39 protein-coding genes and 1 tRNA gene (1 of these 40 running past the window's edge) are annotated in these 57,671 nt (G+C 40.3%); 18 read left to right on the forward strand and 22 right to left on the reverse strand.

Going from position 1 to position 57,671, the window contains the following annotated elements:
- The 7 genes from EHW67_RS06405 to EHW67_RS06435 all read right to left on the reverse strand — a co-directional run.
- Positions 1–495: the 5' portion of a DUF4340 domain-containing protein gene (locus tag EHW67_RS06405; RefSeq protein ID WP_126161524.1), read on the reverse strand. It extends 471 nt beyond the left edge of the window; 495 of the gene's 966 nt are visible here — the first part of the coding sequence; its start codon is at positions 493–495; its stop codon lies beyond the left edge, outside the window.
- A 21-nt stretch (positions 496–516) separates the two neighbouring features.
- The gene (locus tag EHW67_RS06410) at positions 517–2,022 is read right to left on the reverse strand and encodes a GldG family protein (RefSeq protein WP_126161525.1); all 1,506 of its coding nucleotides are present in this window, start codon (positions 2,020–2,022) and stop codon (positions 517–519) included.
- Positions 2,023–2,037: 15 nt separating this feature from the next.
- Positions 2,038–2,760 (reverse strand): ABC transporter permease subunit, encoded by a 723-nt coding sequence (locus EHW67_RS06415; RefSeq protein WP_126161526.1) that lies wholly within the window; start codon positions 2,758–2,760, stop codon positions 2,038–2,040.
- Positions 2,761–2,762: 2 nt separating this feature from the next.
- Positions 2,763–3,692 carry an ATP-binding cassette domain-containing protein gene (locus EHW67_RS06420; protein WP_126161527.1) on the reverse strand — a complete coding sequence of 310 codons (930 nt, stop codon included), beginning with the start codon at positions 3,690–3,692 and terminating at the stop codon, positions 2,763–2,765.
- Between the two features lie 93 nt (positions 3,693–3,785).
- Positions 3,786–4,214 (reverse strand): hypothetical protein, encoded by a 429-nt coding sequence (locus tag EHW67_RS06425; RefSeq protein ID WP_126161528.1) that lies wholly within the window; start codon positions 4,212–4,214, stop codon positions 3,786–3,788.
- A gap of 754 nt (positions 4,215–4,968) precedes the next feature.
- Positions 4,969–7,002 carry a polyphosphate kinase 1 gene (gene ppk1, locus EHW67_RS06430; RefSeq protein WP_126161529.1) on the reverse strand — a complete coding sequence of 678 codons (2,034 nt, stop codon included), beginning with the start codon at positions 7,000–7,002 and terminating at the stop codon, positions 4,969–4,971.
- Between the two features lie 256 nt (positions 7,003–7,258).
- Positions 7,259–8,152 (reverse strand): DUF6268 family outer membrane beta-barrel protein, encoded by an 894-nt coding sequence (locus EHW67_RS06435; protein ID WP_126161530.1) that lies wholly within the window; start codon positions 8,150–8,152, stop codon positions 7,259–7,261.
- A gap of 1,444 nt (positions 8,153–9,596) precedes the next feature.
- On the opposite strand from EHW67_RS06435, the gene EHW67_RS06440 reads away from it, so the two are divergent.
- Positions 9,597–11,768 carry a kelch repeat-containing protein gene (locus tag EHW67_RS06440; RefSeq protein WP_158285087.1) on the forward strand — a complete coding sequence of 724 codons (2,172 nt, stop codon included), beginning with the start codon at positions 9,597–9,599 and terminating at the stop codon, positions 11,766–11,768.
- A gap of 46 nt (positions 11,769–11,814) precedes the next feature.
- Here EHW67_RS06440 and EHW67_RS06445 read toward each other — a convergent pair whose 3' ends face one another.
- From EHW67_RS06445 to mce, 7 genes are all read right to left on the reverse strand, one after another.
- Positions 11,815–14,142: a GH92 family glycosyl hydrolase gene (locus EHW67_RS06445; protein ID WP_126161532.1), complete on the reverse strand. Its 2,328-nt coding sequence runs from the start codon at positions 14,140–14,142 to the stop codon at positions 11,815–11,817.
- A 226-nt stretch (positions 14,143–14,368) separates the two neighbouring features.
- Positions 14,369–16,261 carry a GxGYxYP domain-containing protein gene (locus EHW67_RS06450; protein ID WP_202911914.1) on the reverse strand — a complete coding sequence of 631 codons (1,893 nt, stop codon included), beginning with the start codon at positions 16,259–16,261 and terminating at the stop codon, positions 14,369–14,371.
- A gap of 31 nt (positions 16,262–16,292) precedes the next feature.
- On the reverse strand, positions 16,293–17,942 hold the full coding sequence (locus EHW67_RS06455; protein ID WP_126161534.1) for a RagB/SusD family nutrient uptake outer membrane protein: 1,650 nt from the start codon (positions 17,940–17,942) through the stop codon (positions 16,293–16,295).
- Positions 17,943–17,954: 12 nt separating this feature from the next.
- Positions 17,955–20,960, reverse strand: coding sequence for a SusC/RagA family TonB-linked outer membrane protein (locus EHW67_RS06460; protein WP_202911915.1), 3,006 nt, complete (start codon positions 20,958–20,960; stop codon positions 17,955–17,957).
- Between the two features lie 30 nt (positions 20,961–20,990).
- On the reverse strand, positions 20,991–21,926 hold the full coding sequence (locus EHW67_RS06465) for a LamG domain-containing protein (RefSeq protein ID WP_202911916.1): 936 nt from the start codon (positions 21,924–21,926) through the stop codon (positions 20,991–20,993).
- A gap of 936 nt (positions 21,927–22,862) precedes the next feature.
- Positions 22,863–22,936, reverse strand: a tRNA-Ile gene (locus EHW67_RS06470).
- A gap of 180 nt (positions 22,937–23,116) precedes the next feature.
- The gene (gene mce, locus EHW67_RS06475) at positions 23,117–23,518 is read right to left on the reverse strand and encodes a methylmalonyl-CoA epimerase (RefSeq protein ID WP_126161536.1); all 402 of its coding nucleotides are present in this window, start codon (positions 23,516–23,518) and stop codon (positions 23,117–23,119) included.
- A gap of 179 nt (positions 23,519–23,697) precedes the next feature.
- Here mce and rbfA point away from each other — a divergent pair, with 179 nt between their 5' ends.
- A complete protein-coding gene (rbfA, locus tag EHW67_RS06480) occupies positions 23,698–24,090 on the forward strand; it encodes a 30S ribosome-binding factor RbfA (RefSeq protein ID WP_126161537.1) in 393 nt (130 codons plus the stop codon).
- Between the two features lie 2 nt (positions 24,091–24,092).
- Complete coding sequence (locus EHW67_RS06485; RefSeq protein ID WP_126161538.1) at positions 24,093–25,301, forward strand: ABC transporter permease; 1,209 nt, start codon at positions 24,093–24,095, stop codon at positions 25,299–25,301.
- Here the strand turns inward: EHW67_RS06485 and dusB are convergent.
- On the reverse strand, positions 25,298–26,293 hold the full coding sequence (gene dusB, locus EHW67_RS06490) for a tRNA dihydrouridine synthase DusB (protein ID WP_126161539.1): 996 nt from the start codon (positions 26,291–26,293) through the stop codon (positions 25,298–25,300). The genes EHW67_RS06485 and dusB overlap by 4 nt on opposite strands.
- A gap of 375 nt (positions 26,294–26,668) precedes the next feature.
- A complete protein-coding gene (locus EHW67_RS06495; RefSeq protein ID WP_126161540.1) occupies positions 26,669–29,074 on the reverse strand; it encodes an outer membrane beta-barrel family protein in 2,406 nt (801 codons plus the stop codon).
- Positions 29,075–29,405: 331 nt separating this feature from the next.
- Between EHW67_RS06495 and lepA the strand changes: the two genes are divergently transcribed.
- A complete protein-coding gene (gene lepA, locus EHW67_RS06500) occupies positions 29,406–31,202 on the forward strand; it encodes a translation elongation factor 4 (RefSeq protein WP_126161541.1) in 1,797 nt (598 codons plus the stop codon).
- 225 nt (positions 31,203–31,427) lie between these two features.
- On the opposite strand, the gene EHW67_RS06505 is transcribed toward lepA, so the two are convergent.
- Positions 31,428–32,882 (reverse strand): sodium:solute symporter, encoded by a 1,455-nt coding sequence (locus EHW67_RS06505; RefSeq protein ID WP_126161542.1) that lies wholly within the window; start codon positions 32,880–32,882, stop codon positions 31,428–31,430.
- Positions 32,883–32,996: 114 nt separating this feature from the next.
- A complete protein-coding gene (locus tag EHW67_RS06510; RefSeq protein ID WP_126161543.1) occupies positions 32,997–34,847 on the reverse strand; it encodes a cation:proton antiporter in 1,851 nt (616 codons plus the stop codon).
- Positions 34,848–35,243: 396 nt separating this feature from the next.
- On the opposite strand from EHW67_RS06510, the gene EHW67_RS06515 reads away from it, so the two are divergent.
- The 5 genes from EHW67_RS06515 to EHW67_RS06535 all read left to right on the forward strand — a co-directional run bounded on the left by EHW67_RS06515 (position 35,244) and on the right by EHW67_RS06535 (position 42,604).
- Positions 35,244–37,025, forward strand: a complete 1,782-nt coding sequence (locus tag EHW67_RS06515; protein WP_126161544.1) for a cation:proton antiporter — start codon at positions 35,244–35,246, stop codon at positions 37,023–37,025.
- Positions 37,026–37,133: 108 nt separating this feature from the next.
- Positions 37,134–37,994 (forward strand): MBL fold metallo-hydrolase, encoded by an 861-nt coding sequence (locus EHW67_RS06520; RefSeq protein WP_126161545.1) that lies wholly within the window; start codon positions 37,134–37,136, stop codon positions 37,992–37,994.
- Position 37,995: 1 nt separating this feature from the next.
- On the forward strand, positions 37,996–38,880 hold the full coding sequence (locus EHW67_RS06525) for an SMP-30/gluconolactonase/LRE family protein (RefSeq protein WP_126161546.1): 885 nt from the start codon (positions 37,996–37,998) through the stop codon (positions 38,878–38,880).
- A gap of 27 nt (positions 38,881–38,907) precedes the next feature.
- Positions 38,908–40,539, forward strand: coding sequence for a S8 family peptidase (locus EHW67_RS06530; RefSeq protein ID WP_126161547.1), 1,632 nt, complete (start codon positions 38,908–38,910; stop codon positions 40,537–40,539).
- A gap of 196 nt (positions 40,540–40,735) precedes the next feature.
- Positions 40,736–42,604, forward strand: a complete 1,869-nt coding sequence (locus EHW67_RS06535; RefSeq protein ID WP_126161548.1) for a M1 family metallopeptidase — start codon at positions 40,736–40,738, stop codon at positions 42,602–42,604.
- A gap of 50 nt (positions 42,605–42,654) precedes the next feature.
- On the opposite strand, the gene EHW67_RS06540 is transcribed toward EHW67_RS06535, so the two are convergent.
- Together EHW67_RS06540 and EHW67_RS06545 are read right to left on the reverse strand one after the other, a co-directional pair.
- Complete coding sequence (locus EHW67_RS06540; RefSeq protein ID WP_126161549.1) at positions 42,655–43,857, reverse strand: succinylglutamate desuccinylase/aspartoacylase family protein; 1,203 nt, start codon at positions 43,855–43,857, stop codon at positions 42,655–42,657.
- The gene (locus tag EHW67_RS06545) at positions 43,848–45,704 is read right to left on the reverse strand and encodes a CBS domain-containing protein (protein WP_126161550.1); all 1,857 of its coding nucleotides are present in this window, start codon (positions 45,702–45,704) and stop codon (positions 43,848–43,850) included. The genes EHW67_RS06540 and EHW67_RS06545 overlap by 10 nt, the downstream gene beginning before the upstream one ends.
- A gap of 78 nt (positions 45,705–45,782) precedes the next feature.
- Here EHW67_RS06545 and rnpA point away from each other — a divergent pair, with 78 nt between their 5' ends.
- Positions 45,783–46,226 carry a ribonuclease P protein component gene (rnpA, locus tag EHW67_RS06550; RefSeq protein ID WP_317126852.1) on the forward strand — a complete coding sequence of 148 codons (444 nt, stop codon included), beginning with the start codon at positions 45,783–45,785 and terminating at the stop codon, positions 46,224–46,226.
- A 92-nt stretch (positions 46,227–46,318) separates the two neighbouring features.
- Positions 46,319–47,947, forward strand: coding sequence for a S41 family peptidase (locus tag EHW67_RS06555; RefSeq protein ID WP_126161551.1), 1,629 nt, complete (start codon positions 46,319–46,321; stop codon positions 47,945–47,947).
- Positions 47,948–47,973: 26 nt separating this feature from the next.
- Here EHW67_RS06555 and EHW67_RS06560 read toward each other — a convergent pair whose 3' ends face one another.
- The gene (locus EHW67_RS06560; protein ID WP_126161552.1) at positions 47,974–49,080 is read right to left on the reverse strand and encodes an acyltransferase family protein; all 1,107 of its coding nucleotides are present in this window, start codon (positions 49,078–49,080) and stop codon (positions 47,974–47,976) included.
- 303 nt (positions 49,081–49,383) lie between these two features.
- Between EHW67_RS06560 and EHW67_RS06565 the strand changes: the two genes are divergently transcribed.
- The 7 genes from EHW67_RS06565 (at position 49,384) to EHW67_RS06595 (ending at position 56,114) form a co-directional block, all read left to right on the forward strand.
- Positions 49,384–50,043 (forward strand): SGNH/GDSL hydrolase family protein, encoded by a 660-nt coding sequence (locus EHW67_RS06565; protein ID WP_126161553.1) that lies wholly within the window; start codon positions 49,384–49,386, stop codon positions 50,041–50,043.
- Between the two features lie 500 nt (positions 50,044–50,543).
- Positions 50,544–51,605 carry a Gfo/Idh/MocA family protein gene (locus EHW67_RS06570; RefSeq protein ID WP_126161554.1) on the forward strand — a complete coding sequence of 354 codons (1,062 nt, stop codon included), beginning with the start codon at positions 50,544–50,546 and terminating at the stop codon, positions 51,603–51,605.
- A gap of 120 nt (positions 51,606–51,725) precedes the next feature.
- A complete protein-coding gene (locus EHW67_RS06575; protein ID WP_126161555.1) occupies positions 51,726–51,932 on the forward strand; it encodes a hypothetical protein in 207 nt (68 codons plus the stop codon).
- 6 nt (positions 51,933–51,938) lie between these two features.
- Complete coding sequence (locus tag EHW67_RS06580) at positions 51,939–52,571, forward strand: bifunctional 4-hydroxy-2-oxoglutarate aldolase/2-dehydro-3-deoxy-phosphogluconate aldolase (protein WP_126161556.1); 633 nt, start codon at positions 51,939–51,941, stop codon at positions 52,569–52,571.
- Positions 52,568–53,728 carry a galactonate dehydratase gene (gene dgoD / locus EHW67_RS06585; RefSeq protein WP_126161557.1) on the forward strand — a complete coding sequence of 387 codons (1,161 nt, stop codon included), beginning with the start codon at positions 52,568–52,570 and terminating at the stop codon, positions 53,726–53,728. Before EHW67_RS06580 ends, dgoD begins: the two co-directional genes overlap by 4 nt.
- Before the next feature lie 36 nt (positions 53,729–53,764).
- Positions 53,765–55,087, forward strand: a complete 1,323-nt coding sequence (locus tag EHW67_RS06590; RefSeq protein ID WP_126161558.1) for a GntP family permease — start codon at positions 53,765–53,767, stop codon at positions 55,085–55,087.
- A gap of 1 nt (position 55,088) precedes the next feature.
- Entirely contained in the window at positions 55,089–56,114 is a 1,026-nt protein-coding gene (locus tag EHW67_RS06595; protein ID WP_126161559.1) for an SMP-30/gluconolactonase/LRE family protein, read from the forward strand.
- 8 nt (positions 56,115–56,122) lie between these two features.
- On the opposite strand, the gene EHW67_RS06600 is transcribed toward EHW67_RS06595, so the two are convergent.
- Positions 56,123–57,325 (reverse strand): C40 family peptidase, encoded by a 1,203-nt coding sequence (locus EHW67_RS06600; RefSeq protein WP_126161560.1) that lies wholly within the window; start codon positions 57,323–57,325, stop codon positions 56,123–56,125.
- Positions 57,326–57,671 lie beyond the last annotated feature (346 nt).

Raw genomic sequence — 57,671 nt, forward strand, 5'->3', positions numbered from 1 at the left:
CTCATCATTTAGCCGTAAATAGGTAGGCCCGGTTGCAGCTCCCCTACCATATGCTGGGCCTGCAACTTGGCCATAGGATGTTTTTCCAAAATACAACGCAGTTGTAGTTCTCCCGTCTTCCTCCTCAATGAGCACTTTTCTCGCCAAGGAATCCCCAAGTTCATAATTGGGCCACTTATCCTTGGTTTTGGCCACCAGACGCTGGGCCTCAACATCCAACAATTGTCCCAATGCCGTTCGCAATTTGGATGGGTCTGCCTTGGACACGATCTGGCCCTGGGCCACCTCCCAATGGCCAGAAGACCTACTTAGTACAATGGGTTCTTCCTTTTCTTTGGCAGGAGGGTAGATGGTGATTTTCCCTATCTTGGAGGAATCCAATTTCACAATTTGGGGATCAAAGCTGGTACTGCTGTTCTTTTTAAAGTAATTGGTAGACAGATATAGTACAACCAATAAGACCAGTACGGCCATCAAAATAGTATTCTTCTTCATGGTTTATTGTTTAGGGTGTTGCTATCCTTCGTAATTTTCTTCCATCCTACGGCTACGCTTATTCTTATTTAATTGCATGCGTACCATACCGTATACCAACACCAAAACAATGGGCAATAAAAAATTGGCATATTTCAATGTGGTTTTGGTACCCTCTTCCAAATTGGCAATGGGTCTATAGTGTATTCCCTTGGTTCTAAGGTCTATTAAACCTGTATCATCGCTCAACCAATCAATGGCGTTTACCATAAGGTTTACATTGTCTCCCTGTACGGGTTGTTGCCCTCCACCGATTGGAAAATCCCCATCGGCCACCACAAAAATTCGGGAACGGTTGCCATTGTCATGCGTTTGCTCCAAAACACCGGCAATAACCTGATGTGGAGATGTAAAATCACTTTCTGTCCATTCTTTCTGAATATCAAAAAATTGTGGTGCAGGTTTACTGGCCGATGCCTCTGAGGAAAAAGCCAAGGGGGTAAAGGTGGTAAGTGAATCCTTGGCCGTAAACTTTAGTGAACTGGCAAATTGCATCACAACGGCTTCCAGACCTTTAGTTGCCGGGTGGTCTGTAAACTTATTGATGATAGGTGCATAGGGAAAAGCCACATTGGACGTGAAATTAAAGAACCCTTGCCGCTGTTGTACGGCTATGGTGGCACATTGGGCATCGATAACAAAATCTTCACGGATTTCCAATCCCTTTTCGCCCAGCCATTTTTCTACGCCTGTACCCAGAACACTACCGTAAGAGCTGTTAAGGTCACCGGTTACCCGGTTTAGGGCCACAAATAAATTGCCGCCCTTTTCCAAAAAAGCATCCAATTGTTCAAGGGTAGCATCCTTAATGGTATCGGTAGGACGCACTAGTGCCAAGGTCTTTATGCCTTGAGGAACGGCTAGGCTATCGTTCATCTGTATAGCTCTAAAATTGTACAATACATCCAGGGCCGATTTCACCTGTGATAACTCCGCAATGGAGGGTTGCCCGTTACCTTGCATAAGACCTACCTCCGGTTTATGGGAAACCGCTATCTTTTTTATGGAGGAGGAAAGTAGGTATTCCAAGGGTGCGCCCGGCTGTACAATAGGGATAACCTCCTGGCGATCTTCGTGTTGCAGAACAGCCCCTAAAAAAGCCTTTTGCTGTTTCATCTGATCTTTCTCACGAACGTTGATCATCACAGGATTGATTCCTGCTTCCATGGCTTCCCGCTCCAGCTCCTCGCTTTCATTGGGGTTGGTAAAGGTATAGACCAGGTTGTCATTGGAATGCCTGGCATATTCTATTAAATATTCTTCAAAATCGTTTTTGGTCTTTGCTATATGGGGTGGAAGGTTTTCGGAGAAATAGGCTTTTACCGTAATGGGATCTTCCAGGGATGCCATAATATTTTCGGTAGCACTGCTTAAAGTATACTGCTTATCCTCGGTAAGGTCCAGCCTAAAGAAGTATTGCTTCGATACCAAATTGGCAAATACCAAAATTCCGATAATCAAGAGAATGGTAATGTTCGTTTTTTTCATTGTCTTTACAAGCGTTTAAGAAATATGTCTTTTGGATAGGGACCATTCCCCAAGGTATAGCCCCAATACCGTTATGGATAGGAAATAAACCAGGTCTTTGGAGTCAATGACCCCTCTGGAAATGGACTCAAAATGGGATTGTAGGTCCAAGGTGTCAAAGAAGTACCCCATATTGCCGGTCAAGTTTTGGGCCAGGACCCCAAAAATGATCTGGAAAAACAGCCCAATAAATAGGGCAGTCATAAATGCTACGATCTGGTTGGTAGTGATACTACTGGCAAAAATGCCTATGGCCGTATAGGCAATACTTAATAAAAAGAGCCCTAAATATCCACAAAGGGTTCCGCCGTTGTCCAGATTTCCTATACTGGCAACGGTAAGCACATAGGGCAGGGTAGCCAGGAGGGCTATGCAAACCAAAAGTACAGACCCTAAAAACTTGCCCAAAATAAGTTGGCGGTCCGATACCGATTTGGTCAGCAGCAGCTCCAATGTACCGGTCTTGCGTTCTTCGGCCAACATCTTCATGGTAATGGCGGGTATAAAGAAGAAAAGGCTCCAAGAAGCAATATTAAAAAACACCCTAAGATTGGCTTGTCCCACCATAAATATATCGTTGCCGTACAGCCATGTAAAAAAGCCACTGAACCCCAAAAAAAGGCCTAAAATAATGTAGGCGATAAGCGAATCGAAAAAAGTTGCCAGTTCCCGTTTTGCAATCGTAAGAATTGTATACATATCTAATTTAGCGTTAAGTTTCTAAAAATGTCCTCTAGTTTGGTCTCTAAGGGGGTAAGCTGTGTAAGCACCCATTTTTTCTCTACACAGAGGTCAAAGATTTTCCGCCTAGAGGAGGTATCGGCCATGCTCTGTACTTCAAAGAGGTTTTCTTCCTGGCCTATAATCGCTGCCGTAGCTACCGTATCCAGGGCATTCAAGGATTCCAAAATGTTCCCTGTATCCCCATCCTCTATTTGCAACTTTAGCACTTCATTGCCCTGGGCCTGTTTCCTAAGGGTTTCCGGGGTTCCGTCTGCTACAATATTGCCCCTATTGATGATAAGTATCCGGTCACAGGTTGCCTCTACCTCCGGAAGGATATGGGTACTTAGGATCACTGTCTTTTCCTTTCCCAGGTCCCGAATAAGCTTTCTAATTTCTATGATCTGATTGGGGTCCAGGCCTGTGGTAGGCTCGTCCAAAACTAATATTTCCGGATCGTGGATCATGGCTTGGGCCAATCCTACCCGCTGTCGGTATCCTTTGGACAGTTCGCCTATTTTTTTGTGCTTTTCCCTATCCAGCCCACAAACCCCGATCATTTCCCTGATCCTGCTGTTGATCTTGGCCTTCTCTACTCCCTGGAGGGAAGCACAAAACTCCAGATAGTCCATTATGGGCATATCCAAATACAGTGGGTTATTCTCGGGCAGGTAACCAATATGCTGCTTAAAGTCACCGTTGGTATCCGTTACACTTTTGCCACCAATCCTGATATCGCCTTTTTCTATACCTATAAAACCGGTAATCATTTTCATGGTAGTGGATTTCCCCGCCCCATTGGGCCCTAAAAATCCTAGTACCTCCCCGGTCTTCACATCAAAACTGATGTTGTTTACCGCCGTTTGAGGACCATAGGTCTTGGTCAGTTTTTCAATTTGTACATCCATATACGATACATCACTATTTAGGTTGATTAAACAATAAATTAAAGGGCAATGCTGCCATGGGACTCCTAAAGCAACAAGCCTTGACAAAGGTTGTTAAGACGGATATGATGTGGCTACCCCATGGTACTTTGCAGCAGATTCCGCGTACTTTAAAGTAGCCCCCGTTGTATAGCTCTCTACAAGGTGAATTTTTAGGGATCCATTTAAAAAACGAGCGGACTTTATATGCCGGTACTGTTTGTGCGGAAGCCTAATTTGAAAATCTATATCCTTTGTTGGGCCATCCAATACCTTGCTACCGTTGGCATAGCCAAACAGCGCTGGGGGTTGTTTAATTTTTAGGTTTAGCTGTCCGTCACGCACCCTTAGGGTGTGGTTGTTCTTTTTTAGAAAATTGGCGGATAGAAGTATATGAACCCCGGACTGGTCCAAATTCATTTGAAATTTTTTAAATCTAAGCGGGGGAAGGGATTGTAGTCTTTGTCGGTTGTTTTTTTTCTTGCTTGTCTTTAATGTTTCCATAACTATTTTTTTAAATTATACTTTGACTTTAAAAGTATTCGTCTAAAGAAACAGAACGAAAAATGATTGTTAATACACTAAAAGAACCTCCCGGATAGCACGTATTGGGCATACCCAGGGGCTAGCTATAAATTTAAGGGCCATTAAACCCTCATCTGTAAAACTTGAATTCGAAATCTGTATTTCCCAAAAAATTAGGGAGAAGGTATAGGTACCACCACCCTAGGGCGGTAGGTTTTAAAAAATGCCCACTTTTTTTCCTATTTGGCAAAAGTCTGCCTGAACTATTTTCAATTGACCAAACAGAAAACACGGGCCTAAAATTGTCTTCTAGCTTAATAAATTGCATGGTATTGCTATTTCAAATTTTGAATAAAAATAGCATTTCAAAGAGAATACCAAAAGTTAAAAAATGTAAAAATGACAGTGTAATACTGACATTTTTGCGAATTATAGCGTAATACAAACCCATTAAGTTGTTTATTCATAAAGAATTAAGGTGGTAGTTGGTAATATTGGTCTTATACATTAAAACTACCCTAAATACTAAGAACTGAAATCGACTAAATGAGATTTAGCGTATCCCGATGAGAATAGACATATGATCAGCCAAGGCAATTCACAACCAATAAAAAGGGGGTTTTGGTATTAAGAAAGCTGTAAACCCTCCCCATCTTTCCAATTGTCCTATACGGCTGCACAAGACAGGCTGTTCATAAAATTAAATAGAAGGGTTGCAAAGACCTTAGAAACCTCATAAGCGCTCCAAGTACCTATAAATTTCATATTGTGAGCGTACCTCATCTTCCCCCGTGGGACGGTTTACATAGTGGTTGGAAGTTTTGCTGCCGATAATTCTGGCCTTTACATTATCCTTAAACTGAATGGTGAGAATATCCTTTAATTGATTAAAAACCCCAACATCCAAGATTGGGGTAATGACCTCTATTCGCCTATCAAGGTTACGGGTCATCCAATCTGCACTTCCCATATACAATTCTTCCTTCCCATTATTGTGAAAAAGAAACACCCTGGCATGCTCCAAAAAACGGTCCACAATACTAATTACTTCTATGTTCTGGCTCTGCCCTGCTACCCCTGGCACCAAACAACAGAAGCCACGCACCAGGAGTTTAATCTTAACCCCGGCATTGCTTGCCCTATAAAGCCAATTAATTATTTCCCTATCCTCCAAACTGTTCATTTTGGCCGTGATCATCGCCGGTTTATTGGTCTGGGCATGTATTATTTCGCGCTGTATGAAGTTTATAAAGCTACTCCTGGTATTGAAGGGTGAAATGAGCAGACAGTTTAATTTGGGTCTCAACATTTCCCTCTTAAGGACCCTAAAGACCTGTACCAGGTCTGCGGTTATGCCTTTGTTTGCCGTAAACAGTCCGTGATCGCAATATATTTTGGCCGTTTTGGAATTAAAATTTCCGGTACCTATATAGGCATATCCTACCTTCTTGCCGTTTTCCAAACGTTCTATATGCAAGATCTTGGAGTGAACTTTTACATTGGGAAAACTGTAAAAGACCTCAGCGCCCTTCTCCTCAAACTTCCTGCCCCATCTTATGTTGTTGGCCTCATCGAACCTGGCCTTGGCTTCCACAAATATGGTCACCTGCTTGCCATTTTCCAGGGCCTTGAGCAAGGCCGATGTTAATCGTGATTTCTTCGCAATGCGATAAAGGGATATATGGATGGCGGTTACCTGTGGATCCATGGCAACTTGGAACAACCAATCTTCAATATACCGAAAATCCTGATACGGAAAATGCAACAATCTGTCCTTTTTGGCAATGAGGTCAAAAAAAATGTTGGCCTCCTCAAAGGGCTGGCTCTTTAATGGTGGAAAGGGCGCAAAGTTCAATTGGGCCTTACCTATCTCTTCTGGTAGCGAAAAAAAATCGCTGAAATTGTGACGCCTTCCACCTTCAAACATGTCTATCTTGCCCAATCCCATCCGCCTGCGCAATTTTGATCGAACCGCTTTTGGCATCCCTTGCTCGTATAACAACCTGGTGGGTTGCCCCAATTGCCGTTGGGAAAGCGAACTGTATATCTGTTCTATCCAATCCCCTTGGTATTCGTCATCCAAATACAGTTCAGCATCCTTGGAGACCTTAATATTGTGCAGGGAAGAAACCTGAAGCTGCTTAAAAATGGCCGTGGCGTTAAGCTTAATAAGGTCCTCCAAATAGGTATAAACCTTTGTTCCCTCTGTTGCCAGGACCTCAACAAATCTGCCCAATTGGGTGGTAGGCACATTTACTACGGCCATTTTATCGGCTATTTTATCATAGGCTACTATATACAGTTCACCCTCCTTGAGCGAATTTGCCGATAGGTCACTACCCTCTATAAGGGTTAATTTGGAAGCTACTTTTTGCTCAAAAAACTCTTGAAGATCCAATCTTTGTTTTTCGCTATAATCGGCATGGCTCAGAAGGTAAATCTTATGCTGTTTTAATTCCGGGAGTATTTCCGTTCTAAAGATTTCCCCAAACCGCTGTTGTTGTTGGTCTATCTGGAACAGCAAGGTTTTAAGAAGCTTATTGGGCTTCAGCCCCAAGGGCTTCCGAATATTCTTTTTTACTTTTTTTATTTGACGGAGTTTTGAAATCCGCACCTTAAAAAACTCGTCCAGATTGCTAGAAAATATCGCCAAAAAGCGCAACCGTTCCAACAATGGGTTTCTATGATCTGCTGCTTCCTGTAGCACCCTTTCGTTAAAACGTAGCCAGTCCAATTCCCTGTCCCGGTACGAAAAATCTTCTGCCATAACGCCTCTTACCATAGGGCCAAAATACCAATACTTCCGGAATTACATTGACCCATTTAATAGATGGAATGTAACTTTAAAAAGAAAAATTGCAAAAACTTAAAAATTGTGCACGTATTTGCAAACATAGATTAAAACATACTAGGAGATAAAAAGTTACTTGGTTCCTTTCCTATAGAAAAAAAGGGTTCAACTTAAGAAAGCTGAACCCGTTGAAATATTGTTTATACAAAAAAATGGTTACTGCTAATGGAGCTTAATACGGGCTTTTTAATTTCACCTTTTTTCCAAGTTTATAGCTCATTCCAACATTGAAATACCAACCGTTGGCCATGTTAAAATCATAAATCTCCTCGTTGTCATAGTCCTGCACTTCCATATTGTTGTAAAGGGTATACCCGCCCTTTGCATAAAGCTGAAAATTGCGCCAAAAATTGAAGTTATACTCCAGTCCGCTAACCACAGTGGTTTGTCGTAGGGTTCCCATATAATCTTCCTTATATATGTCTATTTCATCATTAATATTGCCACTAAAGCCGTCCAAGGCAGCAAAAGCCTCAAAATTACTGTTTTGGTTCCAGGTCCATTTTACACGGCTATCCGGTACACCTAGTTTATAAGCCCATGAATCATTGATTCGTTTGGTATATGAAACGGTAGGTATGGGAAAGTAAAATCCGTACTGGGCATCATTAATGACTCCGAAACTCCACATGGACATATTATCTTCATTTAATTTATCCAAAATTACTGCCCCGTTAAAGAACAAGTCTTTTTCACCATAGTCCATTTCATCAAAATTTGAGGAAATCTGGGATTGAGCCATAAGCGTTATTCCCCAGTTATTTGCAAGTAGACGGTTATACTCCAACTTTAGTGCAAAGGTATGAAAGCCCTCAATCTGATAGGTTTCAAACGGCACATCAATATCCACATAATTTAAGTTGGTGCTTTGGTAGGAGGCTCCAACACTAAAACTCTCTTTATCATTACTTTTAATAACGGGAATGTCTATACCTAATGTGGTCCTAGAAACATCGCTCACTTCTGTATTCGGAAGGAATTCACTATTAAAATATATTGTATTAGCTTCTTGGGCATAAATGGCACCGCCCCATGTTAACATAAAAACAAACGCAATTTTTTTCATATACAATTCTTCAATTATCAAATATTTGCACTACAGGTCTATCCCATACCGGCTAACAAATATGTTTACAAAAATGGCTGTTCCCAAACCAAATAGATTATCAATGAATTATGCTATATGAAAAAAGGATTTTAAGCTATGAACCCCCATTTGTTAACATCTTGAAAATTGAAAATAAAGGCATAAATGTATCAAGTGGCCGCATATGAAGGGTAGATAAACATTATTAAAACTTAAGGATTTGCCAATATCACATGAAAAAGGCGTGGCCTAGGATGTTATCAGCGAATAGTTGGGTCAATAAAATTTAGGTTTTCTATGGCATCTGGAAAAAGGACTGGATAGGGAATATCATTTCGTTTGCCTTTAAGGCTAGCGGAATGCTGCTTTGCCTCTTGGCTGTCTGGGCCGTAGGCATGATATACATCTTAGGTTGGTGCCCTTAGCCAATCCCCATCCTGTTTAAAAGGAAGGCCAAATACCTGGTATGCCCATCACAATACCTTGCCAGGACATTAAATACCATCCTTTAGAAGAGCTCTTCGGGATTTTTATAGGGTAATCTTAGTTCCCGCATGATTTGTAATGACTATAGGTAGCTAACTAAATGTACTAAATGTTTGTTCCAATAGTATGAAACCGCGTATAGAGATAGACCATTATTAACCTCTCAATTATTATGTTGTCCCCTTTGTTGTCCCCTCTGAAAACAAAAATTCCGTAACAACTTGTTTTTTTAAGTCGCTAGGGATTACATCAGTGGTCCTAGGGTGTGTTCCACAAAAAAAGTCCCAGCTATCGCCAGGACTATTTGTTATCACTTAGTGGTCCCACCTTGCTTACCGCCGATGGCGGCATAAACTTCTCGCCACAACTGCATATTAAAATTAAACAAGTAATTTAATTCTGAATACTCGCCAAAATGGAAAATTTCTTAAATTAACTTAATGGATTTTTACACCTTTTAGAATAAAGTAAGATGAAATAAAAAAGAAAACAGAGATCATAAGAAAATTGGTCGATATCTAAAAAACACTAACTTTAGCATTTAAATCGTCAAAAATTAATTGCTCTGCTTAGAGTCCTATTATTATTACTTCTAATTATATGCTTTCCTATAAAAGGGACTAGCCAAGGGCTATTATTCAATTCAAATGACAGTTTAATCGCCCAAAGAACTGAGTACAATGTATTCGCAAATATTCAACCTAGTTTCAACAAATCTTTTGAGATAAATTTTGACCTCTCCATATTGGACAGTGATAGTTTTGGATATATACTTGTTATAAGTGACAAAAATCATTCAACCTCTTATTCACTTACCTACCTAAACAATTCAGATGAATCATTTCAACTGAGTTTCAATTTAGATGGGGTAAAAAACCTTTTAAAAATACCATTGGCTGAGAGTTCCCTTGGAAATAAAAAATGGATACACATATCCATGAAGTTTGATCCATTTTCAAAAAAAATATCCTTAACTGCGGACCATAAAACCTTTGATACTTCTAGATATGAATTTAAAACTAATCTTACCCCGGAGTTGTTTTTTGGAAAACACGGTAGTATAATAGATGTACCTTCGATGGCCATTAAAAACCTTATCATTAAAGAAGGCTCAAATAAATTTCAGTTTAACTTTCATGAGAGTGAAGGGAATACCGTTTATGACGCCAATGGGAAAGGATATGGCACCGTACAACACCCTAATTGGCTCATAAATGATTCCTATCATTGGAAACATAGATTCAAGACAAGTTCCAAATTAATTACCTCCTTAGCCTTTGATGAACTCAATCAAAGATTTATTTATATTAATTCCGACACTATTGGTTATTATGAATTCGGAAAGGATCTAACCAAAAAACGCCCATTAAAAAACAGATTTCCTGTTCCTATGAATCTAGGCACAAGCTTTTTGAATTCGGAAACAAACGAATTGATTGTCTACGAAGTAAACGACCTTCCCAATGATAGTCCTACAATTGCCAGTGTTAGTTTGGAAAATCTAAAAACTGAAATACTAAGCCAGGACCAACTGGCACAACAGAGGCACCACCATAATCTAATTTGGGATAATAAAAACAACCGATTTATTATATTCGGCGGTTTTGGAAACCAAAGACTAAACAATACTTTTAATGCATTCGATCTTTCTTCTAAAACATGGGATACGTTAACTCTAACAGGCGATACAATTTCTCCTCGATTTTTCTCTGGAATGGTTCAGACCGATCCTGAGGAAGTTCTATTATTTGGTGGGGTAGGAAATGAGTCTGGAGACCAAAGTATAGGGAAAAAATATTATTATGATTGTTACCGTATAAATTTTGAGAAAGGATACATCAAAAAATTATGGGAAATAAATAGAAACCAGAACTTGGCATCAGTGAGAAATATGGTGCTATCAGCCGACTCTACATCTTTCTACACTTTAAATTATTCAGAATACATACCGGACACCTATCTACAAATGGCTCGTTATGACATTAAACATGGCAAGTTCGAAATTCTTGGAGACTCCGTGCCCATTCTTTCCGAGAGGATAAAGACCAATGCCAATCTCTATTTTAATCATTCGACCAACGAGTTTTTTTGTACTGTTCAAGAATTTGATATTGACGGTTCAAATACCATCAATATATTCTCATTAAACAATCCTCCGGTTTCCAAAAAAATGATTGCCAAATACACCTCAGAAAAGACCCCTGCTTCAAATGTATGGGCTTACATCTTGTTGGGTATTTTCCTTATTCTACTTATCTCTTGGTATCTAATAAAAAAATGGAACAACAATAAAAAGGAAAAAGAAAAACAAATAAAGTCAATCATTGCTGTAGATCAATCCTCCCATTATACCGGCATTGACAAAAATTCCATTTCACTATTTGGTCCGTTTACAGTATTTGATCCTAAAGGAAAAGACATTACTCATTTGTTTAGCAATAAAATACGTCAGCTATTTGTGCTGATCCTAATACACAGTTGGAAAAAAGTTCCATTGGGAATAATTTCTGAAGAAATCAACAACATTTTATGGCCAGACAAGGAGCCTAAGAAAGTTAAAAATACTAAAAATGTAGCCATAAACCAGTTGAGAAAGACACTTATGGACATGAAAGATTTGGAGGTGGTTTACAACCAAGGATTGTTTTCTATATCATACGGCAAGGAGTTTCAGTGCGACTATTTTGATTTTATTATAAACTTAAATTCCTTGAATCAAAATGTAGGTAATAGTGCAGCCATAGAAAGGCTTATTTACATATCCAAAAAGGGAACATTTCTAAAGTCCTTTAACCATCCTTACTTTGACCAAATAAAAACCGACTTTGAACATGAAATCATAAAGATTATCCCTGATCAAATAAAACATTTTCATAGGGAGAATGAATATTCCAAAGTGGTTCAATTAGCAGATATACTTAGTAATATAGAGCAATTGAATGAATTCTCGTTTTATTATAAAATTCATTCTTACATTAAATTGGGGCTTACCGATAGGGCAAAAAAATACTACAATAAATTTGTCATCGAGTACAAAAAGGTACTCGATGACGATTTCCCCTATACCTTTAACGAAGTTTCCGAGAACATCCCTAGTGATTTAAAATAAAGACATATACATTCAACATTCCCAATGGAATACTTAGTCAAAATTCCTATTTTCCATTTAAGTTGTCTTTGGATAGGGAATAGGGTTTTGAACTCTCTTCCCTTCCCCTTTTCAGATTAGGTTCCGATTTCATAATTAGATCAAATTTACTGCCATTCATAATATCTTCATAGGTGATATAAGTTTTGTTGTACATTTTTTTATTCCTCTGAATAGCATCAATATATATGTTTTCCTCAGAGTTCTCCTGGGCATTTATTTCAAAGATGGCCCCATTTCTCATATGCATTTTTACATTTTGAAACAATGGACTTCCAAAGGCGTATTGCCCGGTACCCGGAGTTACGGGATAAAACCCTGCCGCTGAGAACACATACCAGGCAGAAGTCTGCCCGTTGTCCTCATCCCCACAAAGACCATCAGGTGCTGAAGAATACAATTTATCCATAACATTGCGCACATGCTTTTGTGTTTTCCAAGGTTGTCCTAACCAATTATACAAATAAATGGCATGTTGTATAGGCTGATTTCCATGTGCGTATTGTCCCATATCTGCCACCAACATTTCTGTTATTTCGTGAATTTGTTGGCCGTAATACGACTCATTAAATGTTGGGGGAGTGGTAAATACGCTATCCAAGCGCGAACGCATTTTCTCTTCCCCTCCAAATTCATGGGCTAGGCCCAATGGATCGTGAAACACACACCAAGTCCAATGCCAAGCAGCACCTTCTGTAAAAGCATCGCCCCATTTATCCGGCGTATAGCTAGAAGCCCATGACCCATCTTTATTTCTGCCCCGCATAAATCCAATTTCCGGATCAAAAACATTCTTATAATTTAAAGAACGTTCCCTGAACAACGCTATCTCCTTCTTTGGTTTTTTTAAAGCTTCTCCTAATTTTGCAATGCTCCAATCGGCAAAAGCATATTCCAGTGTTCTGGCGGCATTTTCATTTACACCAACATCATATGGTACATAACCCAACTCATTATAAAATTCAGCACCAAACCTACCTACCGAACTTAATGGGCCTTTACTTCTAGAATTCTTTACAACCGCCTCATACAACGTTTCTATATCATAACCCCTAATCCCCCTTAGATAAGCGTCAGCTATATTTATGGCCGAATTGGATCCTATCATACAATCCCTATGTCCTGGACTGGCCCATTCCGGTAACCATCCGCTTTCATTGTATGCATTTACCAAACCGTTCATAACATTACTCAAATAATCCGGGTACATAATGGTGAAGAACGGAAATACTGCCCTAAAAGTGTCCCAAAAACCATTATCGGTAAACATATAACCAGGCAATACCTTTCCGTTATACGGGCTATAATGCACTATTTCTTTATCGGCATTATATTCATAAAATTTTCTTGGAAACAATAGCACTCGATATAGTGCCGTATAAAAAGTCCTATATTGCTCCAAGGTGCCCCCGGAGACCTCCATTCTACCAAGCTCCTTGTTCCAGGCAGCTGCGGCCTTAGCCTTTGTTTGGTCAAAAGAATCTTGCCCTATTTCGCGATCTAAATTTATTTGTGCCTGTTCTGGACTAATAAATGAAGATGCCACTTTGGCAATTAACGTCTCACCATCTTTGGTCTTAAACGTAATGGCTGCACCCACATGGTAACCCTCCGCTTTTTGCTCTTTGGACACTCTTGGTGAACTGTCTTTTCCTTCTTCTATTTCCCATGTAATCACCTCTTCGAAATCCTTATCAAAAACAATAACAAAATAATTATGAAAATTATCAGGGACTCCTCCACTATTGTTTCTACAGTAACCAATTATTTTTCGTTCACTTGGAATGACCTTTACCATAGACCCTTTAAAAAATCCATCAACCAAAATGTGGGACCTTTCGGATTCTGGGAAAGTAAACCTGAATTGTGCTCCCCGGGTGGTAGGCGTAATTTCGGTAGTAACGTCATAATCGGCTAAATAAGCTCGATAATAATGTGGTTGGCTAATTTCCGCCTTATGTGAATACCATGATGCCCTATCGTCCTCATTAATCTTCAAATCCCCAGTCTCTGGGAAAAGTGAAAATGCCGCATAATCATTGATCCAAGGACTAGGCTGATGGGTCTGTTTAAAGCCTCTTATTTTAAGTGCATCATAGGTATACCCCCAACCGTCTCCCATTTTTCCAGTCTGAGGAGTCCAAAAATTCATTCCCCATGGGGTAGCGATTGCAGGATAGGTATTACCATTGGATAGGGCGAACTCGGAATCCGAACCTACTAGAGGATTTACATACTCGACATAAGATATTAAGGTATCTTTTATTTTGGGTTGGGCAATGGCGGTAAATGAACTTATTATCACTAACGATAAAATCAATTTTCTTAACTTCATAATTTTCTGTTTTTAATATCCTTTGTTGATGCGTCCGAGTCAAAATATATTCTACTGTGATACTTAAAAAAGGGCAAAGAATAGACCATTCTTTGCCCCTCAACTTAACTAACTATTAACTCAACTCTATTACTTTATTGCTTCTCACATACTAAGGGATTCTACCCCATTAAAGAATGGCATAATGAAGAAATATAGAATCCTTCTTGCATATCAGATAACAGTTTTAAAATACTTCCTTTAACCATTTAGTGGTTTGTTCAGGCCTGTAATGCATTCTTATACGCCAAATTAATTCCTCCACGTTAACGACCTTAAAGTTTTCGTCTAGCTTATCCGCATTGAGTTTTGCTGCTCCTGCTCCCACTATATTACTCCCGGAATTCTCGCTTAATTCATCGAGGGAATCCCCGATGTCCGTAAACTTGCTCCAGGCGTGAACTGACACTAGGCTAAATGGGTTATCCGACATTTCAGAATTTAATTTATTGGCTATATATGTAGGAGTTCCTTCTCGCTCATTGTTGTGGTCTCCAAAATTCCATAAGGAATATTTAACGGTAACTACAGGAATATCATACCCCTTACTATTTTTCACCCAAATAATATCACCCTCTCCCCCGGCATATGGAGAATATTGTACGGCTATAATACCTTCCAATTGATCGTTGGCATCCACATAGGCCTGGTAGGCCTCCTTCGACTGTGTAGACCGTACGTCTTTTGCAATCAAAGCCAGTACTTTAACCCGATGTTGACGCATATGGGAAGCCGTAGCTTCCGATATGTATTTAAGATTCTCTAACCTATTTGCCGATTCACCAAGGTTGTCGGCATATGTGTAACCGCCCCCAAAAGTTTGCACCAATGATGTTTTTGATGCTTGCCCTTCAAAAAGAGACTGCATCATGGCAGGTGCCATCATGGAAAGATTATCTACCGGCAGACCAAACGACATTTTCATATCACTTGCCTCAGGATGGGTATAATAATCAGACCCATCAAATCCATTCATCATCCATTGAATGTTGTCGCCATCAGACAGATAATAGGAAACATACTTCTTACCTTCCTCCTCAAAATCTATAAATTGTGGATTCAATACCTTAGCCATTCCAGCTTGACGTTCTTTATATAAAATCGATGTTAAACTCGTATTGTACGACCAGTCTGAGGGGACCATGATATTACCACTTTGGGATACCTTGTCTACAAACTGATCCTCTCCCACTCCTTGCTCCCAACCATACACGGGTGAATTTGGCTCCAGCCAATTCAATACTTCTTCGAATAGTGCCACATTCTGACCTGCGGACGGATTATTGAATTCTTTATTTAAGTTGATTACGAACAAATTGTTTTTTATGGCAAATTCCCGTAATTCTCCTGTTTGTACAGGCATAACGACCAATGCTTTGTTGTTGCATTTATCCTTGAATTCATTCCATGCATCTTGGGTTGTTTTAGTGGTGGCGTCATAGGTCATTTCATAACCTGCTTCTTCATAATATTCCTTGTCCCTTACATCCACTATGATGGAATTGTGGACATGGGAAGCTATAGAGGCTACAATATTGCTTTCAGGGTTGTTTTCCACATCGGTTAGAACATATCCGTCGAATAAATCCTTCAATTGCAATGCTACTCCATTATCCGGACCATAATCATTACGAGCCAATTCAAGACCACTTTGCATGCCTTGCTCTTTGATTCCCATATTTTCCAAGGCCTGTTTGGATACTTTATAGGATTCCTTTCCACTGTGGTCATGTAACCATACCCCCACTTCACTTTTTCCTTGCTCTACAGCCCTATTGGTCAAACCTGCCAAGGATTGACATAATAAATGGTATTGCAAACCCCTTATTTTTTCCGTCTGTCCCAGTTCATTTCTACTTCCAACAGGGATTACTTCTACGCAATTCCAATATTTTTTGGGTTTAACGCGCATTTCTGGATGCCAGTATTGTCCCTCATCCTTAAATGGGTCATATTGCTCCAGATAAAGGCTAGCCTCTTCCTCTTCATTCTGATAGTCCATGGGGTTAGGTGATTCATAATTATCGCAACCTGTGAATGATAAGGTTGACATGAATAAGAATATCAATATATTGTTCATTGTATTTTTCATTTTTTATGTCTTATATCAATTAGTATCCTGTATTTTGAGTAAGTCCATCTACTTTATTAATCTCATCTTGTGGAATAGGACGCAGAAGGTGCATATTACCAATATTGTTATATTTAGTAACGAAAAGATTGTATTCTTTAGCCCTATCTATCAATTTACCGGTACGTTTTAAATCGAACCAACGATCATGCTCTCCTAGTAATTCCCTAGCTCGTTCATCCAATATAAAATCCAGATCTACAGTTGATACTTCCATGTTGTCCCTTTCCGAAGGTGTTACAGCAGCCCGTCTTCTTAAAGTATTTATCCGGTTAAGGGCCATATCAAAATTTCCTGCTCCCAAATTAGCTTCGGAGCTTAATAAATAAGTGTCCGACAACCTAAAGATTACATCTTCCCTGGAACCCGGGCCACCCCATTCAATTTGAGTATCCTTAAACTTTTTTATGATCGGCATCCTATCCAAAGCTGTAGTAAGAATCGGTAATGCTGTGGACTGAGGGTACCATTTGTAATCACCTTCTTCTTTGAAAGCATAATAGTTTATAGCGTCATTAGTGTTCCCGGAATCATCATTCCAGCGAGGGAAGTAGATACCTAATTTGCCAAAATCATCACTATTTGGATTATTCACGTAAAACTCCCTTTGAAAAGTGGCATCATAACGGGAATCAACATAAGGGTTCTCAAATAATTCATGTACCCTTGGGTTTATCCAATAGCCACGACTCATTGCGCTATAATCGGACTGGACTCGGTCAAATAAATCCGGCTCAAGTGCTACAATATTAAATCCAAATAGCGATTGTTGTGGGTTACCTCCACCAATATAATTTCTATCATTCCCATATTGTATGGCCCATATCACCTCGGAATTGTTCTGATTGTTTTCGTCATAGACACTTGTATAGGAATCCAACAACTCATAAGGAGATTCTGGATCATCAATAATTCGATCCAATTGCTCGGCAGCCAGTTCAAAATCCAAGGGATTGGCAAAAGGCTTATAGGCACGGGTCAAATAAACTTTCCCCAATAACTGAATAGCCGCAGCTTTTCCAAGCCTTCCAGGTTCCTCTACATCCCAAGAAAGCAAATCTACCACTTCAGAAAGCTCATTCACCATAAAACTATATACTTCGGCTTCGGAAGTCCTTTCCACCTCTGTAATTACAGTGGTCTGCTCAGTGGTATATAGAGGCACCGGTCCAAAGGTCTCCACCAAATAATAATAGGCCAGTGTCCTTAAAATCCTGCCTTGTCCCGTTATTTCATTAAATTCCTCCAAGGTCATTCCCTCAGTACCCAAACTGGTTCGGGAAAGTAAAATATTAGCCTCCTGAACAATCTTAAATAAATTGTTCCAATATGGCCCAACTACTCCTGCAGTAGAGTTAAAGGAGGGATCGTATCCATTGAACATTCTTTCATTGGGACTTTCCGTAATGGCCATGTAAAGATCAGTGCCGTAATATTGAAGTTCGCCTGTATTGAATACAGAACGATATTTGGAATACATATCTACCAAAAGTTTTTCCTGGCCAGATTTGGTGTTGTAGAAATCATCTGTTATGGCCGAAGGATTGTCAATATCCAAATTATCGGAACAATTGACCAAGAAAAATACCGATACTGTGAGAAAAACGAGTTGACTTATATTTTTTATCATATCTGAATTCGATTAAAAGTTTAGGTTAACACCAAGAGTAAAAGTCATTGGAAACAATGAAAGCTGGGTATTTAAATCTTCTCCTATTATTTCGGGATCGGAGCCAATGTAGTCCGAAAAGGTAAAAGGGTTTTGTACAGATCCGTAAATCCTAGAATTGTTAAGCCCTAAAAATTTATTCATTTTATCATTTAAGGAATATCCCAAGGTTATGTTCTGAATCTTTACAAATGTTCCTGAAACCTGACCTAATACTTGTGTGTTGTATGATTGGGCTCCCACTTCTTGATAGTCGTTACTTTGATTATCAGGGGTCCAATAATTAACATCGGCCTTGTTCCAATGCTCGTTATCCCAGGCGGTGAAGGTATAGGCAAAACTATCATTATACAGACCTCCGATCCGTGCGTACATATCAAACGATAAATCAATATTCTTATAAGAAAACGTATTTACCATACCGGCCATCCAATCTGGGTTGGGTGATCCTACGATTTGATAGTCTTGTTGGTCCAAGTTATAATCACCATTTACGTCTTCTACCTTAATATGCCCAACGCTCTGACCATATAAGGCGGCCTCTTCCGCCTCAGCTTCCTGCCATATTCCGATTTGTTTTAAGTCGTATATTACATTTATAGGTTGGCCTATAAACCATCGGTTGCCCAAATCATTCTTTTTGTCCCCGTAAAGATCCTTTATTTTATTCCTATTCAAGGAAAATGAAAATTTACTTTTCCAATAAAAATCCTGATTAGAAATATTAACTGTATTCAGTCCTATCTCTAGTCCTTTATTAGTAGTGGTCCCAATATTTTCATAAATAGAATTAAACCCGTTTACTGAACCAACGGCCTTGTTAAAAATTAAATCATTGGTAGTGCGGCTATAGACATCGATGCTTCCGGAAATTCGGTTATTAAAAAATCCAAAATCCAAACCTATATTATGTTCAGATGTCATTTCCCATTTCAGATCGTCATTGCCTTTAGCCCCACCAAGTCCAAATCCGTTAGTACCGCTATCTCCGAAGGTATATCGAGAGAGATCTAATTTGGTCCAAGTTATATCATGTCCAATGTTATTGTTGCCGCTCCTTCCATAACTGATACGCAGTTTTAAAGAATTTATGGCGTCAAAATCCTTCAAAAACCTCTCATTTTTGATTTGCCATCCAAATGCCAGAGAAGGCATAAAGCCCCACTGATTTCCTTCTTTAAGACGCGAGGTTCCATCATAGCGCCCAGTAAAGGTCAAAATATACTTATCCCACATAGAGTAATTGGCTCGAAGCATATATGAATTAAGTGCTGATTCCCAGTAATAACTACTCACATCACGAATCTCATCGGCAGTTTGAATAGCGTGCCAATCAGAGTCATAAGGTAATCCATCACCTCTCATTGCAGATCCTTGGTGAGTATCTTTTTGAATACTGAACAAGCCAATAACATCCAAACGATGATCGTTATAAAATTCCTTTTTGTAGGTAAGAATGTTATCCCAAACTAAATTCCTATTTCTAGCTTCTCTGCGATAGGCCTCACTTTCATTGACACCACTTTTTTGCTGGGTAAAAGTCCCAATCCATTCCCCAAAAAGATCCGTATCAAACTGGTAAGCTAACTGGGATTTTAAGGAAAGACCTTTCATCGGCTTAATTTCCACGAATCCGGAAAAATTGGCAAAAAAAGCCTCCGTTTCCCGGATGTTATTCTCATTCTGAATAAAAGGATTTATTTTACTGGATGTGGGTTGGACTATGAAGGCATATTCACCATTCTCATCGTACGGACTAACAATTGGGGGAAGAAAGTAGGCATTTATTAAGGTCTCCGCCGCCCCATGGTTGGTATTATTATTCGAAATATAAGAAGTTAATCCTGTCGTAATTTTATCTGAAAACCGGTGTTCCAATCCAATATTTGCTGTAATTCGATCAAAGCCTTCTTTTCCTACCATTCCTTCATCCTTTATATATCCTAAACCAAACGAATAGGAAGAATTCTCATTTCCGCCACTTGAATAAATACTATGGTTTGTAACTAAACTATTATCAGAAACCTCACGCAGCCAATCATAATATTCGCCATTTCGTATACGTCTTTTTTCGTCTTCAGTTAAAAAGTCTGACCTAGATAAAGAAGCATCTCCATATTTCTTTTTCCACAAAGCAACCCTATAATCCACATATTCCAATCCGTTGCCTTTATTTCCCAACATATCTGGGATACGCGTAGGGGTTTTTATCCCGACCGAACCACTATACTCTATTGATAATCCTTTCTTTTTATTAGCTCCTTTGGTAGTGACAATTACGACCCCATTGGCCCCTCGAGAACCATAAATAGCCGTTGAGGAGGCATCCTTTAATACATCAATTGATTGAATATCGTTGGGGCTTAAGTATTTAAGACCAGAATATGAAGGTATTCCATCTACCACATATAAAGGTTCATTGGAAGAATTGATAGAGTTCATCCCCCTTATTTGAATGCTCATATCGGCACCTGGCCTATTGGAGGACTTGGTAACCAAAACACCACTTACTTTACCATTCAAAGTCTCTGTAACATTGGTATTGTTTACTCTCACCAAATCACTTGAAGATATAGTTTCTATAGAACCTGTTAGATCCTTTTTTTCTACAGAACCATATCCTATAACCACTACATTTTCCAATACCTCTTCATCATTTTGCATAACAATGGACAAGTAAGTCTCTTCTGTGATGACCCTCTTTTGGGTGACCATCCCAATAAAAGAAATTGAAAGTACATTTCCCTTCGGAACGCTAATACTGAATTTGCCATCAAAATCCGTCACTACCCCTTTTCGAATGTTCTCAATAACAACATTTGCACCTGGAATGGGAAATCCCTCTTGGTCCTCCACCAATCCAGTTACTTGAACCTCGGTATTCTGATTTTGTGACCGGAGTTGTCCTGTGAACAGCAATAAAATTGTTACCGTCACCACCAACATCAATTGTGTTGTGTAATTCTTATTTTTTTTCATAATTAAATACGCGTTTAATATTCGTAAGGGTTAGTCATTTAGTGGCATCCATTTATAGCTACCCACAATCTTTGCGGTGTGATTTCCTGTTTTGTCCAATATATTTTGATCGTCTTCCGGCACTTGAGTGAAATCCCATGCACACTCCAAATCCGTTTCAGAACCTGATACATCCGAATTCATAAGTACTTTGATATCTTCCAATGATTTTGCTGTATTCCAAAAGCGAAATTTTTTAATATAACCAGTCATGGTCCTACCTCGGTCTGTAGGTTCCTGAAAGGCCCACATATTATAGTTCTTAGTATTTGGCTGGTACGATTGTAGTTCACCGGCACCATTAAAAATGTCGTTAGTTTTACTAAAGAAAAGGTCTCCATTTAAATACATCTTAAGCTGGCCTTCCGCTAAACTGGCATCATAAACCATCACAAGGTGATTCCATTCCCCATAATTTTGTGGGTACTTACTTCCAAATTCCAATACCCGTGACTCTTGTGGGCCCATTCCAATTGTAGCACGTAAGTTGTCTCCCAAAAAATTGATCATCCAACCTTCTATCGGCTGGGTACTACCATCAAAAGTTGCTATAAAATCACCTATACCACTTTCAAAAAATCCTTTATCATATTTCAGCCATGCCTCTACAGAAAAAGCATCGTCTCCTCCAAATGCCGGGTCGGCCCCAAACTCAACACGTCCTTTACCATCAATACCAAATACTATAAGCTCTGCAGGTTCGCCAGGGGGTAAAGTAAATTGAAGTGAATTTTCGAACTCCGTGATTGCCTTCTCAGCTTGTATACAATAATTATCGGCTTCATATTGTAATGTAAATTGGCCAGCCAGTCCTTTTGAATACCCAAACTGAAGTTTTTCAATTTCTTGTTGAAGTGCAATGGCATTTTCTTCTGGATAACTTCCGTCTTCATCACCTATAGTTGCGTTTTCTAAAAGTGACTCCATGGTTTCCAAATTGGTGTCAAGACAATTCATACTAATTTCCCTTGGTTCTGTGTTAACTTCATCCTCGCAAGAATGAAAAACAAGCGAACAACAATACAAGGCGAATAATAAATTCCATTTTCTTTTCATATTTTTCATTTAATCATTAAGGTTTGGCAATCATTTTAATTTTTGTAATACAACATCGTATTTTCAAAAATTTAATTTTCCGTAAATATATCCGGGTAAGGTTAGTTTCAGGGTTAATTTTGGATTAGGGTAGGATTAGTTGTGGATTAATTTTATTAATCCAATGATTTTTTAATCAAAAAATGGGAATATATTATTTTTCCGGGGACAAAATTGCCAATATAAATTTCATGTCAGGAACCATTTATGCGGATAATATCAGTGCAATTTCAGGTTTCAACTGAATTGGACATTACTCTTGAAATCAGCATAATTGTAAAGTTAATCTCCTTAGATCTCCCAATTAAACTGCGCCAATAGTAATAATATGTTTTAATAGATTTAAGGTTAAGTCCTTATGAAAACACATATTGTTCCTATTAATAGTTCATTATCTATTACCTTCACACATAGAACAGAACTCCTTATAAATTTTTAATTCTTTGAATTTATCCAAATCCATTAATACTGTAGAAAGATTGAAGCCTGAATATTAAAGTAGAAGATGGGTTGGATCAAGTATAGAAAGATTTAATGAGGTTATCATATAAATCCTTGTTAGACATTCAAAATCGAAAAATGAATTGTTTTAAACATGTTGTACCTATGTTGTACCCGCACAAATAAAAAAGCCCTCCCATCTGGGAAGAATTGATTTTACTGGTAGTCCCACCTTGCTTACCGCCCATGGCGGCATAAACTTCTCGCCCAGGATGTGCAACACAAAAAAAGTCCCGGCTTTCGCCAGGACTTTTTGTTACCACCTCGTGGTCCCACCTGGGCTCGAACCAGGGACCCCCTGATTATGAGTCAGGTGCTCTAACCAGCTGAGCTATAGGACCATTTCCTTGCTTGTTGTACTTTTAGATACGCTTATCTAAAAAAGCTATTCAGGAACCGCAAATTGCGGATGCAATATTACTACTTATTTTTCAACGCTGCAAACAAAATTGCAAGCTTCATGGTGCTTTATCAAAATCCATACTCTACAATGCTCATTTTCCGCACTTCGCAACAAAGCTTCATGGGGCTTCCTGACAAAGTTCTACCAACAAACCATTGGTGTCCTTGGGGTGCAAAAATACCACCAGCTTATTATCTGCACCCTTTTTGGGCGTTGTATTCAACACCCTAAACCCTTCTTTGACCAATCGCTTTATTTCGGCCTCCAAATCCGCTACCGCAAATGCCACATGGTGCAGGCCTTCTCCCCGCTTTTCCAAAAACTTGGCTATGGGACTACTGGCATCCATAGCTTGCAACAACTCTATCTTATTGGGGCCAGCCTTAAAAAAAGAGGTCTTCACCCCTTCAGACGCTACTTCTTCGTCCTTATAAGGCCCCACACCCAACAATTTTTCAAACACCTTATTGGAAGCCTCCAAGTTCCTTACCGCAATGCCCAAATGTTCTATTTTTTTCATTTCTCCCCAGTTTTGGTTGCTTATATTGTTTGTGACACCTTAATAACCCCTATATCACTTCTCATTTTACACATGTACAAGGTCCCATTGTATTGCATAAAAATACTACATTCCCCTTTAAGCCGCGCTTATACGGCCACAATCATAGAATCTATCCAATTATATCGTATTTTTGCATCATGGAAACACAAAGACAGAAAAAAATTGGGGGGGTCATACAAAAAGATATTGCCGATATCTTGCAACGTGCCGCCACGGATGGTGGACTAAAAGGTACCTTGATTTCGGTATCCAAAGTGTCGGTCACCACAGACCTTTCCATTGCCAAAATATATGTAAGCATATTCCCTGCCAACAAGGGCAAGGAGCTATTGGAAGGCATAAAATCCAATCAGCCACTAATTAAACACGAGCTGGCACAGCGTACCAAAAACCAATTGCGACGTGTACCGGAACTCTTGTTCTTTTTGGACGATTCCCTGGAATATATAGATGGCATTGAAAAATCACTCAAGGGCGAGGAAAACCCGGTAAAGAATCCCGATCTATTGGAAAAAAGGAAAAAATCATAAGATTGAACTTTCCCTTCTACATAGCAAAGCGGTATTTGCGGTCCAAGAGCAGTCAAAATGCCGTAAACATCATCAACTTTATTACCTTTTTGGTCATCGTTATTGGATCGGCGGCCCTTTTTATAGTGCTCTCAGGTTTTGCCGGACTAAAGACTTTTAGCCTTTCCTATACCAATATGGTAGATCCGGATCTAAAGGCATTACCGCTAACTGGCAAGTTTATTAGTGTTTCAGCATCCCAGGAAAACGCTTTGCAGCAACTTGAAGATATATACGCCTATTCCAAGGAACTGGAAGAAAAGGTATACCTTACCCACAACCAAAAGGCCCATATAGCCTATATTAAAGGGATAGATTCCAGTTTTGTACGGACTACGCCCATAGACAGTAGCCTTTATTTTTATGGGGATTGGTCCATTAATGGATTGCAGGCCGTGGCAGGGCAGGGTGTGGTTAACCTCTTGGGGCTTAATATCAATAACTTTAGGAGTCCCTTGCTAGTGCGTGTGCCCAAACCTGGAAAGGGCTTATTGGGACAGCGCATGCTAAAGGACGCCTACAATGAAGCCTCCTTGGTCATCAGTGGTATCTACCAAATAGAGGAAGAACTGGATAGAAAATATGTTTTTGCCGAGCTACCTTTGGTACAGGCATTATTGGAGAAGGACAGTACCCAGCTATCCGGTATTAATTTTAAGCTGAAAGAAAACGCAAATATACCTGAACTGAGAAAAAAGATAGCCGCTATATTTTCGGGAGAGGTAGTGCTAAAAGACCGCAGGGAATTAAATAGTACCCTGCACCGAATGCTGAATACCGAAAATTTGGCCACCTACCTTATCTTTACCCTAGTGCTGATCATAGCGCTATTCAACGTAGTGGGAGCCATTATCATGATGATATTGGACAAACAGCAAAATTCCAAAACCCTATATAATTTGGGAACTACCATAAAAGCGCTCCGTAGAATCTATTTTGTACAAGGTATCTTGGTTACAGGATTGGGCGGGTGTATAGGCGTATTTATTGGATCCCTGCTTATTTGGTCCCAATTGGCCTTTGGGTGGTTAAAAATTACACCTTCCCTTTCTTATCCCGTAGAATACAGGTTAATAAACCTTGTGATTGTATTGGCTACCATTATGGTCTTGGGTGTAATTGCCTCTTTTATTGCCAGTAGTAGGATCAACAAAAAGCTTTTGGCACACTAGGATACAAATTCGAAATCCCCAAATTTTTCCAAAACCTCATCAAAGGCGGCGAACACATCTTTTGCATCATCACTGGTCACCATTTTCATGCGGTATTCCTTAAAGTGGGGTATCCCTTTAAAATAATTGGTATAATGCCTACGGGTCTCAAATACACCCAATTGCTCGCCTTTCCAATCTATGGCCATCTGCAGATGACGACGGGCGGCATCCACACGTTCCTGCATACTGGGTGGTGCAGCATGGGTACCGGTCTCAAAAAAGTGCTTTACTTCCTTAAAGAACCAAGGGTAACCTATACTGGCCCTCCCTATCATGGCCCCGTCCAGACCGTATTCATCCCTCATTTTCATGGCCATTTCCGGGGAGTCTACATCGCCGTTCCCAAAAACAGGGATGTGCATGCGCTGGTTGTTCTTTACCTCGGCTATAGGTCTCCAATCCGCCTCTCCCTTGTACATTTGCACCCGGGTCCTGCCATGGATGGATATGGCCTTACAGCCCACATCCTGCAAACGTTCTGCCACTTCCACAATTTTAATGGATTCTTGGTCCCATCCCAAACGGGTCTTTACCGTTACAGGCAGTTTGGTATGCTCCACCATGGCCTTGGTCAAGGAAACCATTAGGTCTATATCCTTTAGGATTCCCGCACCCGCTCCCTTGCTCACTACCTTTTTAACCGGACAACCAAAATTAATATCAATTATATCAGGTCCGGACTTCTCAACTATTTCTACAGAGCGCAGCATGGAATCCAAATTGGCCCCAAAAATCTGTATCCCTACCGGGCGTTCCTTTTCATAGATATCCAGTTTCATAACGCTTTTGGCGGCATCACGAATAAGCCCTTCCGAAGAAATAAACTCGGTATATACCACATCGGCCCCCTGCTCCTTGCACAAGGCACGGAAAGGCGGGTCACTAACATCCTCCATTGGCGCAAGCAACAATGGGAATTCCGGTAATTGAATATCTCCTATTTTGGGCACAGTTTAGCTACTTTAAATTTTTGGACTGCAAAATTACTGAAAAATTATATAACCCTACATTTCAAGGGCTAAGATTCACCAAAACCAACAATACTTTGTAATAAGCAGTACCTTTTTATGATAGTTATATCTATACGCAGTTCTATAAATTACCCCCCCTCTTTTTGCTTGCCACAATACAGTCTTCTTTGCCAATTGAAATATCCAGTTTTTTGTGGGGTTCTAGAAGTATCTTAATAAAGATAAAGATCAAAATTATTATAGGCCAACTTCTGGCAGGTTGACTGTTGCCTGGCAGAAATGGTTATTGAAAACATTCTCTAACGGGAATATACTGCCCATCTTAAGGTTTGCAGCACATGGGTTTAAGGTTTTTTACAACCTCTTCCTTTCTTCTGTTGTGGTGGATTTGTAGTTGTCCCGTATCTTCATATTGCCGAAATTATACCTAAACCCCAGCGAAAACACTCTGGCATTGGGCCTATACACCGAAATATTGTACTGATTGCCATATTTCCGGGTGTTTTTTAGTTTAAACTGCCTAAAAACATCGGTCACCCCCATGCTAATGGTTCCCTTTTTGCCCCATATATTCTTTTTTAGGGATATGCCCCATTCATTGTAATATTCCTGTCTGGAATTCCCGCTAATGACCGGGGATACGTAGGTATAGTTTAGATTGGCCGTTAAGGAGCGGTCTTCCAAAAAGGTAAAGTTGTTGTTGAACTGTATTAAAAGCGTCCAAAGATCTTGATCAATGGTTTGCTGTGAAAGGATATCGGTAAAGCGCTCCGCCGCATAGAAGTAGGAAGAAAGGAAGTAAGTATCCCAGGATCTGCTAATCTCCTTCCTATAAATAAAATCGAGTCCATAGGCCAATTCCCTTTCCATATTGTCGGTAATAAACCGCAGAAGTTTACTTTCATTGTCCTGAAAGGTCAATACACTCATAATATTGCGATGGTAGCGGTAGAAAAGTTCAAACGTATAATCCCTGTTATAGGTATAGGATAGAATTACCGAATTCTTAAAAGAAGGCTTAAGGTTTACATTTCCCTCTACCACGGAATTATTGCTTTGAAATACCTGGAACGGGTTAATTTTGTTATAACTAGGTCTAATAATGCTCCTTTTATAGCTTAGTCCGTAGCGGTGTTTTCTATTGGGGGTAAATTGGAAAAATACAGTGGGGAAAAGTTCCAAATAATCATTCTTTATCTTGTCCTCACTATGGCTGTAATCCCCTTTGGTTTCGGTATATTCGGCCCGCAACCCGGATTTCATTGTCCAGTTGTACCATTTGGTATCAAAACTGGCATAGCCGGCAAAAATTCTTTCATCATATAAAAACAACCCATCCTCGGTAGGTGCTACACCTTCCTGCTCCCTGTCAAAACCCTCTTGCGTTATAAAGCTCTCGGAATCTATAAGGGCGTATTTTATGCCCGACTCAAAATTGGAACTCTCTCCGAAGGGGGAGGTAAAATCTGCCTGTACACTAAACAAATGGGTATGCTGCTCATTAAAGGTGTTAAAATTGTTCTCTCCCACCATAGCTCCATTTTGGTCGTAAAAATCGGTTTCCAAATCTTGATTTTTATCGTAGTCGTAATGGGTATAATGGGAATTCACCGCTAAACTGGAACCCTCCTCGTTAAACTTATGTTCATAATCCACATAAAAGGCCGCATTGACCGATTCAAATTTGGCATCGTTCAAGGTAATAAAACCTGAGGAATAGGCTCCATCGGGATCCTCTATTATGGTGTTGGAAAAATCCCTGCTCTGGTAAGAAGGGGTTATAGTGGCAATGGAGGAAAAGCTCAAGGTGTTTTTATCGTCAAGGGCATAGTCTAAAAAAACACTGGTATTGTGTTTTTTACTCCTATAAATAACCTCCAGGTCGGAAGTCCATATATCCGTAATTTGTCCGTCCTCAATAAAATTGGTGATATCGGTATAATTGGTCACCGTCTTATTCTGTGTAAAGCTATAATTAAAGGAAGCTTCCAGCCTCTTGCCCTTAAAATAATGGCTGGTACCCAGCATATGACGGGGAAATACGCCTTGACTGTATCTGTTGTACACTGCACCGTTGTACCCAGCTATTAGATTCTTTTTCATTTTAATATTGATCAAGGTACCGCCCTCCGCATCATATTTCGCCGGTGGGGTGGTAATGACCTCAATAGACTGTACCCCTTTGGCAGAAGTACCACTTAAAAGATTAAGTATATCCTGTGCCGGAAGGTTTACTTTTTTGTCATTGATCATTATTTGTACTCCCCCTTCTCCCTTTACGCTTATCTCGTTGTTCATGACAAACACGGTGGGGGTGTTTTTAAGGACGTCCCATATGTCCGAATCGGACAGTGCCGTATTTTCAATATTAAATACGAGGCGGTCTACCTTTTGCTCTACGGAAGGCTTTTGTGCAACCAGCACCACCTCTGTTAGTTCCTGAGTGGTAATGTCTACGTAAATAGGCCCTATATCCAAATCACTATTTACATTTACCCTTTTAAAGTTGGAATGGTTTCCAATATAGCTAGCGCGGATAAGGTAATTGTCAGGGAATAGGTTTGCAAAAGAAAAAAAACCGTCCTCATTGGAAGCAGTACCTTTTACATAACTGGTATCGGCCGCTTTATAAAGTAGTATATTTGCAAAAGCAATTGTTTCGCCCTTGGTCTCATTGACCTTACCGGTAAGCTTGTACTCTTGCCCTAGAAGGCATGTACAAATCAAAAAAGAAAATACAGTCGTAACTTTTATTTTCACAAACGGGGTCACTTGAGTTATAAAATTTTTAAAGTTAACTTTTTATTAACTACCCACAATGCTTTCTTTTAAATTTGTAGTAAAAATCTACCAACTGGATATTTAACCAAACAAAAACCTACTATTTGCCTACCATTGTTCCACTCCGGTAAAGGTGTTGGACCACATTGGAGATTTTTCCTTTAAAAATCATGGATAAAGCCTATCTTTGCAGTTGCCTTGGTTTGCAAGTGGATAATTCTAGCGCAAACCTAGGGGAAAGGCAAACTGAATAGCTTTCCGCAGCCACAATTTCTGTTGGGGACATTCAGCACACGTAAATTGAGCATAGATGAAAAACATTCGAAATTTCTGCATAATAGCGCATATAGATCACGGTAAGAGCACCTTGGCCGATAGGCTACTGGACTTCACCGGATCGGTAACCGATAGGGAAAAACAAGATCAGTTATTGGATAGTATGGATCTTGAACGGGAGCGTGGGATTACCATAAAAAGTCATGCTATTCAGATGGATTACGTTCACAACGGTGAAAAATATACGCTTAACCTCATTGATACTCCGGGACACGTAGATTTCTCCTATGAGGTATCGCGTTCCATCGCGGCCTGTGAAGGGGCCTTATTGGTAGTGGATGCCGCCCAAAGTATACAGGCTCAGACCATATCCAATCTATATTTGGCTTTGGAAAACGACCTGGAGATTATTCCCGTATTGAACAAAGTAGATCTGCCCAGTGCCAACCCCGAAGAGGTTACAGATGATATTGTAGACCTATTGGGCTGTAAACCGGAGGAGGTTATTCCCGCCAGTGCCAAATCTGGATTGGGAATAGAAGACATCCTAACAGCCATTATAGAACGTATCCCTGCCCCTAAGGGAAATGTTGATGAGTCTTTGCAGGCTTTGGTGTTCGACTCTGTCTATAATCCCTTCCGAGGTGTGGAAACCTATTTTAGGGTCATCAATGGTGAGATTAAAAAAGGACAGAAAATAAAGTTCGTAGCTACGGACAAGGACTATTTTGCCGATGAGGTAGGTACCCTTAAACTGGTACAACACCCTAAGCAAAGTATACAGGCAGGGGATGTAGGATATCTTATAACCGGTATCAAAGATGCCCGTGAGGTTAAGGTGGGCGACACCATAACCGATGCCGCCAACCCTACCAAAAATCCCATAGGGGGCTTTGAGGATGTAAAACCCATGGTATTTGCCGGTATTTACCCTGTAGATACCGAAGATTACGAAGAACTTCGTTCTTCCATGGAGAAACTACAGTTAAACGATGCCTCCCTGGTATTTGCTCCTGAGAGCAGTGCCGCACTGGGATTTGGTTTCCGTTGTGGTTTCCTGGGTATGTTACATATGGAGATCATTCAGGAACGTTTGGAGCGGGAATTTGATATGACGGTAATTACTACCGTGCCCAACGTTAGCTACCATGCCTTTACCCGAAAGAATCCGGATGAAATTATTATTGTAAACAACCCATCGGATCTACCGGACCCCTCTACCTTGGACCGCGTAGAGGAACCGTATATTAAGGCTACCATTATTACAAAATCCGATTTTGTTGGTAACGTTATGTCATTATGTATCGAGAAGAGGGGACAGATTACGAATCAGACCTATTTAACCACGGAAAGAGTAGAGTTAAACTTTGATATGCCCTTGGCAGAGATTGTGTTCGACTTCTACGACCGGTTAAAAACTGTATCCAAAGGTTATGCTTCCTTTGATTACGCACCTATTGGTATGCGTACCTCAAAACTGGTAAGGGTAGATATTCTACTTAACTCCCAACCTGTAGATGCCTTATCTGCATTGATCCATGCTGACAATGCGGCCAATATTGGTAAAAAAATGTGCGAAAAGCTAAGGGAACTTATCCCAAGGCAGCAGTTTGATATCCCTATCCAAGCCGCAATTGGAGCCAAAATTATCTCTAGAGAGACTATAAAAGCCCTTAGAAAAGACGTTACCGCCAAATGTTATGGTGGTGATATTTCCAGAAAGCGTAAGCTACTGGAAAAACAAAAGAAAGGTAAAAAACGTATGCGCCAAGTAGGTAATGTAGAAATACCCCAGCAAGCTTTTATGGCCGTACTGAAACTAAACGACTAGTTGCCTTAACTATAATGCCATACCTTATTTGCGGTCTTTGGCACTAAAAAATACAAATGGGCGTGGCCTTGCTGTCATGCCCACTTAAGAGGTTATGCCTTTCTTCCTGCGAGCATCAATAGTCAGTCACCTCAACTTAAATAGCTCATAATCTATTCTTTGTAAGTTGATTAGAGTTGACCTCCCGCTAGCTATATCCTAAGAACAAATAATGTTGGGAAGAGCCTAGGCCTTTTGTTTTACCAATACCAGCCCCACTATGGTTAGCCCTGCGTTTACAGCAATATTGATAAAACCAAAATCAAAATTAAAGGCTTTGGAAAAGTATACGCTCAATAGATAGGTGAGTACCGGTGCCATCACACAAATAAAGGGCACCCATTTATCGCGTACTCTGATTTTGGTAAACATACCTAACATATATAGTCCCAATAGCGGTCCATAGGTATAGCCCGCCACCTTGAATATAAGCGATACTACATCTCCCCTACTATTGGAAAACAGCATAATAATTAAAAATAATACTACCGAAAAACCAAGCAATACCCAGTTCTTTAGCTTTTTCTTGGTTTCACTGGATTTATGGGAAATATCAAGAAAATCATAGGTAAAAGATGTTGTTAATGCCGTTAGTGAAGAGTCCACACTAGAAAAAGAGGCAGCAATAATTCCCAATAAAAAACTAACTCCGGCAAAAACGCCCAAATGGTTCAAAGCCAGATCCGGGAAAAGCTTATCTGTATCCAGCAATGCACCGTTTTCACCTATGGGCAAGCTTATACCATTATTTTCGGCATAGCTGTACAAAAGTATGCCCAATCCCAAAAATAAAAACTGGGTAATAGCCAATATCAGGCTATAGGTTAGGGTATTTTTTTGTGCATCCCATTGATTTTTACAGGTCAGTGTTTTTTGCATCATATTCTGGTCCAATCCTATCATGGCTATAGCCACCAGGATACCTGCAATAAACTGCTTATAGAAGTTATTACTGGACTTTCCGTCCCAATTAAAGATATCAAAATACCTGTGTTCCGTAACATGCTGTACAGCCCCTGTAAATGATAAATTTAAAGAAGTGGTAATAGTATAAATGGTAATGACGGCCCCCAATACCAAGAAGGTAGTCTGTAGGGTATCGGTCCAAACAATGGTCTTTATACCAGATTTATTGGTGTACAACCATACCAAAAGCAAAATTATGATAACCGTAAGAGGAAAAGGGATCCCTATCTTGTCAAAAAGGGCAAACTGAAGGATTTTGGAAGCGAGTAATAGCCTAAGTGCCGCCCCAAAAGACTGGGATACCAAAAAAAACAAAGACCCGGTCTTATAGGTTTTAGAACCATAGCGCTCATCCAAATAGGCATATATGGAAACCAAGCGCAATTTGTAATACAAGGGAATTAAAACAAAGGTAATAAACAAATATCCCACTACATTACCCAAGATAAACTGGTAGAAATAAAAACTGTTGTTTCCCACCATTCCCGGTAAGGAAACAAAAGTGACACCAGAGAGTCCGGCCCCTACCATTCCGAAAGCTACCAAAAACCAAGGCGACTGCCGGTCTCCAGTAAAATAGGACTCGTCACTTCTATTTCTTGAGGTGAAATAAGAAATGGTCATGAGCAAGACAAAATAAATAGTGATTATGGCTAAGACTAATAGTGGATTCAATACAAGTAGATTTTATATTGTTAAAAGTACTGTTTGTTCTATACAATTTATGTTGACAACCCTAATAGGCCCATGAAACGATGACATTTACGCCCTTACTTCCAGGTCTATGTATCAAAGCTGGGCTTCTTTTATTTCCTTATCAACTTTTAACAGCTTGCCCAAGTAAACCAACTTACATCCCTCGGAAATATCGTCAAAATCCTTACTAAAAGATGAAATAATCTTTAAGTCGCCATCCAAGGTCTTTATAAATATGGGAACAATATCCTGGTCTGCCTTGGTAATTTCTATTAGGCCCTCATAATGTTCCTTGCCCTTTAATTCCATTTCATGGATCTTGGGATATTTTCTTGCGGCTTCAGTTAGGGTAATAAAATCATCGGTATGTGAAAACAGTCCTTCTTTTGGATTGTTTTCAGGGTCGTTCATTTCATCAGAATTCACCAATCGGAACGAACCCTGCTCCCCAAACTCCTTTTTAAAGGTATCTATGGCATAGGTATTAATCTCAGAATTGCCCGTCAAGGCCATTAGGTAACCAACGTCGTTCAGCTCAATATTATCGGTTAGGGTATCAGAATAAATATTGGCCACAAAAGCTTCCAAGCCAAGACGCTTTGCTTTTTCAATATTATTTTGGTTATTGTCTATCAACACCACGTGCCTATTGTTCTTTTTAAGATAGCTTGCTATTAACCTAGGCACCTTGGAGGCACCAATTATAAGTATCCCTTCGGACTTCTCCAAAAACACCCCAAGCAATTTGGACATTAAGCGTGCGGTAGATGCATTGAGCAATACCGTACCCAGCACAATCATAAATACCAATGGGGTAATATACTCTGCTCCGGGCTCGCCCCTTAATATTAATTTGGATCCAAATAGGGAGGCAATACCTGCTGCCACAATACCCCTTGGGCCAACCCAACTAATAAATAATTTTTCCCTAAAACTAAGGTTGGTCCCCATAGCACTCAAAAATACCCCCAACGGTCTTACCACAAAGACAACAATGGCAAAAAGTATCAAAGTATTGGGTGTATACAATAATTCCAGTTCCGGTAGGTTCATACTAGCCGAAAGCAATATAAATAGCATAGAAATAAGGAGTATACTCAGCGATTCCTTAAAATAGAGCAGTTCCTTTATATTGGGCAACTGGGTATTTCCCATGACCATACCCATAACCACCACGGCCAACAGCCCGGATTCATGTGCAAAAAGTTCGGAGATTACAAAAACCGAAAGTACTACGGAAAGCGATACCACATTTAACAAATAGTGGGGCACATAATTTTTTTTAATGGCCAGGGTCAAGGCATGCGCAAAACTAAAACCGAAGGTAAAGCCCAACAACAGCACTTTTAAAAACTCTAGAAATCCCGTTTGGGTATAGCCCTGCCCTTCTCCAATACTAATAAACTCAAAAACCAATACCGCTACAAGTGCCCCTATGGGATCTATTAAAATACCCTCCCATTTCAATACCGCCGACAAGTCTTTTTTTAAGGGTATGTTCCTAAGAATAGGGGTAATTACGGTTGGCCCTGTAACAATAATAAGTGCGGAAAACAAAAAGGAAATTTGCCAGGTTAGTCCAAAAATAAAATGTGCGGCCGTTCCTGCCAAAAAGAAGGTCACAGCAGCGCCCACAGTAATCAGCTTGGTAATCATGGGTCCTACATTGGCAACCTCGGAACGTTTTAAGGTGAGCCCTCCTTCAAAAAGTATTACCCCTATGGCCAAGGACACAAAATGATAAAGGCTTTCCCCAAGGAACAAGCCCTCCTTTTCATTCCAAATAGGTCGGATCAATTTTGTTCCGTCTTCCGTAAACAATGTAGATATTGGGCCCACTAATAGACCTATCAAAATCAGGGGCAAAATGGCCGGTAACTTAAAGCGCCACGCCACCCACTGGGCAATTATACCAAGAATGATTATTCCAGCAAGTTCTACCATAAAAAAATTTGAAGCAATATAAGTTTTAATCTAGAAAAAATATGTCTCTCGCAAAAAAACCTTGCCCTAAAACTTGTAATTCATCTATTGGTTGTTTGTTCATCTGCACCAAATGTTAAAGAGTGGTAGGCCATTAGTTCGGAATGGATTAATAAAAAAACCGCTGTTCCCCCTATTGTCCAGTAAGTACCACAGCATTCATACCCACAATTCCCAAGATGCTACTTCCATACCAGAATAAAACAGCTTATGCCAACTGTAAACAAATACGGGCATGACGGCTAACATTTTGTACCCCAATTAAGCAAGTTTATACACGGCATATCAAATATTTTTTAGAACTAAGATGGTAGAAATCAAATAATTCCCTATTTTTTAGTTGTAAATTATACCTATATGGCGGAACCGTACATTCTAGAGCTTCTTTTTATTTTGGTTGCTGCTTGGATAGGTGGCATGCTGGCCAAGCGTATAGGTTTTCCGCCCATTCTGGGAGAACTCTTTATTGGCATTATTTTGGGTCCCGCACTTTTGGGATTATTGGAAACTTCAGCTGCTGTGGATTCCCTTGCCCAATTAGGTATTGTTTTCCTTATGGCCTATATAGGAATGGAAATTAATTTTAAGGACCTTGGAAAAGCCTCTTGGCCCGGGTTGCTGGCGGCAATAGGAGGTTTTATAGTTCCTTTTGCATTGGGATATTACACTATAATAGCTTTTGATGGTACCCAAATGGCCGCCGTTTTTGTTGGTATCGCCGTTGGGGTAACCTCCTTGGCAACCAAAAGTAGGATTTTGGTAGACTTGAAGCTCTTGGATACTAGAATTGCCTATGTACTCATGGCCGGAGCATTGATATCGGACACCTTGGCCTTGGTGATCTTTGCAGGAATTATTGGCTTTGTAGACGTAGGCAGTGTAAATGCCGGGGCCTTGAGTTTGGTGGCAGGCAAAGCCATCCTCTTTTTTATTGCCACCACTTTAATCGGAATTTACTTTTTTCCAATATTGGGCAAATTGCTGTCCAAAGTAAAATCATTGGTACGCACCTTCCATTTTACCGTTATGCTCATCATTGTACTGGGCTTTTCAGAACTCGCTGAAATTGCGGGACTCCACGGTATTTTGGGGGCCTTCATGGCGGGACTTTTTATGCGGGAAGGGGTATTTTCCAGACAGGTCTTCAAAGACGTTACCATAGTTTTCCACGATGTCGCCATTGGCTTTTTGGCTCCTATATTCTTTGTTACCGCAGGATTTAATGTTAGTCTGGAAGTTTTTGAGACCAATCTATTATTACTGATACTCGTCATTCTTGGGGCTGTGGTAGGTAAGATTTTAGGTACGGCATTGTTTTATTTGCCCAGCGGCTATGGTTGGCGTGAAGGTATTACCATTGGTACCGGAATGAACGGAAGGGGGGCTGTAGAAATTATAATCGCCGGGATAGGGCTTCAATTGGGAATCATTAGTACAGAAATATTTTCCATTCTGGTGTTTATGGCCATAGCAACCACCCTCACCGTTCCCTTCTTTCTTACATGGACCACCAATTGGCTACGAAAAAAGGGGAAACTGGTAAAGCAAAAATCCAGAACAGGTTATCTTATTCTAGGGGCCAACCCCTTGGCAGTATACATGGCCAAACATCTTGGGGAAAATAGTGAAGTAGTCCTTATAGACGCCAATAAAGATTTGGTCAATGAAGCCAATGAGCAAGGTATTAAAGCCATTCAAGGCAATGGGTTAAAAGAGGAAACCCTCCAGGCCGCCGATGCAAACACTAAAAATGTTTTTATAGCCCTTACAGGGAATAACGAAATAAACCTCCTTACTGCCCAATTGGCGCATAACTCCTTTTATATTCCCAATAAAATAGTGTTGATTTCCCCTGGGAGCAACGGCGCCGGAACCCATTTATTGGATGCAATGGGAGCATCATCCCTATTTGCCAACAAAACCGATCTTAGTCCCTGGATCTATAAAATATCGGCCGGGGAATTTGAAGAACACCAGGAGGAGGTAGATTTAACGATCCATACCAGGGACTGGGTAAAAAATAGGGGATTGGATAACGGTATCCTTCCCATTATAATCGTGGACGAATCCGGACAAAAGAGACCTTTTCACTTTGGAGATAGCATTTATGCCAATGAAAAGATTATCTATTTAATATAATTGCTAACCCCACTACCCCCAATAAAATGTTAAAAATCCCCTAATAAAGCTTGGTTTCAAGCAATATGCCTCTCCCTTTTCTTATTTTGCATTGCTTATTTAAATTCCATGAAGTTATACCCTATTGAAGCAGGAAATTTTAAGTTGGACGGCGGAGCCATGTTTGGCGTTGTCCCAAAATCCCTTTGGAACAGAACAAACCCTGCCGACGCCAATAATATGATAGATATTGCCGCGCGATGTCTTTTGGTAGAGGAAGGAGACCGCTTAATACTTATAGACACTGGAATGGGCAATAAACAATCCGATAAATTCTTTGGTTATTACTATAGGTGGGGCGATCATAGTTTGGACAATTCCCTAAAAAAATACGGCTTCCATAGAGATGATATTACCGATGTTTTTCTTACCCATTTACACTTTGACCATTGTGGGGGAAGTATTCAATGGAACAAGGATAGGACAGGATACGAACCCGCCTTTAAAAATGCCACTTTTTGGACCAATGAAGATCATTGGAACTGGGCCATACATCCCAATGAAAGGGAAAAGGCATCCTTCCTTAGCGAAAACCTCCTCCCCATGCAAGAGAGTGGACAGTTGCAATTTGTTAGCAGAAACAACGGGCCTTACGTTTCCAAATCGGAATTGGACTTTGGAGTTTTGTTTGTAGACGGGCATACCGAAAAACAAATGATACCGCATATTGACTATAATGGCAAAACCTTGGTCTTCGCAGCAGATCTATTGCCCACGGTGGGCCATATTCCCCTACCATATGTAATGGGCTATGACACCAGGCCCCTATTGACCCTTAAAGAAAAGGCCTTGTTTCTGGACAATGCCGTTAAAAACAACTATTACCTATTTCTGGAACACGATGCCCATAACCAAGTCTGCACCTTACAGGAAACAGAAAAAGGAGTTCGTTTAAAAGAAATATATACCTTTGCCCAATTTTTGGAATAAAATGATCTACGGTAGATTCCCATACTTGGCGGCCTGCGCCATATTGCTAGGCTTTGGTTGTAAAAGAACTGCGGACCATAGCACAGATTTTACCGCTGAGTTTATGTTTACCAAGGGTATTGAAGGCCCGGCCGTGAATGCAAAAGGGGAGCTGTTTGCCGTTAATATTAAGGAAGAAGGCACTATTGGTATCGTAAACCAAAAGGGAAAAGGGGAAATTTACCTTAGACTTCCTGAGGGGAGCATAGGAAATGGCATAAGGTTTGATTTGGAAGGAAATATGTTTATCGCAGACTACCTTGGCCATAAAATATACAGGGTTAAAAAAAATACCAGAAATTTGGAGGTGTGGGCCCAGGATACCACTATGAACCAACCCAATGATCTGGCCATAGCGCCCAATCAAAACATCTATTTAAGTGACCCCAATTGGTCCAAAGGCAATGGCAAGATTTGGATGGTAGACTCCTCCCAAAAAATTAGCCTATTGGAAGATAATATGGGCACTACCAATGGAATTGAAATAAGCCCGGATGGCAAACACCTGTACGTAAACGAATCTGTTCAACGCCTGGTGTGGCAGTTTGATATTAAGGAAGACGGCAGCCTACACAACAAAAAGGAACTTATCTCATTTCCCGATTTTGGTTTGGATGGGATGCGATGCGATATCAAAGGCAATCTATATATTACCCGCTATGACAAAGGAACGGTAGTTGTAGTGAGCCCAGAAGGCAACATACTGAACGAAATTGAGCTGAAGGGAAAAAAGCCTTCCAATATTAGCTTTGGGGGAAGGGACGGTAAAAGCTGTTTTGTTACTATGGCAGACCGTGGGTGTATTGAAACCTTTAGAGCCCCATTCAAGGGAAATTCATTTAAATAAACTAATATAATTAAACACTGCAATACAATGACATTAACATTTAACAGAACTATTTTGGCCGTATCGGCCTCCCTATTCCTTTATGGCTGTGGTAGTACCGCTTTGGTCTCTACACCTATAGAGAATATAGATACCGTACCGCTTAAGACTTCGGCCTTGACCGAAGCGGAGAAAAAGAACTGGGGCCATGCAGATCTACTTACCGATACCATTCCGGGAATGAGCGTAGACAAGGCCTATACCGATATCATTAAAAATAAAAAAGGGGAAAAGGTAATTGTAGCGGTCTTGGATTCCGGTATGGACCTTGACCATGAAGATCTGGATGGTGTTCTTTGGGTTAACAAAGATGAGATAGCAGGGAACAACAAGGACGATGATAATAACGGTTATGTAGACGATGTGCACGGTTATAACTTTTTAGGGGAATCCTATAACGAACAGTTGGAAATGGCACGTATCGTAGCTAGAAAGCTGGGCGATGCCAACTTGCAGGCCAAGGCCAAAAGTGCCTTGGATGCCGACTATCAAAAGGCAATACAGAATAAAAATCAGTACGAGCAAATTCTGCAGGCCGTACAAAACGCCGATTCTGAAGTAAAGGCGTTTTTGGGCAAGGACACCTATACCAAAAAAGATTTGACCCAAATTGAAACCCAGGACGAGACTATGCTAAGGAACATCAGTATATTGATGCAGATGTTCACCATAAAGGATTCTATTCCCGAGGTTATTTCTGAACTAAAAAGTGGGGTAAAACACTTTTCGGACCAACTTAACTACAATCTAAATGTAGATTTTGACGGAAGGAGCTTGGTAGGGGATGATCCCTATGACATAAATGATCTTGGCTATGGCAATGGAAATCCAAACAACAGGGTGGAAGATGAAAGTCACGGTACCCATGTTGCCGGTATAATTGCCGCAGAACGAAATAATGGTTTAGGTGCCAATGGTGTGGCCAACAATGTGGCCATTATGAGCATTAGGGCCGTACCCAACGGGGACGAGTACGATAAGGATATAGCCCTGGGAATACGTTATGCAGTAGACAACGGTGCCAAAATAATCAACGGTAGTTTTGGCAAGGCCTTTTCCCCCAATGCCGATTGGGTCTATGAAGCCATAAAATACGCTGCGGAAAACGACGTTCTTTTTGTACATGCCGCCGGAAATTCCGGGGATGACCTTGATGATCCCAACAATCCCAATTTTCCCAATGACCAAATCAACAATGGTCCGGAAATAGCCGATAACGTTATTACCGTGGGTGCCTTGTCTAGTAAATACGGTTCGGAAATGGTAGCTTCATTTTCCAATTACGGCAAAATAAATGTTGATGTTTTTGCTCCCGGAGATGCTATTTATTCTACCATGCCCAACAACGAATACGATTTTCAGGGAGGTACCTCCATGGCCGCACCTGCTGTTGCGGGGGTTGCGGCGCTAATAAGATCATACTATCCAAAACTAACCGCTTCGGAAGTAAAGCAGATAATCCTTAAATCCGGACTTACAACAAAGTCTAAAGTGATCGTTGCAGGAGACGCCTCCAAAGCCATGGATTTTCAGAATATCTCTAAATCCGGTAAAATGGTCAATGCCTATAATGCATTGATCATGGCACATGCGGTATCTAAAGGAAAGATAAAATTATAATACAGCTGATCTGGAAGACTACAATAATCGCTCTTGCCGTAGATTGATTATTGTGGTCTTCCAAGGTCATCCGTTCCCAAGGCATTATCCAATGGACAACCTTAAGGAATTTAATTATTTGGGATGATCTAAAATTTATATGGTAGGTATCCAAGGGTTACTTACTTCTATTTCTAATAAACTAAAAGAGAATTAAATGAAACACAGCAACGGTCTTTTTATTGGTTTGGTACTAGCCATTCTTGGCTTAACCTCTACCCTCAAAGCGCAGAACAATAGCTCTTACTGGCAACAAAAGGTAGATTATACCATGGAGGTAGACATGGATGTTAAAAGCTTTCAATACCAGGGAACCCAAAAATTGGTATACACCAATAATTCTCCCGAAACTTTGAACAGAGTGTACTACCACCTATATTTCAATGCTTTTCAGCCGGGCAGTGAGATGGATGTACGTCTGCAAAACATTGCCGATCCCGATGGTAGAATGATGGATGATGGCAAAAGCCGTATTGCAAGCCTAGGGCCCGATGAAATTGGTTACCTTAGGGTAAATTCCCTTACCCAGGACAATAAGGCAGTTTCCTTTGTGGAAGAGGAAACTATTTTGGTAGTGGACTTAAATACGCCAATTCCTCCAGGGGGACAGGCCATTTTTGATATGAACTTTACTGGACAAGTACCATTGCAAATAAGGCGTAGTGGTAGAAATAGCAGTGAGGGCGTAGCCCTTTCCATGAGCCAATGGTATCCTAAAATGGCAGAATATGATTTTGAAGGTTGGCATGCCAACCCTTATATTGGAAGGGAATTCCATGGTGTTTGGGGCGATTTTGATGTAAAACTTACCTTGGATAAAAAATACGTTGTGGGCGGTACTGGCTACTTGCAAAACCCACAGGAAATAGGTCATGGTTATGAAGCTCCCGGTACCAAAGTAAAAAAAGCCAAGGGCAAAACGCTTACCTGGCATTTTAAGGCCCCTATGGTACATGATTTTATGTGGGCAGCAGACCCGGATTATCTTCATGATACGGTACAGGTAGAAAATGGGCCTGTGCTACATTTCCTGTATAAAGACAACAAAAATATCTTGGAAAACTGGAAGAACCTCCAACCCAAAACTGTGGAGGCCATGGAATTCTTTAGCAATAATATTGGCGAATACCCCTATAAACAATACTCCATAATTCAAGGTGGTGATGGTGGCATGGAATACGCCATGAGCACCCTGATCACTGGGGAGAGAACTTTTGGCAGCTTAGTTGGTGTAATGGTACACGAATTGGCCCATTCCTGGTTTCAGCATATTCTTGCCAGCAACGAGTCCAAACATGAATGGATGGATGAAGGTTTTACCTCCTTTATTTCAAGTCTGTGCATGGACCAGATTATGGATCAAAAGAAACAAAACCCTTTCTCCGGCTCTTATAAGGGATACTATAACTTGGTGGCCTCCGGAAAAGAACAACCACAGACTACCCATGCAGACCGCTATGATCTAAATTTTGCCTATGGTGTGGCGGCATATAGCAAAGGTGCTATCTTTTTGTCCCAATTGGGTTACGTAATAGGACAGGATAAATTAATGGAAACCCTCAGAAAATACTACGAGGACTTTAAATTTAAGCACCCTACTCCCAACGACATTAAAAGAACGGCAGAAAAAGTCTCGGGAATGGAACTGGACTGGTACCTTACAGATTGGACCCAGACCACCAACACCGTAGATTATGGTATTAAAGAAGTTCTTGCCGATGGCGAAAAAACAAAGGTTAGCCTAGAGCGCATAGGCCTAATGCCAATGCCTTTGGATATTTTAGTGTTGTACAACGACGGTACGCAAGAAACTTTTTACGCCCCGCTGCGCATGATGCGAGGTGAAAAAGAAAACCCCTACCCCAACCTGAAAAGAACGGTGTTGGAAGACTGGCCGTGGGCATATCCCAACTATGATTTTATATTGGAAAAGCCTCAGGGCAGCATTAAGGCAATTGTTTTGGATCCTTCCCAATTAATGGCGGATATCAACGAGGAAAATAACGTTTGGCAGCCCCAGGAATAGGTCATGGCCATTAGGTATAATCCGTTTAAAATGGCGTTTGAAAGGCTATTTTAAACGGATTTTTTATTATTGTACCACCAGGTCTTGGCATACATGGCATTCTTGGCCGTATACTCCCTATTGCTCATTAAGATATCGCGCTCATTCACCCGCCTACTGCGGTAGCCCAACAAGTGAAAAATGGGTTTTGCCAATATCCTGGCCGTTTTTCTATTAACCATTAAGGTTCTTTTTTCTCGATCGGCCCAACTAACCCCTGGTAGTAATCCCAAGAGGGCATCAAATTTTATTTTACGGAAAATAGCCGAAAGCCACAACGCCAATTGGGGTATCTGTCTAATAAGAAAAAAACCTTCTTCCCCTTGGTTTTGGTACAAAGGCATAAATATTCTGGCCTTTTTTTGGGCCAATACCACCTTATTGTTCTGATAGGCCAACAGTTCTCCCCTTTTCACCAATTGAAAACTCTTGAATCCTGGCAACATTTTAAAATGATGGGTAGATAGGATAGGGTGACGGTACAGGATTTCAAAAAAACGGAGCTCATTCAAAGCAGCGCTTTTCAGTTGCCTAAAATATGCATTAAAGTCCTTCACTGACTTTTTAGGGATCAATTCACTATAAACAAGTGTTAACCACATAAAGGATATACTGTTTTCTACCGCCTCTTTTTCTATGTGCTGTCCAGATTCGAACCCCAAGGAAAGATACCCCTGTTCATTTATATAACTCAACAGCGGACCTTCCAAATATTCTTCTATTCCCAAAATTGTGGGTACTGGAAAGAGACTGGAAAATTTTCTGTTTATCATGGCGTCATTAATAGTAATAAATGGTAGGGTTCTACTAGAGGTTGTATGGAAATCGATAAAATAGAACGGCCCAGATTCTTCCTCCAAAATAATAGCCAATAGCTTGTATAGGGCCATCAACTCCTTTTCCTCACTATGCCGTTCCTTCTGATCTTTTTCCTTGATTTTTTTGATATTTTCAGCTGTCCACATTCTATTAAGATCCTGGTCTAAATAGCGCTTTCCGTATAATAGGGCGGGGATATTGCCACGGATGCCATATAAGGTTCCCCGTATAGGAGGTTTTTCTTCCTTTAACTTAAAAAACACCACTTCCATGGCCTTGTTGCCCGAAGGTTCATTTCCATGAATACCTCCAAAAAAAATTACTGTAGGTCCTACATTCCCTTTGCCAAAGTGACCAATAATACGAGCATCAGCAGCTATTTCCCCTACTCCCATACATCTTTATTTGTTACAATACCCACCAATTTTTTACCATGGACCACCGGTAAACAATTAATAGCATTGGCTTTCATTAAGTGCTTTGCCTTGCTAATGCTTTCTTCTTCGGTTATGGTTATCAGTTCTGTTTTCATAATAACCTCTATACGCTCTTCCAATTTATCGGGGTTTTTTAAATAATCTTCCAGATCGGTCCAGGTAAGCAATCCAACCAAGTCCTGTTCCTTGTTAAGTATGGGTACATGATGAATGTTTTTCCATTGCATCATCTTCAATACCAATTCTGAACTGTCTGTTACCTGAGCGGTTACCGTCTTTACGTTCATTACATGAAGCACTTTACGCTGTTCCTTATGCTTTGGATAACGCTCTATCCTAGGTAATTCCCAAGCATCAACGGTATATCCCTTTTGTTGATTTTGATACATTTTCTCTGTTAATATGGAAAGGGCATCGGGCAGTTTAAATTCCTGTCGTAGTTTTCTATAACTGCTAACGATCCATCTGGAACCATTTTTAGAAGCTATCCTTTTTTCTATTATTTTTAAATAATGCTCTGCATCTTTGGGCGCCACTCCCATCTGGTACAAGCCTTTATAGGCCATTGGCAAAAATATATCCAATAGTAATTGTTGGGAAGACAATAGTTTGTTATCCCAATAAAATTGGGCGGCCATACCATAACGTGCCGCAATGAGGAAATTGGACTTTGCATCCTGGAAATCCATTTTGGTATGAATGGCATTATACTTTTTGGGCCTGCCCATCATCACCCCTACCCAAAGCATCATATTGGCAATTTCGTCTTCGGTAGAGGGTCCAGAGGGAATATACCTGTTCTCAATTCTTATATGGGGTTTTCCATCACCAACACCATAACAGAGTCGGTTCCACGTATAAACCGTTCCATTGTGCAGGCCCAAGGCCTTTAACTTTGGTATTTTCCCCTGCTTTAGTTGGCTCATACTATCTTCCTCTTCAATTGCATATAAAAAACTTTTAAATCCGGTAATGGCCTCTTTGTAATAATCTACTATGGTACCCTGTGCCCAATCATTTCCAAAATGTACCCTGGCTTCCCTTTCATTTAGTAGAAAGGTACTGGCCCTGGTATCCACACTTTGGGTAAAAAGGGCTATCCTGGTCTCTTCCCAAAGTTCGCGCCCAAATAGCATTGGGGAATTGGTACATATAGAAAGTATGGGGCCCGCAATGGCCTGGGCCCAGTTATAGGTATCCTCAAAATCATTGGGGTCTATTTGTAAATGCGACTGAAAGCTGGTATTACAGCCTTCAAACAATACCGAATCATGGTGAATATTTAATTCATCCACACCTTTAATATGCAGTTCTATATTACTCTGTCTCTGTTCCCGGACCACCTCGTTCAATATCTTGTATCGGTTAATGGGGGTCATATAATTGGTCTCCAAATGTTTTTTTGCAATGGTGGGCAAGACCCCGGTAAGAATTATTTTGGTGCCATATTCATCAGCTACCTTGCCCGCTTTGGCCAAGAGGCTGTTCAATTGATGGTGCATTTGGGAAAAACAAACGCCGCCTAACGGAATGGGATCCAAATTAATCTCCAAATTATACAAGGCCAGTTCAGTAGTAAAATGCGGATCGTCAATGGCCTTAAGTACTTCCAATGCCTTATTGGATGGCTGCCAGGCCTTATCTACCAAACAGAATTCCTGTTCTGCCCCTATCCTAATGGGACTTCTTTCAAACATATCTTTATCCAGCATATGCTCCATGGCCTCAATATCGGCAAGCAACTGCTTTATATATAAACCCTTTTGGGGATTGTCCCTAAGCTTTTCTACCCGTAATTCTCCCATTATATACCATTTTGGGTATGCAAAAAAATCGCCATACAATTTATGTTCCCAATATAACTGCAATAGGGTTTTTAGACTATGATGAAAATCATATCCCCAAACTGTGATATTTATTTTTACTTTTACGGCAGAATGTCGTTTACACTCCCGAAAAAAGAAAAGCTTAAAAGCAAAAAACTAATAGAACAGTTATTTGCCGAAGGAATTGGTATTACCAATTATCCCTTAAAGCTGGTATACCTCAAAACTACCTTTAATGATGGTTGCAAGTGCAAGGTGGGGGTAACGGCCTCCAAAAGAAATTTTAAGAGTGCTGTAAAAAGAAATCGGATCAAAAGACTGTTGCGGGAAAGTTACCGACTCAACAAACATCTAATTTTTAACAACATAGAGGGCGACTTTGCGTTTATGTTTTTATACCTTGGTAAGGAGATGCCCAAACAGCGCAAAATAACGCAATCCATGATACTTCTATTGGAGAAATTTGTTGATGAAATAGCCAAGGGTACAAAGAACAAATAGGGAGGATTAAGCTTATCCCAAAATCCGTATTGCAGTGGTTATATGGAGTTTAATAGTGGATTTATCCGACAGATAAAAAATATAACATACAGATGAAAAAGATATTTAAAAAAAGGGTTTTGCTACCAATTCTAGCCCTTGTCTTACTGATCGCCGGGAGTAGTTTTAGGGGCGATTTTTTTGAAATTGCCAAACAGATCGAAATCTTTACCACCTTGTTCAAAGAGTTGAATATGAACTATGTGGACGAAACCAACCCGGCAGAATTAATGGATACCGCCATTAAGAACATGCTTGAGGAACTGGACCCCTATACAAAATACTTGAACGAACAGGATGTGGAGTCGTTTAAAATAAACAACGCAGGGGAATACTCCGGTATTGGTGCAATGGTGAAGACCTATGAAGATAAAATAGTGATTGTTGAACCCTACCAAGGCTATCCGGCGGACAAGGCAGGACTAAAGGCCGGGGACCAAATTATCAAAATAGGCGATATAAGTATTACCGATATTAAGGAGGATGCCAACGAGCTGCTAAAAGGTGCCAACAACACCAGTGTAGACATTACCTATACCAGACAGGGTGAGACCAAATCCACCACTGTAATTAGGGAATCTATTGAAGTAGATGCAGTACCCTACTATAAAATGATCAATGACAATACGGGTTATATTGTCCTGGCAAAATTTAATAAAAAAGCCACGGAGCAGACCAAGGAAGCCCTAATTGATCTAAAAAATGAGGGGGCCACAAAAATTATATTGGACCTTAGGGATAACCCAGGTGGGTTGTTGAGCGAGGCCATTAACGTAACCAATCTCTTTATTCCCAAAGGCGAATTAGTAGTTACTACCAAATCCAAGGTCAAAAAATTCAATAGGGAATACAAGACCAGCAAACAGCCGGTAGATACCCAAATTCCATTAGTTGTATTGGTCAACGGCAGAAGTGCATCGGCCAGTGAAATTGTCTCTGGTAGTCTTCAAGATTTGGACCGTGCCGTTATTGTAGGGGCAAGAAGTTTTGGCAAAGGCCTGGTACAGCGGCCTCTGAAACTTACCTATGGCACCCAATTAAAGGTTACCATTTCCAGATATTACACAGCATCGGGAAGATGTATCCAATCCCTGGACTATTGGAACAGGGATGAAAACGGAAATGCAGTGAGAAACACCCGTTTTAAAGATTTCACTACCCGAAACGGAAGAAAGGTGCAAGACGGTGGTGGCGTGCTACCGGATATTGAAATAGCCTCGGCCAAAACAAATACCCTTACCAAAGCCCTGCTTTCGGATCAGGTCATTTTTGACTACGCCACCCAATTTTACTATGACAACAAGGTAGAAAGTGTATCGGAATTCAGCCTAAGTGATTCCGATTATAATTCCTTTAAAAATTTCGTATCCAAAAGTGACTTCAACTTTGAGACCAAAGCCGAAAAAGCACTCAAGGAAGCCATGTCCGGTGAGGATAGCAGTCTATACGGCAATACAGTTAAAGACCAATATAAAAACCTATTGCTGGAAATGGACAAAAGTAAATTGATGGCCTTGGACAAGTATAAAAATGAGATCCTGAAAAATTTGGAAGATGAAATTCTTAAGCGGTTCTTCTACAGGGAAGGACTATATGACTATCATCTGCAAAATGACGAGGCCATTATGACCGCCACAGGATTATTAAAGGATGAATCCAAGTATAAGGGTATTTTAGAATAAGGTAGACATTGTAAGCCTTATGTGCCCTATATCTTAAAATAGACTTTCTTTTTATCCAAGAAGTAGGTTATATACCAAAACATAAAGAGAACAAACAAAGAATTAATCACCGTTATTAAGCCTTCCTGTACCCCTAAAGGGGCCAAGATACCTTTGGTAAATATTAGGCCAAATCCCCTAAACCATTGGGCACCCACTGTTTCGGCAAACAAATAAATAAAAATTGAATTGGTTCCTACGACCGAAAATATCTTCCACCAGCCATTTTGGTGGTTTTTGATATCAATCCACCAATAAAACAAAGCCAGTGCCAATAAGGCCCATCCTCCAGAGGCCAAGGTAAAGGATGTGGTAGCTATTCTTTTAATGATAGGGGTAATTCCAGAAAGGTCTTGTCCGTATCCCAATACCAATAATACGGCTCCCCACACCAGGATAGGTTTTAGTTTCTCCCTTGCCGGTATTTTTGAAAGTAATAGCTGTCCGCATAGTACCCCCATTATGGTATGAACCGCCGTAGGCAGGAAATTTATAAAAACCCATCCACCCCCATTAATTTTTCCCATCACCAACATATCTACCCATGATCCAAAGGTATTACCTTGGTTATAGGGGTCTTGTGGGTTATAGGCCCTATACAGAATCTCGGTGAGTAAAAGCAACCCTACACAGATCAAAATTTGGGTACGATGGGGAAGGTTCATTATAGCATAGGCAATAAGTATCGTAAAGCCCAATTGTACCAATACATTCCACAATTCCCATACCAAAGCATGATTGTAAACACAGTGCAGCAATACCCCAAAACAAAATAGTAAAAAACACCTTTTTATTATATGTGCGGTAGCCTCTTTCCTACTGCCCAATGATAGCCGCTTTCTAAGTGAAAAAGGCATGGCCACCCCAACAATGAACATAAAAAAAGGTTGAATCAAATCCCAAAAACGCAAGCCGTTCCAAGGGTGGTGGTGCAATTGTTCGGCCAAGGGGTGTAGGTAAACGTTGTTTTCCGTGTATTCCCCAAAGCTGCTATGAAAGCCTGCGGCCTCCGCAATTAGTAAAAACATGGTTAATCCTCGAAATACGTCAAGTGAAAATAACCTCTTACTGAGGTTGTTGGTTTGGTTTGTCATGATGTAATTGGTTGATTATTTGGCAACAACAATGTAGTGATTTTTATAGACATTCATAAATTAATACAAATACCCAAGCAATCCCCGTAAATACCACTACCACATATAGACAAATCCTTTCCCACAAATCCTAGGATAACTTTTGATATTGCTTCTTTGCTAGCCCTCTGCCCATAAGGCATTGGGCAATATAAGGGCTCATTTTTGCCATTACCCTAAAAGTTGGGACTTTTTAAATGGTACCTGAATTCGTTCTAAAATTTTTATTTAATTTTCATTCCCAAAAAAAAAACATCAAAATTCATGAAGAGAAAATTCTATTTCCTATTGGCCATAAGTATCATACTTTGCACAGGCTATAAACCAAAGGAACCTAAAATATTGATTATAGGCGACTCTATTTCCATTGGATATTTTCCTAAGGTAAAAGAAGCCTTGGCCTCAAAGGCAATTGTAAAACACAATCCGGGAAATGCACAACACACCGGAACCGGGATAAAAAAAATAAAGGATTGGATAGGAGAGGAAGACTGGGATATTATTCAAATTAATTGGGGATTATGGGATCTGTGCTACAGACATGCCGATTCCAAGATTTATGGCAACCGGGATAAGGTAAACGGCACCATAACCTATGATTTGGAAACCTATACTAAAAATTTAGAAGAACTGGTAAATACCATAAAGGCCAATACCGCTGCCAAAATAGTATTTGTTACCACCACCTATGTACCTAAAAAGGAAGCCGGTAGATTCACTAAAGATGTACCCAAATACAATGCAGCTGCCAAATTGGTCATGAAAAAAAATGGAGTTTTGGTAAACGATATCTATAAAAAGTCCAAAACCATCCACAAAAAACACGGTATAGGTGATGATGATGTTCACTACACCAAAAAGGGGTACGAAGAACTAAGCAAACTTATTGTTCCCACACTAAATAAAACCATGGAAGACCTATAGTATTTCCGAAAAAAAGAAATATATATTTTTCTATACAGCTTATGCTACCTTAAGCACCCTAATTAATTTTTTTGACCTAAAAGGAACAGAACACCTATAAAAATAGCAGCATTGTTCATTAAAAATTAATTAATTTAAGCGATAAAATCGCTTTTTATGATACTGCAACCCATTAAACATGCCTCGCTCCTACTTTTGGCGACAATTGGTTTAATGGGTTGTCTTTATCTTACCCAAAAAAAAACACCTCAGTCCCCTTACAAGTTGGAGCTATTATTTAGGTTGTCCGGATGGCAAGCAATACGCTACTTGTTCACAAAATACCCCCGTATTTCAACTAGGCCCCAAAAAGTATGGTCCTACGCTACCGCGGTTGGACGTAAAGTTGGATGGACAACAATATTTGGTAATTGCATGCGAGAATAATATAATAGAAAAATAAAACATATAATGGCTTTTGCCATGGCAACAATAGAAGGAAAAATATTAAAATAAAAAAAATGGAAAAACTTAAAACACTGGTAGTAGGATGTGGTAATATGGGTATTTCCCATGCCAGGGCCTATCATCAACTGAAAGATTTTGAAATTGTAGGACTGGTGAGCCGTAAACCCGAAAGCAGGGAAAAATTGTCGCAGGAATTGGGAGGGCTGCCTACCTATGCAAGTTTTGAGGCTGCCCTGGAAAAAACCAAACCCCAAGTGGTTTCCATAAACACCTATCCGGATACCCATGCAGACTACGTTAGAAAGAGTTTATTGGCCGGTGCCCATGTTTTTGTTGAGAAACCACTGGCCCTCACCGTAAATGAGGCCCAGGAATTGGTAGAATTGGCCCTGTCCAGAAATAGAAAAATGGTTGTAGGATATATTTTAAGGGTACATCCTTCATGGACCAAGTTCGTTGAGGTAGCACAAACCCTTGGCAAACCCCTAGTAATGCGTATGAACCTAAACCAACAAAGTTCCGGGGATAAATGGTACACGCACAAACAGTTAATGAGATCTATGTCCCCTATTGTGGATTGTGGGGTACACTATGTAGATATCATGTGCCTTATGACCCAATCCGCACCAATTAGCGTTAGTGCCATTGGAGCCAATCTTAGCGAAGAAATAGATCCCAAAATGTACAATTATGGTCAATTGCAGGTAAGTTTCAAGGATGGATCCGTAGGTTGGTACGAAGCGGGATGGGGCCCAATGATGAGTGAAACGGCTGTCTTTATAAAAGATGTTATTGGACCAAAGGGATCGGTTTCCATCTCGGACAAAATTGAGGCCGATTCCCAAAATATTGAAGGACATACCAAAACAGGCTGTTTGCAGTTACACCATAGCGAAATAAACAAGGAAGGGGAATTTGTTAAAAAAGATGATTTTATCAAAACGGAGGATGAACCGGATCATGACGCCCTCTGTAAGTTGGAACAAGAATTTTTGTTGGATGCCATACGTAACAATAAGGACCTAAGCTCCCATTTAACTGACGCCATAAACAGTCTAAAAATTGTTTTGGCAGCCGACGAATCTTTTAAAACGGGGCAGACAATTATGCTGTAAACCATTCTTTTACATCGGATAACCGTTTCAAGAATGAAATCTAATCCCTATATTTAAAAAGTTAAACCCCTTTTGGCCAAGTCAAAAGCAAATACCCTTACTTATGCAAAATAGTATCCTATGGACCCTATAGATTTTGGAGGTATCACCCTGCAGTTGTCCCCATACCTGTTGTTGAAAATAATGAACCCTTCCCACAGGTACTATATGCATTCCTGGAAATCCAATGATATTATTCCAAAACGGCCCAAAAGCAGTCATCAAGGCTATAAATTCCCTTTAAAGAGATATAATTTACTTAATCACGGGGCAATGCCCTGTATATAAAATACAATGGAAAAAACAAAAATCCTTAACCAAATACTAAAGCAAAAACTGGTTGCCATTATCAGGTTGCAAAATAAGGATGAAATAGATCAAGTGGTAAGGACCCTAGTAACGGGCGGAGTAAAGGTATTGGAAATCACCTCCAATACCCCAGGATACTTGGACGGGATAATGAAGGCCAGAAATAATCATCCAAACACCATAGTTGGTGCCGGAACGGTTACCAATATAGAAATAGCAAAAAAAGCCATAGCATCCGGGGCACAATTTTTGGTAACGCCCAATACCAAGATAGAGGTAATCCAATTGGCCCACGAGCATAACATCCCTGTACTTATGGGTGCCATGACACCTACTGAAATAACGGAAGCCGTGGAGGCTGGAGCCGATATCATTAAGTTGTTTCCGGCAGGACCACTGGGGTTAGATTATTTAAAAACCATTAAAGGTCCTTTTAAAACGGTAAACTTCTTCGCCGTTGGAGGAATAAACACCAACAACGCCCAAGAATGGCTAAACGCAGGCGCCTTGGGTGTGGGAGTAGGTGGAAGTCTTGCCAAACCCATAAAAACCAAGACCGATTTTGAAGAAACGGTAAATAGGGCCAACCAATTTATAAAACTTTTAAAACCATTATGAAAGACCCACTGATCATTGAAAAAATTGAACTTTTTAAGGTACCTCCAAGATGGCTTTTTGTTAAGATAACCACCAAAGAAGGGATTGTTGGATGGGGAGAACCCGTTGTTGAAGGAAAAGCCGATACCGTAGCGGCCTGCGTAAAGGAATTGAAACAATATCTTATAGGTAAATCTGCCAGAAATATTGAAGATATTTGGCAAATACTCCATCGCGGTGGATTTTATCGCGGAGGTCCCATACTTATGAGTGCTATTTCAGGTATAGATCAGGCCTTGTGGGATATTAAAGGTAAACATCTTGGTGTGCCGGTGCACGATTTATTGGGAGGGGCCGTACGGGACAAAATGAAGATGTACTGCTGGATAGGCGGCGATAATCCCGAAGTAGTTTTGGAACAGGCACATGAAAAGGTAAAAGCAGGTTTCCAAGCGGTAAAAATGAATGCTACCGGGGGTATGGATTGGATTTCTTCTTTGCAGGATATAAAAAAAGTGTCCAGAAACATTGGATTGCTGCGGGAAGAATTTGGAAACAGCCTGGATATTGGGTTGGATTTTCACGGTCGTGTACACAAGGGAATGGTAAAGCGACTAATAGATGAGCTTGCCCCTTATGAGCCTATGTTTTTGGAAGAACCGGTACTTAGTGAAAATAACGATGCCTTACAACACATTTATAGTTACACCAGTATCCCTATAGCTACTGGGGAACGCATGTTTTCTAGATGGGATTTTAAAAAGATCTTGGCAGATGGAGTAGTAGACATTATCCAACCCGATCTGAGTCACGCCGGTGGCATTTCTGAGGTAAGGCGAATAGCCACCATGGCCGAAGCCTACGACGTGGCCCTTGCACCGCATTGTCCGCTTGGCCCTATATCCTTGGCTTCTGCCCTACATGTAGACTTTGTATCGGCCAATGCCGTAATTCAAGAAAACAGTATTGGTATCCATTATAACCAGGGTTTTGATTTGCTGGATTACGTCTTAAACCCTGAAATATTTGATATTAAGGACGGCTATATCGATCTTTTTCAAAAACCTGGACTGGGAGTAGAAATGAATGAAGAAAAGTTAAGGGAGGGCCAGAAAATTGGTCATAATTGGGCCAATCCAATATGGCGGGGCAAGGACGGAAATTTTACCGAATGGTAAATAACATATAATAACCACCACAACCAAAAATAAACCATGACATACCTAATAGCCTTACTACTATCTCTGGCCCTACTTATTGTGGGCATTATCAAAATTAAGGTCCATCCTTTTTTTGTACTTCTCTTTTCTGCTCTTGCCTACGGATTTATGACGGGTATGGACATAGAGACCATCATCAATGCCGTAAATAACGGATTTGGTGATATTATGGGGAAAATAGGACTCATTATTCTCTTTGGGGTTACCATTGGAAAGGTTTTGGAAAAATCGGGCGGAGCCTTTGTCATCGCTTCCAAGATACTGGCAGTCATTGGATCCAAATCTATCCATTTAGCCATGTTGATTACGGGATACATCCTTTCTGTTCCCGTATTTGCCGACAGTGCCCTGTTAATTATGAATCCATTGAACAAGGTACTTTCCAAAAAGGCAGGCGTGTCCTTTGCGGGTACCACGGCTGCATTGGCCTTGGGATTAACCGCTTCGCATACCATGGTGCCACCTACCCCGGGACCCATTGCAGCAGCAGGGATTTTGGGAGCAGATTTAGGGAGTGTCATGATCTATGGAATACTAATAAGTAGTATTTCCTTGATAGCCTGCTATTTCTTTGCCACTAAAATAGCCTCCCGTATAGACCTGCCCATAGAATTGGAGACAGTAGTTACCAAACATGAAAAGCCGGCCCTATGGAAATCCCTTCTGGCCATTGTAATCCCTATTTTATTGATAGTCTGTAAATCTATTATGGATTACCCGGAATTTACCTTTGAGCCCTCTATTTTTAAAAGCTTAATATCCTTTTTGGGAACTCCGGTCATAGCTCTTTTGGTTGGTGTTCTACTGTCCTTGGTGCTGCCCAAAAAGTTGGATGAAAAAATATTCTCTGCCACGGGCTGGTTTGGAGAGTCCTTACGGGAAGCCGCCCCCATTATTTTTATCACCGGTGCAGGAGGTATTTTTGGAAGAATGTTACAAAATTCGGGAATTGCCGATACCATCACCTCAGAATTTACCGGCATGCAATTGGGGCTATTTCTTCCTTTTTTATTGGCCGCCTGCCTTAAAACTACCCAAGGATCCTCCACGGTAGCTCTTGTCACCACCGCCTCTATTATAGCTCCATTGATGGGTCCTTTGGGCCTAAGCGATCCTTTGATGGCTACCTTGACCGTTTTATCTATTGGTGCGGGTGCCTCTGTAGTTTCGCACGTAAACGACAGCTTTTTTTGGGTACTTACCCAGCTAACAGGAATGAATGTTAAACAAGGATATCAAATACAATCTGCAGGAACGTTTGTTTTTGGTGTAACTTCCATGATTATAATCACCATTCTTTCCAAAATATTGGTATAAAATGAAAAATATTATTTACGCGTTTATAGGCACTGCTCTTTTACTAGGGGCATGTAAGGATTCCGATAAGAAAACAGTAAACAAAGTGGATCTGGTCACTAATTTTTCCATCGAAATATTGGACGATACAGCACAGAAAATTATCGACCCAAATTCTGAAATTGAGGTATTGGCAAGCGGCTTTGAGTGGACCGAAGGACCGCTCTGGATACGACAAGGCCAATATTTGTTGTTTTCGGACATACCCCGCAATAAAATTTATAAATTGGACAGGCATAATGATACCACTACCTATTTGTATCCCTCAGGATTTTCTGGCAAGGATTTTAAAGGGGATGAGCCCGGATCTAACGGACTTCTATTAAATAAACAAGGTGAGTTGATCTTGATGCAGCATGGAAATAGGCAAATAGCCAAAATGAATGCCCCCTTGGATGCACCAACACCAGATTTTAAGGCATTGGTATCCTCTTATAAGGGAAAAAGATTTAATAGTCCCAATGATGGCGTACTGGACAAAGATGGTAATCTGTATTTTACCGATCCCCCTTATGGACTACCGGGTAAAATGAATGATCCTAACAAGGAACTTTCATTTCAAGGTATTTATTGCTTATTGACTAGCGGGGAATTGCTGGTATTGGATAGCCTTAGCCGTCCCAATGGCATTGGGTTATCGCCCGATGAAAGCAAGTTATATGTTGCCAATTCCGATCCGGTACAGGCCGCTTGGTACCAATACACCATTTTAGAACCCGGAAAGCTAACACAAAAAGAACGCTTCCTTGATGTGACCCAACTTATAGGAAAGAAAGGACAACAGGGACTACCTGACGGATTAAAGGTTAACCAACAGGGAATAATATTTGCATCCGGTCCTGGCGGAATATGGATTATAGATCCAAGTGGAAAACCCTTGGCCAGAATTCATACAGGCCAAGCTACCGCCAACTGTGCTTTTAACAATGATGAAACAAAACTCTATATGACCGCGGACAATTATATTTTGTCTGTTAATCTTAAATAATACCGGTATTAATCTTTAAAAACCGGGTTTTTTGCGAGTTCTATCAGTCCGTCCATAGGTTCATGTAGGTAACGGTTGGCACGCAAATACCTATTAAAATTATATTCGTCAAAATTATCGGCATTTTTGTCCACACTGCTTATATGTACCCGTCCCGCAGAATGTATAAATTCATTATTTCCTATCCACATCCCCACGTGGACTACGCGTTCCTTACTAGTTTCGGTAGCAGGCCTACCAAAAAACAACAAATCTCCTGGAACTAATTTATTAAATTCCTTTACCTCATCTACCTGCTTTCCAGTATGTACTTGTTGGGAAGCATCACGGGGGAGAACAATTCCGTTTAAAAAATAGATAGTTTTGGTAAATCCACTACAATCTACCCCCTTGGTAGAAGTTCCTCCCCATAGATAGGGCACTCCCATTAAGGTTTTGGCAGTAGATATCAAAGATTCCCGACTAGGTTGCAAAGCCGCCAACCAATTGTCATAATCCTGGGACTCCCCTTTATGCACAAATGCCTGCCTACCGTCTGGAAAACTAATCTTATAAAACTCTTTTTCCTCTCCCAAAAATTCCAAAACACCTCCGGCAACCATATCCGAAACTACTTGGGAGTCCTTGTTGGGTTGTGTGTAGGCATGTCCTATGGTTTGGGTATAAATAACTTTTTGGGTAGCCTTCCATTCCTTATATTTCTTTTCAGATATAGGCGTTATACCTCCCCCATCTACCCATGATAAATAGCGATCAGGGGTTTGTATCAAGTACCAATTATTCTCTTCCTTATATATGGTAACCGGGGTTCCCAAGGTAGCCTGGGTTACCAATTCCGAGGAATGGGCCGGTTTAGATCTTAAATTGGCCACGGATAAGGTTATAAGACCTTGTGTAAAACCATTTAATTCCGCTGATGGTAATAGTTGAATACTATCAATAAAAACAATATTCTCATCGGCCATACGCTCCTTAAAAGCAGCAACTGCTTTGGGCAGATTGGATTCCCCTTTAACAATAATTTTTCCGGCCCGCTTTTCAATTTCCAAATCTAGTAGAGCCACCCTTTTATCCGGAACAAATTCTTGTTTGGTCTCTTCCAAAAGTAATTTTGGAATATTTTTATCCGGTCCTTTCTTGGGTTCACAGGAAGTTAAAATAACGAATCCCAAACTCAAAAATAAACTTCCTGCCTTTATATATCTATTCATGCAATGATTTTTAAAATGATCTTATTTTTTACATTTTGGAAAATGGAAAATTATAAAAAATAAAGGATTGTCCCCACTTACCCACCAATATTTATAGAACATAAGCAGTAGGTTAATATGGAAGCTAGGAAAGCTAATGGGCAAAAAGGCTATTGAGAATTTAAGAATGTATTCTTCACCTTCACTCCTTTTATTATAACTGCCTAAGTTCATGATAGGACTTCGCAGAAAATATTAAAGGGAATAGAACAATATTGATTATAGGATATTTTTTGTTAAATTACACTTAAACAACTGTTAATCAGCGTATAAATTTGCATTTTGTCGATTTTTTAACTAATTTACG

It is taken from the genome of Arenibacter aquaticus (genome assembly GCF_003957295.1).
In the GTDB taxonomy this organism is placed as follows: domain Bacteria; phylum Bacteroidota; class Bacteroidia; order Flavobacteriales; family Flavobacteriaceae; genus Arenibacter; species Arenibacter aquaticus.

Bases quoted from the DNA above. Each gene is read 5' to 3' on its own strand.
- mce (WP_126161536.1), bottom strand. From the start codon at position 23,518: ATGAAAAAAATAGAACATTTGGGCATTGCGGTAAGGAACTTGGAGGCT.
- EHW67_RS06450 (WP_202911914.1), bottom strand. From the start codon at position 16,261: ATGAACAATATATTGATATTCTTATTCATGTCAACCTTATCATTCACA.
- rnpA (WP_317126852.1), top strand. From the start codon at position 45,783: ATGATGAAAATCATATCCCCAAACTGTGATATTTATTTTTACTTTTAC.
- EHW67_RS06555 (WP_126161551.1), top strand. From the start codon at position 46,319: ATGAAAAAGATATTTAAAAAAAGGGTTTTGCTACCAATTCTAGCCCTT.
- EHW67_RS06570 (WP_126161554.1), top strand. From the start codon at position 50,544: ATGGAAAAACTTAAAACACTGGTAGTAGGATGTGGTAATATGGGTATT.
- EHW67_RS06460 (WP_202911915.1), bottom strand. From the start codon at position 20,960: ATGAAAAAAAATAAGAATTACACAACACAATTGATGTTGGTGGTGACG.
- EHW67_RS06545 (WP_126161550.1), bottom strand. From the start codon at position 45,704: ATGGGAGAATTACGGGTAGAAAAGCTTAGGGACAATCCCCAAAAGGGT.
- dgoD (WP_126161557.1), top strand. From the start codon at position 52,568: ATGAAAGACCCACTGATCATTGAAAAAATTGAACTTTTTAAGGTACCT.
- EHW67_RS06515 (WP_126161544.1), top strand. From the start codon at position 35,244: ATGGCGGAACCGTACATTCTAGAGCTTCTTTTTATTTTGGTTGCTGCT.
- EHW67_RS06425 (WP_126161528.1), bottom strand. From the start codon at position 4,214: ATGGAAACATTAAAGACAAGCAAGAAAAAAAACAACCGACAAAGACTA.
- EHW67_RS06410 (WP_126161525.1), bottom strand. From the start codon at position 2,022: ATGAAAAAAACGAACATTACCATTCTCTTGATTATCGGAATTTTGGTA.
- EHW67_RS06595 (WP_126161559.1), top strand. From the start codon at position 55,089: ATGAAAAATATTATTTACGCGTTTATAGGCACTGCTCTTTTACTAGGG.
- EHW67_RS06435 (WP_126161530.1), bottom strand. From the start codon at position 8,152: ATGAAAAAAATTGCGTTTGTTTTTATGTTAACATGGGGCGGTGCCATT.
- EHW67_RS06465 (WP_202911916.1), bottom strand. From the start codon at position 21,926: ATGGAGTCACTTTTAGAAAACGCAACTATAGGTGATGAAGACGGAAGT.
- rbfA (WP_126161537.1), top strand. From the start codon at position 23,698: ATGGAAACACAAAGACAGAAAAAAATTGGGGGGGTCATACAAAAAGAT.
- EHW67_RS06445 (WP_126161532.1), bottom strand. From the start codon at position 14,142: ATGAAGTTAAGAAAATTGATTTTATCGTTAGTGATAATAAGTTCATTT.
- EHW67_RS06440 (WP_158285087.1), top strand. From the start codon at position 9,597: ATGAAGTTTGATCCATTTTCAAAAAAAATATCCTTAACTGCGGACCAT.
- EHW67_RS06415 (WP_126161526.1), bottom strand. From the start codon at position 2,760: ATGTATACAATTCTTACGATTGCAAAACGGGAACTGGCAACTTTTTTC.
- EHW67_RS06560 (WP_126161552.1), bottom strand. From the start codon at position 49,080: ATGACAAACCAAACCAACAACCTCAGTAAGAGGTTATTTTCACTTGAC.
- lepA (WP_126161541.1), top strand. From the start codon at position 29,406: ATGAAAAACATTCGAAATTTCTGCATAATAGCGCATATAGATCACGGT.
- EHW67_RS06530 (WP_126161547.1), top strand. From the start codon at position 38,908: ATGACATTAACATTTAACAGAACTATTTTGGCCGTATCGGCCTCCCTA.
- EHW67_RS06455 (WP_126161534.1), bottom strand. From the start codon at position 17,942: ATGATAAAAAATATAAGTCAACTCGTTTTTCTCACAGTATCGGTATTT.
- EHW67_RS06510 (WP_126161543.1), bottom strand. From the start codon at position 34,847: ATGGTAGAACTTGCTGGAATAATCATTCTTGGTATAATTGCCCAGTGG.
- EHW67_RS06580 (WP_126161556.1), top strand. From the start codon at position 51,939: ATGGAAAAAACAAAAATCCTTAACCAAATACTAAAGCAAAAACTGGTT.
- EHW67_RS06600 (WP_126161560.1), bottom strand. From the start codon at position 57,325: ATGAATAGATATATAAAGGCAGGAAGTTTATTTTTGAGTTTGGGATTC.
- EHW67_RS06520 (WP_126161545.1), top strand. From the start codon at position 37,134: ATGAAGTTATACCCTATTGAAGCAGGAAATTTTAAGTTGGACGGCGGA.
- EHW67_RS06525 (WP_126161546.1), top strand. From the start codon at position 37,996: ATGATCTACGGTAGATTCCCATACTTGGCGGCCTGCGCCATATTGCTA.
- EHW67_RS06565 (WP_126161553.1), top strand. From the start codon at position 49,384: ATGAAGAGAAAATTCTATTTCCTATTGGCCATAAGTATCATACTTTGC.
- EHW67_RS06590 (WP_126161558.1), top strand. From the start codon at position 53,765: ATGACATACCTAATAGCCTTACTACTATCTCTGGCCCTACTTATTGTG.
- EHW67_RS06535 (WP_126161548.1), top strand. From the start codon at position 40,736: ATGAAACACAGCAACGGTCTTTTTATTGGTTTGGTACTAGCCATTCTT.
- EHW67_RS06540 (WP_126161549.1), bottom strand. From the start codon at position 43,857: ATGGGAGTAGGGGAAATAGCTGCTGATGCTCGTATTATTGGTCACTTT.
- EHW67_RS06420 (WP_126161527.1), bottom strand. From the start codon at position 3,692: ATGGATGTACAAATTGAAAAACTGACCAAGACCTATGGTCCTCAAACG.
- ppk1 (WP_126161529.1), bottom strand. From the start codon at position 7,002: ATGGCAGAAGATTTTTCGTACCGGGACAGGGAATTGGACTGGCTACGT.
- EHW67_RS06575 (WP_126161555.1), top strand. From the start codon at position 51,726: ATGGACCCTATAGATTTTGGAGGTATCACCCTGCAGTTGTCCCCATAC.